General features: G+C 58.4%; 55 protein-coding genes, 1 tRNA gene and 1 other annotated feature (2 of these 57 cut by a window edge). Of the genes, 21 read left to right on the forward strand and 35 right to left on the reverse strand.

What is annotated here, in order from left to right:
* The 6 genes from dxs to tyrS form a co-directional block, all read left to right on the forward strand.
* Nucleotides 1–1,434, forward strand: partial view of a 1-deoxy-D-xylulose-5-phosphate synthase gene (dxs, locus tag B5F27_RS02420; RefSeq protein ID WP_087364431.1) — the 3' portion only. Its footprint begins 447 nt before the window's first position; the window shows 1,434 of its 1,881 coding nt (coding positions 448–1,881); its start codon lies off the left edge, out of view; it ends in the stop codon at nt 1,432–1,434.
* Nucleotides 1,435–1,436: 2 nt separating this feature from the next.
* A complete protein-coding gene (locus B5F27_RS02425; protein WP_087245737.1) occupies nt 1,437–2,240 on the forward strand; it encodes a TlyA family RNA methyltransferase in 804 nt (267 codons plus the stop codon).
* Between the two features lie 39 nt (nt 2,241–2,279).
* Nucleotides 2,280–3,131, forward strand: coding sequence for an NAD(+)/NADH kinase (locus B5F27_RS02430; protein WP_087364433.1), 852 nt, complete (start codon nt 2,280–2,282; stop codon nt 3,129–3,131).
* A gap of 208 nt (nt 3,132–3,339) precedes the next feature.
* Entirely contained in the window at nt 3,340–3,828 is a 489-nt protein-coding gene (locus B5F27_RS02435) for an arginine repressor (RefSeq protein WP_087245733.1), read from the forward strand.
* 22 nt (nt 3,829–3,850) lie between these two features.
* Entirely contained in the window at nt 3,851–5,524 is a 1,674-nt protein-coding gene (recN, locus tag B5F27_RS02440; protein WP_087364436.1) for a DNA repair protein RecN, read from the forward strand.
* 147 nt (nt 5,525–5,671) lie between these two features.
* Nucleotides 5,672–5,931, forward strand: a binding site (T-box leader).
* A 71-nt stretch (nt 5,932–6,002) separates the two neighbouring features.
* Nucleotides 6,003–7,223 carry a tyrosine--tRNA ligase gene (tyrS, locus tag B5F27_RS02445; RefSeq protein ID WP_087364438.1) on the forward strand — a complete coding sequence of 407 codons (1,221 nt, stop codon included), beginning with the start codon at nt 6,003–6,005 and terminating at the stop codon, nt 7,221–7,223.
* Between the two features lie 237 nt (nt 7,224–7,460).
* On the opposite strand, the gene B5F27_RS02450 is transcribed toward tyrS, so the two are convergent.
* The 6 genes from B5F27_RS02450 to asd form a co-directional block, all read right to left on the reverse strand.
* Nucleotides 7,461–7,988: a PTS glucose transporter subunit IIA gene (locus B5F27_RS02450; protein ID WP_087245727.1), complete on the reverse strand. Its 528-nt coding sequence runs from the start codon at nt 7,986–7,988 to the stop codon at nt 7,461–7,463.
* Nucleotides 7,989–8,189: 201 nt separating this feature from the next.
* Nucleotides 8,190–8,657 carry an ACT domain-containing protein gene (locus B5F27_RS02455; protein WP_087245725.1) on the reverse strand — a complete coding sequence of 156 codons (468 nt, stop codon included), beginning with the start codon at nt 8,655–8,657 and terminating at the stop codon, nt 8,190–8,192.
* A 65-nt stretch (nt 8,658–8,722) separates the two neighbouring features.
* Nucleotides 8,723–10,003 (reverse strand): CapA family protein, encoded by a 1,281-nt coding sequence (locus B5F27_RS02460; RefSeq protein WP_087364440.1) that lies wholly within the window; start codon nt 10,001–10,003, stop codon nt 8,723–8,725.
* Nucleotides 10,004–10,060: 57 nt separating this feature from the next.
* Complete coding sequence (dapB, locus tag B5F27_RS02465; RefSeq protein ID WP_087364441.1) at nt 10,061–10,819, reverse strand: 4-hydroxy-tetrahydrodipicolinate reductase; 759 nt, start codon at nt 10,817–10,819, stop codon at nt 10,061–10,063.
* Between the two features lie 75 nt (nt 10,820–10,894).
* Nucleotides 10,895–11,785 (reverse strand): 4-hydroxy-tetrahydrodipicolinate synthase, encoded by an 891-nt coding sequence (gene dapA / locus B5F27_RS02470; RefSeq protein ID WP_087364521.1) that lies wholly within the window; start codon nt 11,783–11,785, stop codon nt 10,895–10,897.
* 45 nt (nt 11,786–11,830) lie between these two features.
* Nucleotides 11,831–12,916, reverse strand: a complete 1,086-nt coding sequence (gene asd, locus B5F27_RS02475) for an aspartate-semialdehyde dehydrogenase (RefSeq protein WP_087364443.1) — start codon at nt 12,914–12,916, stop codon at nt 11,831–11,833.
* Nucleotides 12,917–13,093: 177 nt separating this feature from the next.
* On the opposite strand from asd, the gene queA reads away from it, so the two are divergent.
* Complete coding sequence (gene queA / locus B5F27_RS02480; protein ID WP_087245717.1) at nt 13,094–14,122, forward strand: tRNA preQ1(34) S-adenosylmethionine ribosyltransferase-isomerase QueA; 1,029 nt, start codon at nt 13,094–13,096, stop codon at nt 14,120–14,122.
* A 50-nt stretch (nt 14,123–14,172) separates the two neighbouring features.
* Here the strand turns inward: queA and B5F27_RS02485 are convergent, their stop codons facing one another.
* The gene (locus B5F27_RS02485; protein WP_087364445.1) at nt 14,173–14,793 is read right to left on the reverse strand and encodes a sugar O-acetyltransferase; all 621 of its coding nucleotides are present in this window, start codon (nt 14,791–14,793) and stop codon (nt 14,173–14,175) included.
* A 246-nt stretch (nt 14,794–15,039) separates the two neighbouring features.
* On the opposite strand from B5F27_RS02485, the gene tgt reads away from it, so the two are divergent.
* The 11 genes from tgt (at nt 15,040) to B5F27_RS02540 (ending at nt 23,341) form a co-directional block, all read left to right on the forward strand.
* On the forward strand, nt 15,040–16,185 hold the full coding sequence (tgt, locus tag B5F27_RS02490; protein WP_087364447.1) for a tRNA guanosine(34) transglycosylase Tgt: 1,146 nt from the start codon (nt 15,040–15,042) through the stop codon (nt 16,183–16,185).
* Between the two features lie 102 nt (nt 16,186–16,287).
* On the forward strand, nt 16,288–16,599 hold the full coding sequence (gene yajC / locus B5F27_RS02495) for a preprotein translocase subunit YajC (RefSeq protein ID WP_087245711.1): 312 nt from the start codon (nt 16,288–16,290) through the stop codon (nt 16,597–16,599).
* Nucleotides 16,600–16,658: 59 nt separating this feature from the next.
* Nucleotides 16,659–17,054: a TIGR04086 family membrane protein gene (locus tag B5F27_RS02500; RefSeq protein WP_087364449.1), complete on the forward strand. Its 396-nt coding sequence runs from the start codon at nt 16,659–16,661 to the stop codon at nt 17,052–17,054.
* Nucleotides 17,055–17,214: 160 nt separating this feature from the next.
* Nucleotides 17,215–17,892: a hypothetical protein gene (locus tag B5F27_RS02505; protein ID WP_144066470.1), complete on the forward strand. Its 678-nt coding sequence runs from the start codon at nt 17,215–17,217 to the stop codon at nt 17,890–17,892.
* Between the two features lie 61 nt (nt 17,893–17,953).
* Complete coding sequence (gene radA / locus B5F27_RS02510) at nt 17,954–19,360, forward strand: DNA repair protein RadA (RefSeq protein ID WP_087364452.1); 1,407 nt, start codon at nt 17,954–17,956, stop codon at nt 19,358–19,360.
* 39 nt (nt 19,361–19,399) lie between these two features.
* Nucleotides 19,400–20,029 (forward strand): non-canonical purine NTP pyrophosphatase, encoded by a 630-nt coding sequence (locus B5F27_RS02515; protein ID WP_087364454.1) that lies wholly within the window; start codon nt 19,400–19,402, stop codon nt 20,027–20,029.
* A 49-nt stretch (nt 20,030–20,078) separates the two neighbouring features.
* Nucleotides 20,079–21,257, forward strand: coding sequence for a tyrosine-type recombinase/integrase (locus B5F27_RS02520; protein ID WP_087245701.1), 1,179 nt, complete (start codon nt 20,079–20,081; stop codon nt 21,255–21,257).
* Nucleotides 21,258–21,399: 142 nt separating this feature from the next.
* Entirely contained in the window at nt 21,400–22,182 is a 783-nt protein-coding gene (locus B5F27_RS02525) for a YhfC family glutamic-type intramembrane protease (RefSeq protein WP_087364456.1), read from the forward strand.
* A gap of 28 nt (nt 22,183–22,210) precedes the next feature.
* The gene (locus B5F27_RS02530) at nt 22,211–22,645 is read left to right on the forward strand and encodes a hypothetical protein (protein WP_087364458.1); all 435 of its coding nucleotides are present in this window, start codon (nt 22,211–22,213) and stop codon (nt 22,643–22,645) included.
* 30 nt (nt 22,646–22,675) lie between these two features.
* On the forward strand, nt 22,676–22,888 hold the full coding sequence (locus B5F27_RS02535; protein WP_087364460.1) for a hypothetical protein: 213 nt from the start codon (nt 22,676–22,678) through the stop codon (nt 22,886–22,888).
* 51 nt (nt 22,889–22,939) lie between these two features.
* On the forward strand, nt 22,940–23,341 hold the full coding sequence (locus B5F27_RS02540) for an SRPBCC family protein (RefSeq protein ID WP_087364462.1): 402 nt from the start codon (nt 22,940–22,942) through the stop codon (nt 23,339–23,341).
* Between the two features lie 496 nt (nt 23,342–23,837).
* Here B5F27_RS02540 and aguB read toward each other — a convergent pair whose 3' ends face one another.
* The 12 genes from aguB to B5F27_RS02600 all read right to left on the reverse strand — a co-directional run bounded on the left by aguB (nt 23,838) and on the right by B5F27_RS02600 (nt 38,191).
* Nucleotides 23,838–24,719 (reverse strand): N-carbamoylputrescine amidase, encoded by an 882-nt coding sequence (aguB, locus tag B5F27_RS02545; RefSeq protein ID WP_087364464.1) that lies wholly within the window; start codon nt 24,717–24,719, stop codon nt 23,838–23,840.
* 15 nt (nt 24,720–24,734) lie between these two features.
* Nucleotides 24,735–25,811: an agmatine deiminase gene (aguA, locus tag B5F27_RS02550; RefSeq protein ID WP_087364466.1), complete on the reverse strand. Its 1,077-nt coding sequence runs from the start codon at nt 25,809–25,811 to the stop codon at nt 24,735–24,737.
* Between the two features lie 21 nt (nt 25,812–25,832).
* Nucleotides 25,833–26,981, reverse strand: a complete 1,149-nt coding sequence (nspC, locus tag B5F27_RS02555; protein WP_164488771.1) for a carboxynorspermidine decarboxylase — start codon at nt 26,979–26,981, stop codon at nt 25,833–25,835.
* Nucleotides 26,981–28,243 (reverse strand): saccharopine dehydrogenase family protein, encoded by a 1,263-nt coding sequence (locus B5F27_RS02560; RefSeq protein ID WP_087364468.1) that lies wholly within the window; start codon nt 28,241–28,243, stop codon nt 26,981–26,983. Before B5F27_RS02560 ends, nspC begins: the two co-directional genes overlap by 1 nt.
* A 48-nt stretch (nt 28,244–28,291) precedes the next feature.
* Nucleotides 28,292–29,146, reverse strand: a complete 855-nt coding sequence (gene speE / locus B5F27_RS02565; protein ID WP_087245903.1) for a polyamine aminopropyltransferase — start codon at nt 29,144–29,146, stop codon at nt 28,292–28,294.
* A 35-nt stretch (nt 29,147–29,181) separates the two neighbouring features.
* Nucleotides 29,182–30,630 (reverse strand): aminotransferase class I/II-fold pyridoxal phosphate-dependent enzyme, encoded by a 1,449-nt coding sequence (locus tag B5F27_RS02570; RefSeq protein WP_087245682.1) that lies wholly within the window; start codon nt 30,628–30,630, stop codon nt 29,182–29,184.
* 714 nt (nt 30,631–31,344) lie between these two features.
* Complete coding sequence (locus tag B5F27_RS02575) at nt 31,345–32,142, reverse strand: N-acetylmuramoyl-L-alanine amidase (protein ID WP_087364470.1); 798 nt, start codon at nt 32,140–32,142, stop codon at nt 31,345–31,347.
* A gap of 159 nt (nt 32,143–32,301) precedes the next feature.
* On the reverse strand, nt 32,302–34,719 hold the full coding sequence (locus B5F27_RS02580; RefSeq protein WP_087364471.1) for an endonuclease MutS2: 2,418 nt from the start codon (nt 34,717–34,719) through the stop codon (nt 32,302–32,304).
* Between the two features lie 4 nt (nt 34,720–34,723).
* Nucleotides 34,724–35,512: a DNA repair protein RecO gene (gene recO, locus B5F27_RS02585; RefSeq protein WP_087245678.1), complete on the reverse strand. Its 789-nt coding sequence runs from the start codon at nt 35,510–35,512 to the stop codon at nt 34,724–34,726.
* Between the two features lie 190 nt (nt 35,513–35,702).
* Entirely contained in the window at nt 35,703–36,587 is an 885-nt protein-coding gene (gene era / locus B5F27_RS02590; protein WP_087364525.1) for a GTPase Era, read from the reverse strand.
* 112 nt (nt 36,588–36,699) lie between these two features.
* Nucleotides 36,700–37,191, reverse strand: coding sequence for an rRNA maturation RNase YbeY (ybeY, locus tag B5F27_RS02595; RefSeq protein ID WP_087245676.1), 492 nt, complete (start codon nt 37,189–37,191; stop codon nt 36,700–36,702).
* A gap of 37 nt (nt 37,192–37,228) precedes the next feature.
* Nucleotides 37,229–38,191: a PhoH family protein gene (locus B5F27_RS02600; protein ID WP_087245674.1), complete on the reverse strand. Its 963-nt coding sequence runs from the start codon at nt 38,189–38,191 to the stop codon at nt 37,229–37,231.
* Nucleotides 38,192–38,458: 267 nt separating this feature from the next.
* Between B5F27_RS02600 and B5F27_RS02605 the strand changes: the two genes are divergently transcribed.
* A tRNA-Thr gene (locus B5F27_RS02605) sits at nt 38,459–38,534 on the forward strand.
* Between the two features lie 42 nt (nt 38,535–38,576).
* Here the strand turns inward: B5F27_RS02605 and B5F27_RS02610 are convergent.
* A complete protein-coding gene (locus tag B5F27_RS02610) occupies nt 38,577–39,626 on the reverse strand; it encodes a hypothetical protein (RefSeq protein ID WP_087364474.1) in 1,050 nt (349 codons plus the stop codon).
* A gap of 105 nt (nt 39,627–39,731) precedes the next feature.
* On the opposite strand from B5F27_RS02610, the gene B5F27_RS02615 reads away from it, so the two are divergent.
* Both B5F27_RS02615 and B5F27_RS02620 read left to right on the forward strand, forming a co-directional pair.
* Nucleotides 39,732–40,028 carry a YabP/YqfC family sporulation protein gene (locus B5F27_RS02615; RefSeq protein WP_242962037.1) on the forward strand — a complete coding sequence of 99 codons (297 nt, stop codon included), beginning with the start codon at nt 39,732–39,734 and terminating at the stop codon, nt 40,026–40,028.
* 14 nt (nt 40,029–40,042) lie between these two features.
* Nucleotides 40,043–41,200, forward strand: coding sequence for a sporulation protein YqfD (locus tag B5F27_RS02620; RefSeq protein WP_087364476.1), 1,158 nt, complete (start codon nt 40,043–40,045; stop codon nt 41,198–41,200).
* Between the two features lie 66 nt (nt 41,201–41,266).
* Here the strand turns inward: B5F27_RS02620 and hslO are convergent, their stop codons facing one another.
* The 15 genes from hslO to B5F27_RS02695 all read right to left on the reverse strand — a co-directional run.
* Nucleotides 41,267–42,172 carry an Hsp33 family molecular chaperone HslO gene (gene hslO / locus B5F27_RS02625; protein WP_087364478.1) on the reverse strand — a complete coding sequence of 302 codons (906 nt, stop codon included), beginning with the start codon at nt 42,170–42,172 and terminating at the stop codon, nt 41,267–41,269.
* On the reverse strand, nt 42,160–42,924 hold the full coding sequence (locus B5F27_RS02630; protein WP_087364480.1) for a class I SAM-dependent methyltransferase: 765 nt from the start codon (nt 42,922–42,924) through the stop codon (nt 42,160–42,162). Before B5F27_RS02630 ends, hslO begins: the two co-directional genes overlap by 13 nt.
* The gene (gene yihA / locus B5F27_RS02635) at nt 42,914–43,531 is read right to left on the reverse strand and encodes a ribosome biogenesis GTP-binding protein YihA/YsxC (protein WP_087364483.1); all 618 of its coding nucleotides are present in this window, start codon (nt 43,529–43,531) and stop codon (nt 42,914–42,916) included. The genes B5F27_RS02630 and yihA overlap by 11 nt, the downstream gene beginning before the upstream one ends.
* Nucleotides 43,532–43,554: 23 nt before the next feature.
* The gene (gene lon, locus B5F27_RS02640) at nt 43,555–46,005 is read right to left on the reverse strand and encodes an endopeptidase La (protein ID WP_087364485.1); all 2,451 of its coding nucleotides are present in this window, start codon (nt 46,003–46,005) and stop codon (nt 43,555–43,557) included.
* Between the two features lie 187 nt (nt 46,006–46,192).
* Nucleotides 46,193–46,732, reverse strand: coding sequence for a Gx transporter family protein (locus B5F27_RS02645; RefSeq protein WP_087245660.1), 540 nt, complete (start codon nt 46,730–46,732; stop codon nt 46,193–46,195).
* 20 nt (nt 46,733–46,752) lie between these two features.
* On the reverse strand, nt 46,753–48,660 hold the full coding sequence (locus B5F27_RS02650; RefSeq protein WP_087245658.1) for an ABC-F family ATP-binding cassette domain-containing protein: 1,908 nt from the start codon (nt 48,658–48,660) through the stop codon (nt 46,753–46,755).
* Nucleotides 48,661–48,714: 54 nt separating this feature from the next.
* A complete protein-coding gene (locus B5F27_RS02655; RefSeq protein WP_087245656.1) occupies nt 48,715–49,455 on the reverse strand; it encodes a YjjG family noncanonical pyrimidine nucleotidase in 741 nt (246 codons plus the stop codon).
* 74 nt (nt 49,456–49,529) lie between these two features.
* Nucleotides 49,530–49,748 (reverse strand): hypothetical protein, encoded by a 219-nt coding sequence (locus B5F27_RS02660; RefSeq protein WP_087245654.1) that lies wholly within the window; start codon nt 49,746–49,748, stop codon nt 49,530–49,532.
* Nucleotides 49,749–49,862: 114 nt separating this feature from the next.
* Nucleotides 49,863–51,788 carry an SGNH/GDSL hydrolase family protein gene (locus B5F27_RS02665; protein ID WP_242962039.1) on the reverse strand — a complete coding sequence of 642 codons (1,926 nt, stop codon included), beginning with the start codon at nt 51,786–51,788 and terminating at the stop codon, nt 49,863–49,865.
* A gap of 22 nt (nt 51,789–51,810) precedes the next feature.
* Nucleotides 51,811–52,464: an HAD hydrolase-like protein gene (locus B5F27_RS02670; protein WP_087245650.1), complete on the reverse strand. Its 654-nt coding sequence runs from the start codon at nt 52,462–52,464 to the stop codon at nt 51,811–51,813.
* Between the two features lie 220 nt (nt 52,465–52,684).
* Nucleotides 52,685–53,008, reverse strand: coding sequence for a hypothetical protein (locus B5F27_RS02675; RefSeq protein ID WP_087245648.1), 324 nt, complete (start codon nt 53,006–53,008; stop codon nt 52,685–52,687).
* A 72-nt stretch (nt 53,009–53,080) separates the two neighbouring features.
* Complete coding sequence (locus B5F27_RS02680; RefSeq protein WP_087245646.1) at nt 53,081–53,392, reverse strand: YerC/YecD family TrpR-related protein; 312 nt, start codon at nt 53,390–53,392, stop codon at nt 53,081–53,083.
* A 178-nt stretch (nt 53,393–53,570) separates the two neighbouring features.
* Complete coding sequence (gene tsf, locus B5F27_RS02685; RefSeq protein WP_087364490.1) at nt 53,571–54,491, reverse strand: translation elongation factor Ts; 921 nt, start codon at nt 54,489–54,491, stop codon at nt 53,571–53,573.
* Between the two features lie 45 nt (nt 54,492–54,536).
* The gene (gene rpsB / locus B5F27_RS02690) at nt 54,537–55,259 is read right to left on the reverse strand and encodes a 30S ribosomal protein S2 (protein ID WP_087245642.1); all 723 of its coding nucleotides are present in this window, start codon (nt 55,257–55,259) and stop codon (nt 54,537–54,539) included.
* A 227-nt stretch (nt 55,260–55,486) separates the two neighbouring features.
* A protein-coding gene (locus tag B5F27_RS02695) for an LTA synthase family protein (protein ID WP_087364492.1) crosses the window boundary here: on the reverse strand, nt 55,487–56,659 show its 3' portion. 771 nt of this gene lie beyond the right edge of the window; the window shows 1,173 of its 1,944 coding nt (coding positions 772–1,944); its start codon lies beyond the right edge, outside the window; its stop codon occupies nt 55,487–55,489.

Consider the following 56,659-nt stretch of genomic DNA (forward strand, 5'->3'; position numbering starts at 1 on the left):
TTCACCGGCGGCATGGTCTACGAAGGAATGAACAACATTGCCTCCCTGAATAATCTAATGGTCATCCTGAACGACAACAAGATGTCCATCTCCAAAAACGTGGGGGCAATGGCCCGGTATCTGACCCATCTGCGGGCCAGTCCCAAGTATTTCCGGATGAACCGCCATTTGAGCGATACCCTCAGTGAGATCCCGGTGGTGGGGCCGCCCCTGCGGGCGTTCCTGCGCCGGACAAAGACCATCATCCGGCGGTCCATGTACGATTCCACCATGTTTGAGGACATGGGGTTCCAGTACCTGGGCCCTCTGGATGGCCACAACGTCCGGGAACTGGAACAGACCATGCGGAACATCATGGTCCGCTCAGGGCCGCTTTTCCTCCATGTGGTCACCACAAAAGGGAAGGGCTACCAGCCGGCGGAAGAAAACCCTGGTGAATACCATGGCGTTTCCGGAGCCAAACCGGGCGTCATTCCGGACCCCGAGGTGGCTGCACCGGCATCCTTCTCCACCATTTTCGGAAAGGCTCTGTGTGAAGCAGCCGCAGCCAACTCCAAAATCTGCGCCATCACCGCAGCCATGAAGTATGGCACCGGGCTGCAGTTCTTTGGCCATGCGTATCCGAATCGCTTCTTTGATGTGGGCATGGCAGAACAGCATGAGATCACCTTTGCGGCCGGCCTTGCCAGTCAGGGGATGATCCCGGTGGCAGCCATTTACTCCACCTTCTTGCAGCGGGCTTATGACCAGATCATCCACGATGTGGAACTGCTGAAGGTCAAGGTTCTCTTTGCCATTGACCGGGCCGGCCTGGTGCCGGCGGACGGCGAGACCCATCAGGGTGTTTACGATCCGGCTTTCCTGAGCCAGATTGGCATTCCCACCTATTCGCCCTCCAATTACGCTGAGCTGCGCTATTGGCTGATCAAACTGCTGGGCCAGGATTTCACTGGCCCCCAGGCCATCCGGTATCCCCGCGGCGGGGAGGCGGACGTTCTGGCGCAGTATGGCTGCACCGGCCGGGAGTATGATTTCCTGATTAACTCGCCGGAGGCCCGGGCCGTTCTGGTCAGCTATGGCAGCGAAGTGGAGGATGTCCTGGCCGCCGGCAGCCATTTGGAGGCACGCGGCATTCCCTGCAGCGTCTGCAAACTTGTAAAGATATTTCCCTTTACAGATGGTTTCCTGCGCGATATCGAACGATTTGACGTAATTCTGTTTGCAGAGGAGTGCGTCCAGCGTGGCGGCATCGGGGAACAGCTGGTGTCCTGCCTCGCGGAACGCGGATGGCACGGCACCTTTATCCACCGGGCGGTGGACAACAACAAGCTGACCCATGCCACCGTTCCCCAGATGAAAAAGATCCTGGGCCTTGACGAAGAACACCTGGTACAGGATGTGGAGAAAGCCCTGACAGAGAAAAAGGAGCAGTAATCTTGAAAACTCGATTGGACCAATATCTGGTGCAGCACGGCCTGATCCAGAGCCGGGAGCGCGCCAAAGCGATGATTATGGCTGGCGTGGTCTATGTGAATGGCCAGAAGGCAGACAAAGCCGGCGACATGGTGAAAGAGGATGCCGTGGTGGAAGTGCGGGGCCATGATATCGGCTATGTGAGCCGCGGCGGCCTCAAGCTGGAAAAGGCCATGCAGGTGTTTCCCCTCAGCCCCAAGGGCAAGGTGTGTATGGACATCGGCGCATCCACCGGCGGCTTTACTGACTGCATGCTGCAGAACGGCGCCTCCAAGGTGTATGCGGTGGACGTGGGCTATGGCCAGCTGGCCTGGAGCCTCCGGACCGATCCCCGGGTGGTCAATATGGAGCGGACCAACATCCGCAATGTGACGCCCGACCAGCTGGAGGAGCCGGTGGAGTTTTTCAGTGTGGATGTGTCTTTCATCTCGCTGCACCATATCTTCCCGGTGGCGCAGGCGGTCACCACGCCGGACGCCATGGGCGTCTGCCTGGTAAAGCCGCAGTTTGAGGCCGGCCGGGAAAAGGTGGGCAAGAACGGCGTTGTCCGTGATCCCGCCACCCACAAAGAGGTCCTCCTCAACGCCATGGGCTATGCCGCCGCCAACGGCTTTGCGGTGCGCGGTCTGGACTTCAGCCCGGTGAAGGGACCCGAGGGCAACATCGAGTATCTGATGTTTGTGGAAAAGAGCACAGAACCCTGTACATTGGACGAGGAGGCTGCCGCCGCTGTGGTGGCGGCCAGCCACCAGACCCTCGATCGCTGACCGATCTTTACGGCAGCCCCAACCAGGAGGTGGGACCCTATGACGGTTTACATTGCCCCCAATACCGGCAAAAGCTCGGCCGGAGAAGTCGCTCTGCGGGCGGCTCAGATTCTTCAGACCCACGGCGCCGCCGTCCTGATGGATCAGGAGCTCCGCCCCAGCTGCAACATTGCCGGTGTGCAGTATCTGCCTTTTGCGGAATGCCTGGAAAAAACCGATGTCATCCTGACCATCGGCGGCGACGGCACCATTCTCCAGGTAGCCAACCAGACCCTGAACTATCACAAGCCCATCCTGGGCATCAATCTGGGCCGGTGCGGCTTCCTGGCCACCTGCGAGGTGGACGAGCTGGAGGCCAAGCTCAGTGCGGTGGCCCATGGACACTTCAACCTGGACACCCGGATGCTTCTGTATGTGCGGGTGCTGGGGGACGAGACCTGGGAGGGCCACGCCCTGAACGATGTGGTGGTGACCAAAGGCCGCCTGCAGCAGGCCATTGATTTCAGTGTTTACTGCGACGACATTCTGGTGGAACATTTCCGCGGCGACGGCGTTATCGTGGCGACCCCCACCGGGTCCACGGCCTATTCTCTGGCTGCCGGCGGGCCCATTCTGGATTCCCAGACCAAGGGGATTGTGGTCACCCCCATCTGCCCCCACAGTCTGGCCACCCCCGCCATGGTCTTTGCGCAGGAGCGCAAAATCCACATTTGTGTGGGGCAGGTGGCCGATCATGAGGTGTTTATCAGCTGCGACGGCGACAACAATTACCCCCTCCGGGCAGGAGCGACCGCCATGGTCCGCCTGTCGGATCAGGTCATTCAGCTGGTGACGTTCAGCAAGGCGGAACAGTTCCAGGCCATCGACCAGAAACTGCGCAGCAGGAGATAACAGCCAGCTTTAAAGCTGCAGATCGAAACGAAAACGCTCACAGTTTATGTGAGGGTTGGTTTTGCGGGTGTTTTTGAGAGGAAAGGGCCCGGGCAGGGAGCTGTGTCGACCTTGCCCAGGCTCTGATGCATTCGAATTCCCGCCGGAAGTTGATTTTGAACCGTTTGAAAAGTCTATGGTAGGTAAATGAGAAGGAGGCGGAATTCCCATGAGCCGCAAACCGCAGGAAGATACAAAAACCAGAACGGAACGGCTGCAGGCCATTCTTCGGCTGATCCGTGAACATCCCATCAGCCGTCAGGAAGAACTGCAGGAGTACCTGAACAAAGAGGGTTATGAGGTGACCCAGGCCACCATTTCCCGGGATATTCGGGAGCTGTGCCTGGTGAAGGCTGCCACCGACGAGGGATACCGCTATGTGTCCAGCCACAGCGACCGGTATGACCCCAAAGTGCAGGAGCGCTTTGAGACCATTTTCCGGGAGTCGGTGCTGCAGGTGGACTATGCCGGCCATATTGTGATGATCAAGTGCTACTCCGGCATGGCCAATGCGGCCTGCCAGGTGTTCGACTCGATGCAGTGGAAAAATGTGGTGGGATCGCTTTCGGGTGACGACACGTTTTTGGTGCTGGTCCGCTCCGAGCGGGACGCCAAAAACATCAGCGCCGAGCTGGAACGCTATATTGTGCGCAAGTAAAAGTGGAAGATGAGGCATTGAAATGCTGAGCAGCTTGCAGATTGAAAATGTGGCCGTTATCCAGAAGGCCGATGTCCACTTTGAAAAAGGGCTGAACGTGCTGACCGGCGAGACCGGCGCAGGCAAGTCAATCCTGATCGATTCCATCAACGCCATCCTGGGCAATCGAACTTCCCGGGAGCTGGTGCGGGCCGGAGCTTCCAAGGCGGTGATCCGCGCAGCCTTTGAGGAGGTGCCCGCCGCCGTCCAGGACAGCCTGGAAAAAGCGGGGTATGAGCGCAGTGAAGAACTGCTCCTGACCCGTGAAATCACAGCCGAGGGAAAGAGCAATTGCCGCATCAACGGGATGCCCGCCACGGCGGCCATCCTGCGGGAACTGTGCGGCGGGCTGATTAACATCAACGGCCAGCATGACTCAGTGGGCCTGCTCAACCCGGCGCACCACGAGGGAATTTTGGACGATTACGCCCAGAACCGCACCGAGTTTCAGAACTATTACAAAATTTACAAGGAGCTGATCGCCGTCAAGCGGGAGCTGGACAGCCTCATCACCGATGAGGAGGAAAAGCGCCGCAAGACCGATCTGCTCCAGTATCAGGTCAATGAAATTGACGACGCGGCCCTGACCGCCGGCGAGGAGGAAAGCCTCGAAAGCCGCCGGAAGGTTCTGGCCAATGCGTCCACCATTCGGGAACAGATTGCCCGGGCTTATGCGGCTCTTTCGGGCGGTGATGAGGCCGCCGGCGGGGTAGACCTGCTGGGAGAGGCCTCCAATGCCATGGACACGGTCGCCCAGCTGGATGAAAGTCTGGCGGATGGGGCCGGCCAGCTGCTGGATTTGTATTATACCGCCAAGGACCTGTCCGCCGATCTGGCCTCCCGTCTGGAGGACTACGAGAGCAACGACGGCGAATTGGATGAAATCGAGCAGCGGCTGGATCTGATCTATAAGCTAAAACGGAAATATGGCGACACGGTGGAGGATGTTCTGGCCTTTGGAGAAAAGGCGCGGGAGGAGCTGGAACGCATCCAGTTCTCCGAGGAACACCACCAGCGCCTTCAGGCCGAGAAGCTGCGGCTTTATGGTCTGGCGCGGGAGGCGGCCGAAATTTTGACCCAGACCCGCCTGCGGGCCTTTGAAGATTTGAACCGCCGCATTTCGGATACTCTGGACTTTTTGAACATGCCGGGGGTCCGGCTGAGCCTCCGCCATAGCCGGGGGCCGCTTGCCAGCCACGGCCAGGACAGCCTTGAGTTTTACATTGCCACCAACCCCGGTGAGCCGCCCAAGCCTTTGTCCAAGATTGCATCGGGCGGTGAGCTGAGCCGCATCACCCTGGCCATCAAAAATGCTCTGGCCGACCGGGATGCCGTTCCCACCGTCATTTACGATGAGATTGACAGCGGCGTCTCGGGCAAGGCGGCAGGAAAAATTGGACAGGTTCTGCGGCAAAGTGCCAAAGGCCATCAAATTCTCTGCATCACCCATACCGCGCAGATCGCAGCTTTGGCTGACTGCCATATGCTGATTCAAAAGCGGGTGGAAGGGGATCGGGCCTACACCCAGGTGATGCCTCTGGATACTGAGGGCAGGGTGGACGCCCTGGCCCATCTGATCTCGGGCGACCATGTGACCGAACTTTCCCGCGCCAATGCCCGGGAGATGCTGGCCCTGGCGGAGCAGGAAGCAAAATGAGGAATTCCCGCGCCTCCGCATAAGAGGGAAAACGGAAGCCAATGAGTGGCCCCTTTGGGAGGGTCACTCTTTTTGTTTGTGCTCAAAAAACAAAACGGTCATTTTACCTCTTGACATTTTCGAATAGTTCCTTTACAATTAACAATTGTAAAGGCGTTGATGGGAACAAGTACCCTGATGCGCTCTGCCCAGAGAGGCTCCGGTTGGTGAAAGGGGCGTGCAGAGCCGCAGGCGAACTACCTCCCGGAGCTGCAGGCTGAACAGATGCTATCTCAGTAGGCCCCGCCGCGTGCGAGCGTTACAGACGCAGAGTGTACTCCCATACTCTGAGGGGGTTGCACTTGTGAGGCTGTCATCCGTGAGGGGGCAGCAAACAGAGGTGGTACCGCGAATTTCTCGCCCTCTGCCAATTTTAAGGTTGGCGGGGGGTGTTTCTTTTTGCCCTCTGCCCGAAGTGAGACACAGGAGGTATGTTTTCATGAAACTCTACGACGAACTGAAGGCCCGCGGCCTGGTGGCCCAGATCACCGATGAGGAGATCATCGACGTCATCAACGAGGGCAAAGCCACGTTCTACATCGGCTTTGACTGCACCGCCGACAGCCTGACCGCTGGCCACTTTATGGCCCTGACCCTGATGAAGCGTCTGCAGATGGCCGGCAACAAGCCCATCGCTCTGATTGGCGGCGGCACCACCATGATCGGCGACCCCTCGGGCCGCACCGATATGCGCAAGATGCTGACCAAAGAGGACATCGACCACAACGCTGCCTGCTTCAAGAAGCAGATGGAGCGTTTCATTGATTTCAGCGAGGGCAAGGCCCTGATGCTGAACAATGCCGACTGGCTGCTCAAGCTGAACTACATTGAGCTGCTGCGTGAGGTGGGCGCCTGCTTCTCGGTGAACAACATGCTGCGTGCTGAGTGCTACAAGCAGCGCATGGAGAAGGGCCTGTCCTTCCTGGAATTCAACTACATGATCATGCAGAGCTACGACTTCTACTACATGTTCCAGCACTACGGCTGCAACATGCAGTTTGGTGGCGATGATCAGTGGAGCAACATGCTGGGTGGCACCGAGCTGATCCGCCGCAAGCTGGGCAAGGACGCCTACGCCATGACCATCACCCTGCTGACCGACTCTCAGGGCAAGAAGATGGGCAAGACCGCTGGCAATGCCGTCTGGCTGGATCCCAACAAGACCAGTCCCTTCGAGTTCTATCAGTACTGGCGGAATGTGGGCGATGCAGATGTCATGAAGTGCATCCGCATGCTGACCTTCCTGCCGCTGGAGCAGATCGATGAGATGAGCACCTGGAAGGATCAGAAGCTGAACGAGGCCAAGGAGATCCTGGCCTACGAGCTGACCAGCATGGTCCACGGCAAGGAAGAGGCCGAGAAGGCCCAGGATGCCGCCCGCGCTCTGTTCAGCGGCAACGCCGCCGACACCGAGCATATGCCCACCACCGTTCTCTCGGCTGAGGACCTAACCGACGGCAGCATCGGCATCCTGACCCTGATGGTCAAGGCTGGTCTGGCCTCCTCCAATGGTGAGGCTCGCCGTCTGGTGACCCAGGGCGGTGTCCTGGTCAACGGTGAGAAGGTGGCTGCTCCCACCGGCAGCTTCACTTCTGATCAGCTGGCCGAGGGCCTGGTGATCAAGAAGGGCAAGAAGGTCTACCACAAGATCACCCTGTAAGCGTAAGCCGCTGCGACCATAAAAATCATAAAAGAGGAATCTGTCCTGTGCCTCAAAAGTGCAGGATGGATTCCTCTTTTTCTTTGCATCATGAAAGAAGCGGCGTCTTGCCCCGGCCGCAGATGGGCAGGGGAGACGCCGCTTGCTGGAACCTATGGACGGGGGATGACATGCGGGAAGCGGGGCTCCGAAAAGCCCCGCCTCCACAATGCAAGATCCCTACACCACAAGGAAGCCTTATTTAACCAGGACAACATCCTGTCCCTGGGTAACCTTGCCGGTTGCGATGGGCTCGACGCTGGTGAAGTCGTCGGTGTTGGTGACAACCACCGGAGTGGTCAGCTTGTAGCCTGCGGCCGAGATGGCAGCCATATCAAACTTCAGCAGCAACTGGCCCTTCTTGACCTTGTCGCCGACCTTGACCTTGGGCTCATAGCCCTTGCCCTTGAGCTCGACGGTGTCCATGCCCACATGGATCAGAATTTCGATGCCGTTGTCGCCCATCATGCCCACAGCGTGGCTGGTCTCGGCGACCTGCTCGATGGTGCCGTCAAAAGGAGCCACCACTTCGCCTTTGGAAGGCTCGATGGCGCAGCCCTTGCCCAGAGCCTCGCTGGAGAAGACGGGGTCATCGATCTCGCTCAGAATGCGCATTTCGCCTTCCAGGGGGGAGTAGATGATCTTATCGCCGGCAGGTGCGGCGGGTTTTGCAGCGGGTGCGGGTGCAGCCTCTTTTTTGTGGAATAGATTGGAAAAGAATCCCATAAAGCTTTTCTCCTTATCATTGCCGGATTTGCTGTATGGATGATATGATTCATCCGGAAAACAGCTTATTTCATATGCAATTCTACCACATTTTTCAGTGATTTACAGCAGAAAAGGCCATAAGATTTAGATTTCGTGAATCAGCCTAAAAGAATGTGGATTTTTTTGTAAAAATCAACCATTGACAAGCCGGCGACTGTTTTACAGCTCGTAGGCCTGGCGCAGAGCCTCATAGGCGGCGTCCTCGTTTTCGCTGCGGACCAGCAGAGAAATATCCAGATCGCTGGTGGTGATCAGATGCACTTCAATACCGGCAGAGGCCAGGGCGCTCAGAGCCCGCGCAGCCACGCCGCAGCTGGTGACCATCTCCTCGCCGAACAGATTCAGCTTGGAATAGCCCACGCTGATGAGGGGAGCGGCCTTGGAGCCGGGGGTCAGCTGTGCGGTGGAAATGGCCTTCATCACCAGGGGAAGGTCATTGCTGGAAGCCGTGAAGCTGAAGTCCAGCTGGGTGCCGTGAGGGGCGCTCTGGCTGATCATGTCCACGACGATGCCGATGTCCGCAAAAATCTTGAGATACCGTGCCAGGCTGTCAGCGCTGAATGCTGCATCCTGCACACTAATCATCATGACGCCGGGCTCGACGCTGATTTTCGATACTCCGTACATAATTACGCTCCATTCTGCCTGCAAAGAGGCGTAAAGTGATTGTGCTTTACACGGGTGTGATGCGTTTAGGTGAAATCCAAAAACGCCGGATCAATGTACTTTTCTACGGTAGCTCGGATGTAATCGTAGTTGAAGTCGCTGTAGTTGGCTCGTACGCCGTGGGCATTGGCCAACTCAGGGGTATAATCCCGATAGAGGTAGGTGCGGACCTCGGATTTGCTGGGCCCGTAGTGGGTGACGGTGGGGTGAAGCTTGGGGTCCAGCAGTTCCAGGGTGACGGTGCCGTCGGGATCGGTGGTCTTTTGGAACCGCAGGGTGAGGATGGTGCCGATCAGCTGGTCTTTTTTGCTCTGGGTGCTGAGGAAGTTGCCCAGAGAGTAGGCCACAAAGACCGGGCGTCCGTCGGCTGCAGTCCGCCACTCTGCATTCTGCACCACATGGGGATGGGTGCCTACCACTACATCAGCGCCCCAGTCTGCCAGCTGCTGAGCCAGAGTCTGCTGCGCCTCGGTGACGGTGTGGCTGTCCTCGACACCCCAGTGGGTGCCTACCACCACAAAGTCTGCCAGCTCGGCAGCCTTTTTGACCTGCTGCTCAATAACATCGGTCTGGTTGGTGTAGATGATGTTGGCCTCCATGGAATCCTTGCGGGGGATGCCGTTGGTGTGCTCTGTGTAGGACAGATAGGCGATGGTAATGCCGTTCACCGTGTGCACCGGGATGTAGCCATAGTCCGCCTCGCCCCGCCACAGACCGGTGGTCACCACATCATCCGGCATGGACGCCCAAAACCGGAGGGTTGCGGCAATGCCGCTGGTGCCTTTGTCATAGGTGTGGTTGTTGGAGAGGCTGAACACCCGAATGCCTGCCCGGTACAGTGCCCGGGCACAGTCGCCCGGAGTGGAGAAGCAGGGATACGTGGAGGGTTCCAGCTCATCGGTGCAGAGAGTTTCCTGGTTGATCCAGTTCACATCGCAGCCGCTGTAGAAGGGGACCAGGTTCTGGTAGCAGTAGTCGAAGCTGTACTGCGCATCGCCCACCGCCCGCTCAGCGGCTTGCTGATAGATTTTTGCGTGGATCAGGTTGTCGCCTGTGGCGGAGAAGTCCACCGTCTGCACCACGGGCTGGGGCTCGGGTTCCGGCTCTGGCTCCGGAGGCAGAATGCTGGATGCTTCCGGTTCGGTCGTGGTGGGGGCATCCGACTGAAAGCCGCCGAATCCGAAACAGAATCCCAAAGCCGCCAGGAGGGCTACCAGGACACACCAATAGGGAAGGCGGCTGCGGGAAGATGATGCGGAGTGAGGGGCGTGCTGCCCCTCGGAAGGTCTGGAAGAATGATTGCTCATGGTCTTGTTCTCCTGCCGGAAAAGCTTCCGGCTTGCGCGGCTGAAGCCGCCGGGCCATCAGCGCTCAGAGATCAGATCGCTCATATTGTACAGGCCCGGCTCCTTCTTGGCCAGGTAGATCGCCGCATTGATGGCGCCGTTGGCAAACACGCTGCGGGAATAGGCGGTGTGCTTGAGGGTGATGACTTCGTCCGGCCCACAGAACAGCACCTCGTGATCGCCCACGATGCTGCCGCCGCGCACCGAGCTGATCCCGATTTCCATGGGATCGCGTTTGGCCCGCACCGACGAGCGGTCGTAGACATAGTGATAGGCGCCGTTGTTCTCCTCGTTGACGGCGTCGGCCAGCATCAGCGCGGTGCCGCTGGGAGCGTCCAGCTTGTTGTGATGATGCTGCTCAATGATTTCCACGTCGTAAGCGCTGCCCAGGATGGCGGATGCCCGCTTGCACAGCTCGGCCAGCAGATTGATGCCCAGGGACATATTGGCGCTCTTAAAGACGGGGACGCTGCGGGACAGCTGAACAATCTTCAGGTTCAGTTCATCCGACATGCCGGTGGTGCACAGAACGATGGGCACCTTGTGGGCCTCGCAGTAGGGGAGAATCTTCTCCACCGCAGCGGGGGAACTGAAGTCGATGATGACATCGCCGCGGCCGGCCAGATCTTCGGGATTGCTGACCACAGGGATGCCGTTCTGCTCGCCGGCGTGCAGGTCGATGCCCGCCACCACGCGGCAGTCCTCTCGCTGGGCAATCATATCGCAGAGGACATGGCCCATCCGGCCGCCGATGCCTTGAATGACAATATCCGTCATATTTCGTGATTCCTTTCTGTTTGATGAGGCAAATGCCCGGGACTCCATAGACTCTCCGGGCATTTGCTGTGTTTGTTATGACAGCAGACCATGCTCACGCAGAGCCTGCTCAATCTTGACTTTCTGAGCATCGCCGGGCTCCACCAGGGGCAGACGGCATGCGCCGGCCTCCCAGCCCAGCAGGTTCATGGCGTACTTGACCGGGATGGGGTTGACGTCACAGAACATGGCGTCGCACAGAGACAGAATCTCCAGCTGGAGGCGGCGGGCCTTGTCGGTATCGCCGTCGAACCAGGCCTGGCAGCAATCGTGCACCAGCGTGGGGGCCACATTGGACACAACGCTGATGACGCCCTTGCCGCCCAGAGACAGCAGAGGCAGGACCTGATCGTCGTTGCCCGAGTAGATGTTCAAAGAATCACCGCAGAGGGCGGCAATCTGGGCTACCTGAGAGATGTTGCCCGATGCTTCCTTGATGCCGTTGATGAGAGGATGCTCGCTGAGCTTCTTGGCGGTCTCCGGCTTGATGTTGACACCGGTGCGGGAAGGCACGTTGTAGACAATCACCGGAATGCCGCCGGCCTCTGCCATGGCGGTGAAGTGGGCCACCAGGCCGGCCTGGCTGGTCTTGTTATAATAAGGGGTGACCATCAGCAGGGCATCTGCGCCGCAGGCGGCGGCCCCGGCTGCCAGTGCGCAGCCGTGAGCGGTATCATTGGAGCCTGCGCCTGCAATCACAGGCACACGATGGGCCACGGTATCCACCGTGAACTTGATGGCAGACAGCTGCTCCTGATCGATGAGGGTGGAGCATTCGCCGGTGGTGCCGCAGATTACAATGGCGTCGGTGCCGCGGGCAATCTGATCCTCCAGAATCTGCCCCAGCACCTCAAAGTTGATGCTGCCGTCCTGGTGCATGGGTGTAATGATGGCCACACCCGCACCTGTAAAAACAGGCTTCTTCATCATAACAAGACTCTCCTTTTGCAGTTATGAAAAATGAATTTGCATTTAGTCGAGATAGCCCTTGGCGGCCAGCAGCTCGGCCAGCAGCACACCGCCGCCGGCAGCACCGCGCAGGGTGTTGTGGCTCATGCAGGCGAACTTGTAATCGAAGAGGGTATCCTCACGCAGGCGGCCGATGCAGACAGCCATACCGTGCTCGGTGTCGCGGTCCAGCTTGGGCTGGGGACGGTCGTTCTCCTCGAAGTAGTGCAGGAACTGCTTGGGTGCGCTGGGCAGGTTGAGCTCCTGAGCGGGGCCGCGGAAGTTCTTCCATGCCTCCAGGATCTGCTCCTTGGTGGGCTTCTTCTCAAAGCTGACAAAGACTGCGGCGGTGTGGCCGTCCGAGACGGGCACACGGAAGCACTGGGCGGTGATGACAGGCTTTTCGGCGTTGACGATCCGGTCGCCCTCAATGTGGCCCCACAGCTTGAGGGGCTCCTGCTCGCTCTTTTCCTCCTCGCCGCCAATGTAGGGGATCACGTTGTCGATGATCTCCGGCATCCGGTCGAAGGTTTTGCCGGCGCCCGAAATGGCCTGATAGGTGCAGACCAGCGCCTTGCTGACGCCGAAGTCCTTCATCAGGGGATGGAAGGCGGGCACATAGCTCTGCAGGCTGCAGTTGGACTTGACAGCGATGAAGCCGCGCTTGGTGCCCAGACGCTTGCGCTGGGCGGGAATGATCTCGATGTGGTCGGCGTTGATCTCAGGCACCACCATGGGCACGTCGGGGGTGCCGCGGTTGGCGCTGTTGTTGGAGACCACAGGGCACTCGGCCTTGGCGTAGGCCTCCTCCAGTGCCTTGATCTCGTTCTTGGGCATGTTGACGGCACAGAAGATAAAGTCCACCTGGCTGGCGATTTTCTCAACTTCCGAGGCGTCCTGGACGACCATCTTCTTGACGCTTTCGGGCATGGGGCAGGTCATGGCCCAGCGGCTGCCCACGGCGTCCTCATAGGTTTTGCCCGCGCTGCGGTCGGATGCCGCTACAACGGTCAATTTGAACCAGGGATGATTCTCCAGCAGCGTCACAAACCGCTGGCCGACCATGCCGGTGGCACCAACGATGCCTACCTTATAAGACTGCTTATTCATTTCCAAGCACCTTTCCTTTCAAACCCGGATCGAAATTTTGCTTCATTTGCCGAATTAGATGCCTCGGCGGCTTGCAAACCGGATTGTGTTGCAATATAATAAAGACCAGTTGTATAAAACTTATGATATCATTGATACGGCTTCCGTGTCAACCCACTGGAAAGGCGAATACATCCCATGTTGAAAAAAGATTTTTGGTACGATTTACCCAAAGAGCTCATTGCCCAGGAGCCTGTCAGTCCCCGGGACGCAGCCCGGCTGCTGGTTCTCCACCGGGACAATGACGCCATGGAGCACCGTATATTCCATGACCTCCCGGATTATCTTATGCCGGGGGACTTGCTGGTCGTGAACAATTCCAAGGTTCTTCCGGCCCGAATCGTGGGCGTAAAGCAGCCCACCGGCGCAGTTTGTGAGCTTTTGCTCCTGCGCCAGGTCAAGGGAGATCAGTGGGAGTGCCTGGCAAAACCCGGCAAGCGGATGCACCCCGGCAACGTCATCACCTTTGGAGACGGCACCCTGACGGCCACGGTGGACGAGACCATGGAGGACGGCAACAAGCTGGTTACCTTCCACTATGACACCGAGACCCTCTACGAAAAACTGGACGAATTTGGCAAGATGCCTCTGCCGCCCTATATCACCAAGCAGCTGGAGGACCAGAGCCAGTACCAGACTGTCTATGCCAAGGAACTGGGCAGCGCGGCGGCTCCCACCGCCGGCCTGCACTTCACCCCGGAGCTGATGGATGCTCTCCGCGCCAAGGGGGTAGGCATTGCCGAGGTAACCCTGCACGTGGGCCTGGGGACTTTCCGCCCCGTTCAGGAGGATGAAATCACCGACCACAAGATGCACAGTGAATGGTACTCCATCAGCGAGGAGACCGCCCGCCGGATTCAGGAGACCAAAGCCGCCGGGCATCGGGTGATTGCGGTGGGCACCACCAGCTGCCGCACTCTGGAGGCGGTGGCCGCCAAATATGGCGAGATCAAGCCCTGCAGCGGCAACACCAGTATTTTCCTGTACCCGGGTGTGGAGTTTCACTGCATTGACGGCCTCATCACCAATTTCCATCTGCCCGAGAGCACCCTCATCATGCTGGTGTCGGCCTTCTATGGCTACGACAAGACCATGGCTGCCTACAAGGTGGCTGTGGAGGAGAAGTACCGCTTCTTCTCCTTTGGTGACGCCATGCTGATTCTCTAATTTAGTCCATCCTTGACCCGGACGCCGATGCGCCCGGGTTTTTGTTTTGCTCAGAGATCCTTCAGCAGGGCTGGGTCAATGGTGCGATTCTGGAAATAGTAGGTCCGGTCGTGTTCGCCGATCTCACGCACGACGCGGCAGGGCGTGCCTACCGCAAGAACGTTGGCGGGCAGGTCCTTGGTGACCACGCTGCCTGCGCCCACAACGGTGTTGTCCCCGATAGTGACCCCAGGCAGAACGATGACCCCGGCGCCCAGCCAGCAGTTTCGGCCGATGCGGACCGGGGCATTATACTGATAACTCTTTTCCCGCAGCTGGGGGAGAATGGGATGCCCGGCGGTGGCCAGTATCACGTTGGGAGCCAGCATGGTGTAGTCGCCCACATAAATATGGGTGTCGTCCACCAGAGTCAGGTTGAAGTTGGCGTAGACATTCCGGCCAAAGTGGACATGGCGCCCGCCAAAGTTGGCGTGGAGCGGCGGCTCGATGTAGCAGTCCTCGCCGATTTCGGCGAACATCTCCCGCAGCATGGCGGTGCGCTTCTCCATTTCGGTGGGACGGGTCTGATTGAAGTCGTAGAGCTTATCCAGACAGGCGGTCTGCTCTTTGACAATGTCGGGGTCGCCCGGCAGATACAAGTCGGTGGTGTGCATCTTTTCACGTTCAGTCATTGGATGTGCCCTCCCTGTTGTGTGGCGTTTGTACGGCTCTATTATAAGAGAAAGGCGGCGGATTTGCCAGCCCTTTTTCATGGTAAAACAGGGGCATCATCCAAATGGGAAAAACATGCAAAAATGCCGGCTCTGCAGTTGAAAAAAAGCCGCGCAGAAGGTATAATATTTCAGTATGCATCTGATGCAGCACTGCCTGCAGGAGCGCGCAGCTGTTCTCTGCGCATAAGAAAGGAATTACAACACATGGCATCACTCACCACATTCCGTCTCTTGAAACAAGAGCACGCCGCCCGGCGGGGCGAGTTCCGCACCGTTCACGGCACCGTTCAGACCCCCGCTTTCCAGAACGTAGCCACGGCCGGCGCCATCAAGGGCGGCCTGTCCGCCCATGATCTGAAACAGATCGGCGCACAGGTCATGCTCTGCAACACCTACCACCTGCATCTGCGTCCGGGGGACCAGCTGGTGGCCGATCTGGGCGGCCTGCACAAGTTCACCCGCTGGAACGGCCCCATCCTGACCGACAGCGGCGGATTCCAGGTGTTCAGCCTGGCCAAGCTTCGCAAGATCACCGAGGAAGGCGTCACCTTTGCCTCCCATCTGGACGGCCACCGGATCTTCATGGGTCCGGAGGAGAGCATGCGGATTCAGGCCAATCTGGGCTCCACCATCGCCATGGCCTTTGATGAGTGTGTCGAGAATCCGGCCCAGCACTCCTACTCCAAGGCCAGCTGCGACCGGACCGTCCGCTGGCTGGCCCGCTGCCAGGCCGAGATGGCCCGCCTCAAGCACGAAGGCAAGGCGGTCAATCCGGACCAGCTTCTGTTCGGCATCAACCAGGGCTGCACCTTCCCGGATCTGCGGGTGGAGCACATGAAGCAGATCGCCGACATGAACCTGGACGGCTACGCCATCGGCGGCCTGGCTGTGGGTGAACCGGCTGAGGTGATGTACGACATCATCAGCAAGGTGGAGCCCTATATGCCCAAGGACAAAATCCGCTACCTGATGGGAGTGGGTACCCCTGGCAACATCATTGAGGCGGTCTCCCGCGGCGTGGATCTGTTTGACTGCGTGATGCCCAGCCGCAACGCCCGTCACGGCCATCTGAACACCTGGGGCGGCATCATCAACATCAAGAACGCCAAATACGAGCGGGACGAGCGCCCCATCGACCCGGCCTGCGGCTGCCCGGCCTGCCGGAATTATTCCCGCGCCTATATCCGCCACCTGTTCAAGGCGGAGGAACTGCTGGGCATGCGTCTGGCTGTCATGCACAACCTCTGGTTCTACAATCACCTGATGGAACGCATCCGGGATGAGCTGGACGCCGGCACCTTTACCCAGTTCCACGACAAGTATGTCAAGCTGCTGGATACCCGTATCTAAAAGAGCTGGTGCTTTTTTGCACGATTTGCGCTTTTGGCCTTGCATCCAGACGTATAAACCGGTATAATAACGATAAACGAAATTCGAGAGGAGAATTTTACAATGACCGGCACAGAAAGCTATCTCAGCTTGTTTTTTACCCTCGCACTGATGGTGGTTCTGCTCTACTTCATGATCTACCGTCCCCAGAAGAAGCAGGAGAAGAAGGACGCCGCCATGCGCAACAGCCTTGAGATTGGTGATCAGGTGACCACCATCGGCGGTGTCATTGGCCGCGTTGTTGCCATCAAGGACGACACCTTCGTCCTGGAGACCGGCAGCGACCGCGTCAAGATTCGCTTCACCAAGACCGCCATCGGCTCGGTGGAAAAGCTGAACATGGACAACGCTCCCGCCACTTCCTCCAAGAAATAAGTTCCCAAGCATATCCAGCGCGCCTTCCTGCATAGAGTAGTGCAGGGAGGCGCGTTTTTATGTCTGGAAATACCATTCGTTTGTCTGCACCCATTCATTTGGTGGCTGCTTTTGCGGTGGGCTGCGCGGCCGCCGTCGGCTGCGGGGCGGCGTTTGCATCGCTGATGGTGGCACGCGGCCTGGGGCTGTCCGCAGCCGGCCCACTGGCTACAGCGGCCATCTGCGCAGGGAGTTTTCTGGGCAGCTGGCTGCTGGCTCTGCTTCAAAAAAGCCGGGGACTGCTCTGGGGCGGAATGCTGGGCATTCTGTATGCCGTGACTTTGCTGGGACTTCAGCTGTCCAACGACAGCACACCCGATGCGGAACAGCTGGTGCGGCTGGGGCTTCTGGTTTTGATGGGGGCTCTGGGCGGTTATGCAGGAATGCTTTGCACCGGGAAGAAACGTCATCACTGAACGCAGCTGTACACAGAGAAAACTCCGGGGCCGGTCCAATCGGCCGGCTTCGGACGGGAGGACAAGTTGTATGTGGGTCTATCGGGAATCAGCCGAAAAATCGCTCGCCATACCGGCTCAGGTGGAATCTTCTGCCTCCACGCCGCAGAAGCCCCAAACAATGGAGCCTGTGCCTGAAAAAAGTTCGCATCCGGTGGCGGACTTGCCCCGCCGGGCAGAACGTCCCGCCGGGATGCGGGGCAAAAAACTTTCCCGGGACTGCGTCGCCCTGGCGGCGTCGTATCTCTTTGGCGCACTGATGTCGGGGGTGGTCCTGGGACTCAGCCGCAGCGGCGAACTGGATGCGCTGTCGGTCTATCTGGATAACTGGTCGGGACTTTTCACGCTGGACGAGCCAAAGGCAGTCTGGACACTGTTTGGGGCAGAATATTTGACCGTGGCCGGGGGCGCGACCATTTTGCTGATGCTGGGTCTGTCCGCCATCGGCCCGGTGATGATTTACCTCTTTGCCATGCTTTTTGGGATGGGAATGGGAGTCATTGAGCTGCGCCTGTTCTTGGAATCGGGATGGCAGAGCGCTTTGTTTGGCCTGTTTATCACAGGAATTCCCACCGCTGCCGCCGTGACTTGCCTATGTCTGTTCGGTGCATCGGCGCTTGGGGTCAGCGGCCGGCTGCAGCGCGCCGCCTTTGGAAGAAAGAACCTTGCGGCGGGGTCCGGCGCGCGGCGTCTGCTGGGCCAGTATCTGGTTTTGAATGTTTTGTTTGTGCCGATTTGCGGTGTATCGACAGCCTTGGTCTGCCTGGCTCATCAAGTGGGAAATCGCCTGGCCGGCTGAGCTTGCAGGTCTGCCCATGCCGTGGTATTATAACGTAAAAAGAGTCAGGAGAAGTTGCAAGATGAAAGAGCCCAAACTGAAAACCGTCTATGTCTGCTCCAACTGCGGTGAGACAAGCCCCCGCTGGATGGGCCGATGCCCCAGCTGCGGCAGCTGGAATACCATGAGCGAAGATGTCATTGCAGAGGCGCCCAAAGCGGGCAGCGGAGCGGCCAAGGCCGCGCCCCGCCAGGAAGGGGTCACCACCCTGACCGCCAAGCGCCTTTCGGAGATCAGCACCACCGAGGAGAAAAGCCGGATCGTCACTGGCATCACCGAGCTGGACCGGGTGCTGGGCGGCGGCATCGTGCTGGGCGGAGTGGTTCTGCTGAGCGGTGAGCCGGGCGTGGGCAAATCCACTATGCTGCTCCAGCTCTGCGGGGCGATTTCGGACCGGTATACGGTTCTGTATATCACCGGCGAGGAATCGGTCCGGCAGGTGAAGCTCCGCGCCGCCCGGCTGAACATTGCCCAGGACAACATCTATCTGGCGGCGGAAAACGACGTGGATGAAATCTGCGGTCTGATTGAAAAGGAAAAACCGGATCTGGTGGTGATTGACTCCATCCAGACCATGCGGTGCGTGGACATCTCTTCTTCGTCGGGTACCGTCAGCCAGGTCAAAGAGAGTACCGCCCGTCTGCTGGCGGTGGCCAAAAAGCAGGAAATCCCCATGTTCCTGGTGGGCCACGTCAACAAGGACGGCGCCATTGCCGGACCCAAGGTCATGGAACACATTGTGGATACGGTTCTCTATTTTGAAGGGGACAAGATGCTGCCGTATCGCATTCTGCGGGCGGCCAAAAACCGCTATGGTTCCACCAATGAGCTGGGTATGTTCGATATGACCGGCAAGGGACTGACCGAGATCGCCAATCCCTCTCAGATGCTTCTGGAAGGGCGGCCTTTGGGTGTGTCGGGAAACTGTGTGGCCTGTACCATGGAAGGCACCCGGCCTATCCTGAGTGAAATTCAGGCATTGGCAGCAAAAACCACATTCCCGTCGCCCCGGCGGGCCTGCACCGGTTACGACTACAACCGCATCAATCTGCTTCTGGCTGTGCTGGAACGGCGGGCAGGGTATTTCTTCGGGAATCTGGATGTCTATATCAATATCGTGGGCGGAATTGCCCTGCGGGATACCTCCTGTGACCTGGCGGTCTGCTTGAGCCTGATTTCGTCTCTGCTGGATAAGCCGGTCAGCGATAAGCTGATCGCCATTGGCGAAGTGGGCCTCGGCGGCGAGGTGCGCAGTGTGCCCAATCTGGAACAGCGCCTGCATGAGGCGGAGCGTATCGGATTTGAACAGGCAGTGATCCCGAGACACAGCCTGCGGCACCTCAGCCCCGCCGATTATCCGGGCCTGAAACTGATCGGCGCGGCCTATGTATCCGATGCCATTGCAGCGCTGAATATCGGCCAGGGGTGACCCGCGAAACGAGATACCGGAACAGAATGGAGAAACGATGTGGAAGTATTAATCGGCACCACCAACCCATCCAAAGTGGAACGGTTTAAAGCTCTGCTCAGCGGCTGTGACATTACGTTTTATACCTTGCGGGATTTGCAGATCGACCAAGAACCTGAGGAGATAGGGAATACTCCAGAGGAAAACGCCATCCTCAAGGCGAAGTTTTATGGAGCCTACTTTGATTGTGTCATTTGCAACGATGCAGGATTATACTTTGATGGGCTTCCTTTGGATGATCCGCGTCAGCCGGGACTCCATGTCCGGACGCCCGGCGGGGTCCATCGTCTGAACGACGAGGAGATGATCACCCATTATGCAGATTTGGTTCACGCGCTGGGAGGAAAGGTCCTGGCCTGTTATCTGGACGGAATTGCTGTTTATAACAGGGGAAAGATCGAGTCATTCATGGGAAGCAGCGAAGACGTAAAAGACTCCGCTTTCTATATGGTAGATTGTCCTTCTTCCAAACGGCAGCCTGGATGGCCATTGGACTCTCTGTCTCTGGACTGCCGGACCATGCGCTATTTCGTAGACGATGAGGATGAAGACCTGTCCGGCGACAGCGTCATTGTCGGGGAATATCGCAGACGGGTGGTTGCCTTTTTGAAGAAAGCCCTTGCACTCTAAAGCGTGAGCTCTTTTATGAGGGCGAATACATAGAAACACGAGGACGGTTATGTCGATTTATTTGGACGAGAAAAATCCATCCAAGCACAAACCCTTTCAGGATGCCTCGCAGGATATCGTGGATTACGTGCGGTATCTGGAGGTAATTGCAGGCAAAAGCCCCAACACGGCCTTCAATTACTATTGCGACCTGCGAAATTTCAGCAAATTCATGAAGCAGAGGAAAGGCCTTGTATCAGAGGATGCGCCTGTGCAGGAGATTGACCCCAAAGGACTGGATACCGCTTTTTGGGGCAGTGTCACCAAGGAAGATATATATGAGTATCTCTATTATCTGAACCAGACCTGCGGCAACAAGAAATCTTCCACTGCCCGGCGGCTGGCCAGTCTTCATGGGTTTTATGATTTTATGGTCAACCACGCCAGCCGTCTGGAAAACGATCCCACCGCAGCAGTCAGCCCTCCGAAACTGGATAAGGTTCTGCCCAAGTATCTGACCGCAGAACAGGCGCGGGATCTTCTGGAAGCCACCCGAACTCTCAGCGATTTCCCGGAACGGGATTACTGCATGACGGTTTTGTTCCTGAACTGCGGAATGCGTTTGTCGGAGCTGGTGGGGATGAATATGGAGGACATCGATTTGGCCGGGCGTCAGATCCGCCTCTTTGGCAAGGGGCATAAGGAGCGGATGGTTTATCTGAACGACGCCTGCATCGATGCGCTGGATCTCTATCTGCAAAAGAGGGGAGCGGTTGAGGGACTTTCGCCCAAAGAACCGGCCGTCTTCATCACCCGGCGGCGCAAAGACCGCATCTCCAACCGGCGGGTGGAACAGCTGATTACCGGCGCCATGAAAGCGGCGGGACTGAAGGGGTACTCAACCCATAAGCTGCGCCATACTGCTGCCACCCTGATGTATCAGACCGGCATGGTGGATGTTTTGACCCTGAAAGAGCTTTTGGGCCACAGCAATGTGGGCACCACCCAGATCTATACCCATCTGCAGGACGCACAGGTGCGTGCTGCCATTGAAGCCAACCCGCTGGGGGCTGTGAAGAACCCCAAATCTGCCGAAGCACTGAAAACAGAAGTCCCCCAAGAGGAAACTGGTATCCAGGAAGAAATGCAGCCAACAGGGGAGTGGACAGGGGAGGCGCTGCCCGAGATTCTCCCATCTATGACAGAGGATTTTAAGGAGGAAACAGACGACCCGGACAAGCAGCAGTAAGAAAAACCGGTTTGAACAGACCTCTGTTCCATGGCGTTGACAGAAGGACAGAGGCCTGTTATAATGCAGTCGACGATTAACGATTAAGCTAAAAGTTAATCGTTCACTGCGATGTGGTTGACATTCAAGGAGGTAAACGAAAATGGAACTGCAACCTGTACCAGTCGGCAACGTTGTCGGCATGATGTTTTCGCTGATGGCGGCTTTTGGCCTGCCGATCGGTCTTTTCATCTACCTGTGGCGCAAAAAAAAGGCGGCTTTCTTTAGTTTTGGTACTGGCCTGCTGGTGTTCGTGATCTTTGCGCTGACGCTGGAAAGCATGGTTCATTCGATGGTTTTCCAGGCGACCGGAGACCTGATCACCGGTAATCCTTTTCTCTATGCGCTGTATGGAGCCCTGATGGCGGCAGCCTTTGAGGAAACCGGGCGGTACCTGGGCATGAAATTTGTCATGCGGAACTATCTCACCAAAGAAAATGCGCTGATGTATGGTGTGGGCCATGGAGGAATTGAAGCGATCCTCCTGCTGGGCCTGGCATCCATCAACAACCTGGTCAACTCCACCATGATCAACAGCGGCTCCATGAACGGCATTCTGGAAGGTCTGGATGAAGCGTCCCGCCAGACGGCCATTCAGGGACTGTCTGCACTCTGGGAGACGCCGGCTTTGCTCTTTTTTGCCGCTGGGTTTGAGCGGATTGTGGCGGTCTTTTTGCAGATTGCGCTGTCGGTTTTGATCTATCGTGCTGTCAAGGAAAAGAATGGCCGGTGGTATTGGGCCGCCTTTGGAGCACATTTCGTGGTGGATTTTGCAGCGGTTTTGCTGTCGAATGTTTCCATCGCACTGACGGAAATTGTAGTTGCTGCAATGACCGCCGCTGTGGTCTGGTACGTCCGCAAGGCATATCTTGAACTGAAGGTATAAAATTCCTTGAGAATGGAAAGGAACTCCTATGAAGTCCATTTGTGGTTCGGACTGCTGTGAAGCCTGTCCAAGAAAAACGGATTGCGGCGGCTGTCAGGAGACAGGCGGCCATCCCTTCGGTGGTGTTTGCGTCGCAGCAAAATGCATTCAGGATTCGGGCTTTGAGGCTTATCAGGCTTTGAAACAGTCTCTGATTCAGGAGATTCAGATGCTGGAGATTCCCGGCTTGGCTGTGAAGGATCTGTATTTGCTGAATGGGGTTTATGTCAATCTGGCGTATCCGCTGCCGAATGGGGAAACTGTCAAGCTGCTGACAGACCAGAATATCTATTTCGGAAATCAGGTTGAAATCCCGGGCAGCAACCGCTGTTATGGGGTGGTTGCTGATGAAAAATACCTTCTGGTGTCTGAATATGGCCCCAACGGTTCAGATCCAGAGATTCTTTGCTATCGAAAAAGATGACGATGTACCGGTTGAAAGGCGGATGATACAATGAAGAATACCCATACCTGTCCCAAATGCGGCAGCCATGAGATTGTCCGCGTTCCAGGCAAAGCGGGCGCTTATGGTTCCGGGAATTACATTCCACTGGGCTTGTCGATTTTTTCGACGGCGCCGGTCCATCGCTATGTTTGCTGCACCTGCGGCTTTATTGAAGAATGGATTGACCCGGAAGATTTGGATCGGGTTAAAGAGAAATTCTGAGCCTAGGGTCTGAAGGTTTGAATGTTGACGACTTGATGATGGATAGAAAAAATGACGGTATCAAATTTAAAATCTGTTCTTCCTTGTGATGTACACAAGGCGTGGAGCGTTGTGACAACAGCAAGCGAATATCCAAGGTGGCGGACTGATCTAAGCCGCGTGCAAATCCTTGGCCCGGAAGCTTTTCTGGAATACACAGCAAACGGATATGTCACAAAATTCACAATCGTAAGGGCAAAACCGGGGCAGCTTTGGGAACTGGAGATGGACAACACCAATCTGCATGGCCGCTGGGTTGGAAGATTCCGGCAGCGAGGTTTGGCGACGGTGGTGGACTTCACAGAGTACGTATCGGTGAAGAAGGTCTGGATGAAGCCGTTTGTAAAAGGATACCTGAAAAAGCAGCAGGCTCAGTTTATAACCGATTTGCGCAGAGCAATTTGCAGCGAATGAAATGAAAAGAATCATTCATGATGCATTGCATACCGTGATGAACCGAGTGTACTGAATGAAAAACAGATGGCCGGCTTGCTTGAAACTGATCTGACCATAAAAAGAACCACGCAGACTCCAGAGCAAAATCTGGAGTCTGTTTTTATTTAAAAAATCATAAAATGAGCATATTTTGGAAAAATGCAATTTGGACCAGTTTGAACCGGTCCGGACGGCTGGCGGCGGCCAAAACCGGCCGAAAGACCCAAAAGCGGCTTAAAAGGGCTTTTTCGCTTCCCTGTTTTTCGTATAACCTACATTATACGAAATTTATATACAGGCAAAAAGGGCTCTTCTCTCTTGGGTTCTTTTGAGCCGATTTAGCATTTCCGGCTGTTTTCGTCCAGAACGCCAGCCAACAAAAAACGCACCCCTCACCTGTGCCCCGCACAGATTTTGGGATGCGTTTCAAAAACCTTATTCTATGATAAGGATGCAGGTTTGAACTGGACTGCCATCAATCCAGATCACAAATGGCTCCGTAACACTCAGGCCGGCGGTCCCGGAACAAGCCCCATTCCAGACGGGCCTGCCGAATGGCCGCAAAGTCATAGCTCGCAGTCAGGACGGCGTCTTCGTCCCGGCCGGCCTGCTGAATGACAGCTCCCGTCTCATCCGTCAAGAAGCTGGTACCGTAAAACCGCAGTGCGCTCTGCTGGCCACCATTTTCCCTGCAAGGCGTGACCACTTCGGTTCCATAGCGGTTTGCCGCAGCGACCGGCATAATGTTGGCTGCCGAATGTCCCTGCATGGTCCGCTGCCAGTGACCGGCACTGTCCACATCCAGGATGGGTTCACTGCCGATTGCTGTTGGATACAAGATGATGTCGGCCCCGGCCAGAGCCAGGCAGCGGGCTGTCTCCGGGAACCACTGATCCCAGCAGATGCCCACGCCTACCCGGCCATACTGTGTATCGAACACCTGAAAATCGGTGTTTCCGGGGGTAAAATAAAATTTCTCCTGATAATAGTGGTCGTCCGGGATGTGGGTCTTTCGATAAATACCCAGGATGCTGCCGTCTGCGTCCAGCATGGCGATGCTGTTGAACAGGCGTGTGCCGTCCTTTTCGTAAAAGCTGATGGGCATCACCAGCTCCAGTTCACGGCACACCTCAGAAAAACGCTGAATCGCCGGATTTTCTTCCATGGGCAGCGCATAATCGTAGTACTCATAGCGGCGCTCCTGGCAGAAGTAGGGCCGCTCGAACAATTCGGGCAGCAGAACAATCTGTGCCCCTTTGGCGGCGGCCTGGCGCACCAGTTCCTCGGCGTGTGCGATGTTCTGGGCCGGGTCGGCGCAGCAGGTCATCTGAATGGCCGCAACAGTGGTCTGTGGCATGGATATTCCCTCCTTTTACAGCGGAATCTGCTGTGTAATGCAGTGGATGTTTCCCCCGCCCTGCAGGATTTCCCGCGCAGGCAGGCCGATAACCTGACGGTTCGGGCAAAGCTGCTGCAGGATCTTGCAGGCGCGGGCGTCGCTGGCGGCGTTTTCGCCCCCGAACTGAGGAACCAGAACGGCACCGTTGGTGAAATAGAAATTCACATAGCTGGCCGCCAGGCGCTCCCCTGGCTCGCGAATGTCCTCGCCCGGTTCAAACGAATAGGATGCGCAGTCCTCTTCGCTGCAGAGGATGGGATGATCCGGGATGGGCAGTTTGTGGATCTTTAAAGACCGCCCTTTGGCATCGGTTGCACTCTGCAGATAAGCCAGGTCTGCGGCAGAAAGCGGGTACTGCGGGTCGGATTCGTTGTCGGTCCAGGCCAGAACTACCTCGCCAGGGGCGACAAAAGCGCAGACATTGTCCACGTGCTCGTTGGTTTCGTCGTTGTAAATGCCCCGCGGCAACCACAACACTTTCTCAACACCCAGACGGCGGCAAAGTTCTGCCTCGATTTCCTCGCGGCTCATGGACGGATTCCGCCCGGCCGAAAGCAGGCAGCTTTCGGTGACAAGAGCTGTCCCCTCGCCGTCGGTATGAATGCTGCCGCCCTCCAGTACAAACGGAGCCGCATCGTCCCAGGGCAAACCCAGTTCCTGACAGAAGGCGGACGCAATGGCGTCGTCTTTTTGCCAGTCGGCATAGAGGCCGTCAACCATACCGCCCCAGGCGTTGAAGCTCCAGCTGATGCCCTTGAGCTCTCCCCTGTCATTTTTGACGAAGGTAGGCCCAACATCCCGCGCCCAGGCGTCATTGGAATCCATGCAGATCAGGTGCACCCGATCCAGGTGCGCCACTGCAGCGCGGGCCTGCTCCAAATGATCCGGATCAGCCAAGAGATAAAGATCTTCACTTTGGGTGATGGCTTCAAAGACCCGCACAAAGGCGTCCTGTGCAGCCTGGGGATCTTTCCCCCAGCTGCCCGGGCGTACCGGCCAGATCATCAGTGTTGCGCGGTGCGGCTCGTATTCAGCCGGCATTCTGTACATAGAAAACTCCTTTGGACCGCGTCAGGACAGACGCGTTTTGAAATCCTGATAGCCGAAATGGCGCACTACCTCGCAGCTGCCATCCAGATGGCGCAGCGCAATATCCGGCAGCGGCATTCCATTGAAGGTGTTGTTTTTCACCATGGAATAAATCGCCATATCGCCAAAAACCAGCCTGTCCCCAATCTGGGGGCAGGAATCAAAGCTGTATTCGCCGATGACATCTCCGGCCAGGCAGGTCCGGGATGCCAGACGGCAGGTACATGCCTTTTCGCCCGGCAGTCCGCTGTCGTACAGGGGCGGACGATAGGGCATTTCCAGCACGTCGGGCATGTGACAAGCCGCCGAGGTATCCAGAATCAGGACGGGCATATCGGTGGCCTGCACAATGTCCAGCACGGTGGTAATCAGGGTGCCGGCCGAAAGGGCGATAGCCTCCCCCGGTTCCAGATAAACTTCCAGGCCGTACTTTTCCCGGATGGAAAGGATCAGCTGTTCCAGGACGGCAATGTCATAGCCCGGGCGCGTGATGTGGTGCCCGCCGCCCAGATTGATCCACTTCAGCCCCGGCAGATACTGCCCGAACTTTTCTTCAAAGGCGGCAAAGGTCTCCACCAGAGGGGCAGCGTCCTGCTCACACAGGGTGTGGAAATGCAGTCCCTCTACCCCTTTGGGCAACTGGTCCGGCAGATTCTGCCGGCGGATACCCAGCCGGCTGCCCGGTGCACAGGGATCGTAGATGGCGTGGCCTTCCTGGGTGGAGTGCTCCGGGTTGACCCGCAGGCCGACGCTGACACCCGCCTTTTCCCAGACCGGACGGTGTGCCTCCAGCTGAGCGAGCGAATTGAAGCTGATATGGTCGCAGATCTGTACAATCTCTTCCATTTCTTCCGGGGTATAGGCCGGGCAGAAAACATGGTTTTCCTTGCCGGGCATCTCTTCGTGGGCCAACCGTGCCTCAAAGAGGCCGCTGGCGGTGGCGCCTGCCAGATACTGCCCAATCAGCGGATAAACCCGAAACATGGAGAAAGCTTTCTGGGCCAGCAGAATGTGGCAGCCTGTACGCTGCTGTACGCCCTGCAGAATTTCCAGGTTGTGAACCAGAGCTGCCTCGTCCACCACATAGACCGGTGTCTGCAGCCCGGGTTCATGCCGTTTCAAATGCTCCATCATTCCACCGTCACAGGATGCTCATCCACAACCCAGGGCAGGCCGTACTGGTTCAGCATCTCCATAAAGGGATCGGGGTCCATCTCCTCCAGGTTGTGGACACCAGGCTGACGCCACTGGCCGTTGGCTACCAGAGCAGTGCCGATCATGGCCGGAACACCGGTGGTGTAGCTGATGGCCTGGCTGCCCAGCTCCTTGTAGCACTCCTGGTGATCGCAGACATTGTAGATATAGATGGTGCGCTCCTTGCCGTCCTTGACGCCGGTGTAGATGCAGCCGATGTTGGTCTTGCCGACGGTGCGGGGGCCCAGGGATGCGGGATCAGGCAGCAGAGCCTTCAGGAACTGGATGGGCACAATCTCGCGGCCCTCAAACTGGATGGGGCTGGTGGAGAGCATGCCCACGTTCTCCAGACACTTCATGTGGGTCAGATAGCTCTGGCCGAAGGTCATGAAGAAGCGAATCCGCTTGACGCCGGGGACGTTCTTGGCCAGGCTCTCAATCTCCTCGTGGTGGAGCAGGTACATGTCCTTTTTGCCCACCTGGGGGAAGTCGTATTCCCGCTTGATCTCCATGGGCTTGGTCTCCACCCAGTGGCCGTTCTCCCAGTAGCTGCCGTTGGCCGAAACTTCACGCAGATTGATCTCGGGGTTGAAGTTGGTGGCGAAGGGATAGCCGTGGTCGCCGCCGTTGCAGTCCAGAATGTCGATGGTGTGAATCTCATCGAAGTAGTGCTTCAGAGCATAGGCAGTGAAGACGCTGGTGACACCCGGGTCGAAACCGGAGCCCAGGATGGCGGTCAGGCCAGCCTCCTCAAACTTCTTGGCGTAAGCCCACTGCCAGCTGTAGTCGAAGTATGCGGTGAAGCCCTCTTCCTTGCAGCGCTTCTCGTAGATGGCGCGCCAGGCGGGATCGTCGGTGTTTTCCGGCTCGTAGTTGGCGGTATCCACATAGTGAACGCCGCAGGCCAGGCAGGCGTCCATGATGGTCAGATCCTGGTAAGGCAGAGCCACATTCAGAACCAGCTCCGGCTTGTAAGCCTCAATCACCCGCTTGACGTCCTCCACGTCGTCGGCGTTGACGGTCATGGTGGTGATCTTGACGGGGGTGCCGGCGGCCTCCAGCTTGGCCTTCAGGGCGTCGCACTTGGAGACAGTGCGGCTGGCAATGCACAGCTCAGTGAAAGTCTCGTGGTTCTGGCAGCACTTCTGGATCGCAACCGAGGCGACGCCGCCGCAGCCAATGACAAGCAGTTTGCTCATGGAAATGACTCCTTTCAAATACAATCCGTTTCTTGATTTCGTCTGTTTTCAGTCTTCTTCTTCCTTCAGAAGGTCCTCCACATAGCGCGGAAGCATGAAGGCTCCACGATGGAGGTGGGTGGTATAATACCAGGTCTTGATCCCCCGCTTGTTCCAGCGCTTGGGGTCAAAGTCCTTGATGGGGTGATACTTTTTGCTGGCAAAGCCAAACAGCCAGTACCCCGCCGGGCAGGTCGGGATGTGTGCCTGATACACCCGGCTGATGGGGAACGAGCGGTAAGCCCGCTTGTGCATGGCGCGGCAGGTTTCCTCATCTTCGTCAAAGAAGGGGCTGCCATGCTGATACACCATGATACCGTCCTCATGGAGGGCCTTGTAGCAGCTGCCGTAGAATTCCTTGGTGAACAGGCCGGCTGCATGGCCCAGAGGATCGGTACAGTCGTTGATAATCAGGTCGTATTCATCCTCTTTGCCCCGCAGAAACCGCAGGCCGTCCTCGTAATAGACGCGGACGCGGATATCATCCAGACCGCAGGCATTGTCGGGGAAATATTTGCGGCAGACATCCACGAACATCTTGTCCGGTTCCACCACATCGATGACTTCGATCTCCTGGTAATACGACAGCTCACGGGCTACGCCGCCGTCTCCGCCGCCGATGACCAGAACCCGCTTGACATCGGGGTGAACGGCCATAGGGACATGGACGATCATCTCGTCGTAGGTGAACTCGTCTTTCTCCGAGAAGATCACGCTGCCGTCCGAAGTCAGGAACCGTCCGAACTCCGGCGAGTCAAAGACATCGATCCGCTGAAAGTCGCTTGTTCCGCTGTAGAGCTGCCGGTCCACCCGAATGGAGGTTTTGACGTTGGCGGTATGCAGTTCGCCAAACCAGTAATCCATTTCCTGCAAGAGACTCCCTCCTTCTTTTCAATCCGTTATACCAAAACGTTCAGTTCCGAGATATCCTCGCTGGCCGGGCCCTGCATGGAGCAGCCCTTGGCCTTTGCGAACTCGATGTAATCGATGATTTCCGGGGTAATCACTTCGCCGGGAGCCAGGATGGGAATTCCCGGAGGATAGCACATGACGAACTCTGTGCAGATCCGGCCGGCGGTTTCCCGCAAAGGCAAACTCTCCTTGGGCGAATAGAACGCCTGCTGGGGAGTAGCCTTTACCTGCGGCGTGATGTACTCCGCCGTGAAAAGATCGCTGCGGGGCTTGGAGTAGAGGCGGCGGATATCCGCCAGAGCACCCACCAGACGCTCAATATCCTGAATGCGGTCGCCGATGGAGATATAGGCCAGAATGTTGGACAGGTCGCCAAACTCAATCTGGATATCGTACTCATCCCGGAGCAGGTCATAAACCTCAATGCCGGTCAGACCAATGCCGCGGGTATTGACAGCCAGCTTGGTGACGTCAAAGTCGTAAATGCTGCCGCCGTTGATCATCTCGGAGCCGAAAGCATAGTAATCGCCGATGGCATTGATTTCCCGCCGGGCGTACTCGGCCATATCAATCACACGGGCGAAGCTCTCTCTGCCCCGCATGGCCAGATTGCGCCGGCTGATATCCAGACTGGACATCAGCAGATAGGATGCACTGGTGGTCTGGGTCAGGTTGATGATGTTGCTCACATATCCCGCATTGACCCCGGGTCCGCAGAGCAGAAGCGAACTCTGGGTCAGACTGCCGCCCGACTTGTGCATGGAAACGGCGGCCATATCGGCCCCGGCTGCCATGCCGCTGAGAGGCAGGCTGGGATTGAAATACAGATGGGTGCCGTGGGCTTCATCCACCAGAGCCAGCATATTGTGAGAGTGAGCCAGATCCACCAGACTGCGCAGGTCGGAGCAGATGCCGTAATAGGTGGGGTTGTTGACAAAAATGGCCACGGCGTCGGGGTTGGCCTCAATGGCGGCCCGCACATCTTCCACTTCCATACCCAGAGGGATGCCCAGATCGGTATCCACCTTGGGATCAATATAGACGGGCACCGCGCCGCACAGAACCAGGGCGTTGATGGCGCTCTTGTGGACATTGCGGGGCAGTATGATCTTGTCCCCCGGCTTGCAGGCCGTCAGGACCATGCTCTGGACACTGCTGGTGGTACCGCCCACCATCAGGAAGGCGTGGGCCGCGCCGAATGCGTCGGCGGCCAGTTCCTCTGCCTCCTTGATGACCGAAACCGGATGACACAGGTTATCCAGAGGTTTCATGGAGTTGACATCGATGCCGACACATCGCTCCCCCAGCAGTTCGACCAGCTCGGGGTTTCCGCGGCCGCGCTTATGGCCCGGCACATCGAACGGGACGACCCGCTGCCGGCGGAACTTTTCCAGTGCCTCATAGATGGGCGCTCTTTTTTGACGATCCCGGTTCAAATAACATCCCTCTCTTTTTCAGGTTTTGAGTCAAGCGGAAGGCTGCTCCCATCCCGGACGGGCCGCCGGATTCTCCTGTGCATGGTCTGAAACGGAACCATGCTCCGGCGGAAAGACATTTCTGACTGCAACAAAAAAGGCAGCGCACCCTTTCGGGCACACTGCCTGTGAGATACAGTCGAGGCGGCCTGACTCCTCATCACACAGAGGAGACGACATTCTGCAATGTCCGGCCATGCCTTTTGGAAGAGAACTTCAGCAAATAGATCGAGGGGCGGTTCTGCTGCTCTTATTGACGTTTCACAAGTGGTGTGCGTCCGCACGAGGTTATAAAAAGTGACCAACTTATAAAATTTCCGGGTGACCCACCCGTTCAATAATGTTGTGGCGCTTTACGCCACACGCGGCAGCGGCCAGCCCTGTCCGATGAGCTTTAGGCAGCCCAAAAAGGGCGCCCGGCCTAATCTATTTGTGTGTACATCGGCACACGCTTTGCCATCATTGTACCATGTTTTTTTTACTTGTCAAGGTATGGGATACAAATCCTTTCACTTTTTATACACCCAATTCAAAAAATGGCGAATATTCGTAACGGCTTTTTCGGTGGATCAAAACACTGCGCCACCGGGGATCATACGGACGCGCTGAAAAGAAAAAGACCGCCCGGCAAAACGTTCCCTGCGTTTTGACCCGGGCGGCCCGAAAGGTTTTTATTTACTCTCCCAGAGAAGTCAGCGGCTGGGTGCCAAAGTAAGCGCAGATGGCCTCGTAATAGACACGGGCTGTCCGCTGGCAGCCATCCTCGTCTCCAAAGAGATCCACGTCCTCGGCGCTGGTGATGAAGCACTGCTCTGCCAATACCGCCGGGCAGTTGGATTCCTCCAAAAGGGTGAAGGTCTCCTCTTCCCGGACCCGGAGGTCGTTGGCTTCTGCCAGGACCTTGGCGCCGTTTTCGTAGTAGATGTAGCGGATGCCGCGCTGTCCCCGCAGAGAGCTCCCGGCGTTTTCCATGCCGGCGGCCAGCTGCCGGGCGAAATACACACTCTCCCGATGCCAGGTCCGGCCCGGCGTAATGGGATAACACTCAAACCCGCTGGCTTCGGTGGCAGCGGAATTGCCATGAATGGACAGAAGCAAATCCGGATGCTGACGGTTGGAGCACTCGGCCCGTTCCATGGGGGTGGCGGTGACGTCGTAACTGTCCCGGGTGGTCACCGGTATGTAGTTGGCATCGGCTTGCAGCCAGGCCATCAGAGCTTCAGCGGTGGCGGCCGTCATGTCCCGTTCCACAATCAGACCGGTGGCGCCAGGGTCGTCCCCGCCATGGCCGGCATCCACAGCCACCGTGTAAGGCGGTTCCCCTACATCCGGGCGGAAGTCCTCCCCCGGTTCTTCCGTAGCGCTGGCTTCCCGGATGGCGTTTTGGGCATTCATCCATTCCAGACCTGCCTGGCAGGCTTTGCCGAGAAACAGGACAAGAACAAGGGCCGCGGCAGCCAGCTGCCAGCGCATCGCTCCCTTTTTCCCATGTCTGGATTTTGTGCCTTTTCGCCGCTTTTGCATCTGTTTTTGTACCTTCCGATTTTTACTTCATCCAATAAAACGAAACAAACCGCCCGCACATTGCATCCGGGCGGCTGTTCCCTTCTTTTTACAGGTCCGGTTTGGTGTTTATTTCAGCTCGACCACCGTCACGCCGCTTTCGCCTTCGCCATAGCGGCCCAGGCGGAAGCTCTTGACCATCCGGTGTCCGCGCAGATGCTTCTGGATAGCGTTGCGCAGCGCGCCGGTGCCGTTGCCATGGATCAGATAGACAGTGGACTGACCGTTCAGGATGGCGCGGTCGATGAAAGAATCCGCCTCCTGGATGGCTTCGTCCACGGTCAGACCAAGCAGGTTGCACTCCATCTTGGCGTCCCGACGGACCCGTTCCACATGGCCGCCTGCAGCGCGGCTGCCGTCGCCGGTCTGGCGGGTATAGCGCTGCTGGGCTTTGGTCTTGGGTGCGGCGGGGGCCTTTTCCATCTTGTCCGGCTGCTTGAGCCCCTTGAGGGGCACTTTGGTTTTGACGATGCCGGCCCGGACCAGAACGTCTCCGTTTCGATCCGGCAGAGCCAGAACGGTGGCCAGCTGGCCCAGTTCGGCGATGCAGACTTCCTGCCCTACCCGCACTTCCTTGAGGGGAACAAACTCCCGCACCGGGTTGTGCACCACATCCGAATTGGAAAACAGCTTGGCCGACTCTTTTTTTGCGATCTCCCGGGCGCGCTGGGCACGCTGCTGGGCGCTCATCTTCTCGTCTTTCTGGAGCTGGCGCAGCTCATCGGTGAGGCGGTAGGCCTCGTTTTCCACCTGCTGGGCCAGGGCGCGGGCCTTGGCACGGGCGGCTTCCAGCTCGTTTTCGCCCTGACGGATCAGTTCCTCTTTCTTTTTCTGGGCGGCTTCCAGCTGATGGGCCGCCTCATGGCGGAGACTCTCCACCTCGTCCTGGCTGGCTTTCAGCTGGAGTTTCAGATCATCCAGCTGGCCCAGCACTGCATCCAGACGCTTGTCATCCGCCGACAGATGCTGCTGGGCGGCCTCGATGACCCGCTCCGGAATGCCCAGTTTTTCGCTGATGAGGAAGGCATTGGATTTGCCGGGCACGCCGACGCTCAGCTTATAGGTGGGCCGCAGCGTTTCCAGGTCAAACTCACAGCTGGCATTGACCACGCCGGGCGTTTCCAGTGCAAAGACTTTCAGCTCCGCATAGTGGGTGGTAGCCATCAGCAGGACACCCCGGCGGCGCAGTTCTTCAATGATGGCCACAGCCAGGGCGGCGCCTTCCGCCGGATCGGTGCCGGCGCCCAGCTCGTCCAGAAGCACCAGAGTGCCGGGACCGGCCAGTTCCAGAATGCCGGTGATTTTGGTCATGTGACCCGAGAAGGTGGACAGGCTCTGCTCGATGCTCTGTTCGTCGCCGATGTCCACCAGATACTCCTGGAACACACAGACTTCGCTGCGCTCGTCCGCCGGGATCAGGAAGCCGCACTGAGCCATGGCGCACAGCAGGCCGGCCGTCTTAAGGGTGACGGTCTTGCCGCCGGTATTGGGACCAGTGATGATGAGAGAGTCATAATCCTGCCCCAGCGCGATGTTGACCGGCACGCACTTGGCCGGGTCGATCAGGGGGTGCCGAGCCCGAATCAGCGAGAAAGAGCTCTCATAGCTGACCGAGGGCTTGAAGGCCTTCATCTCAATGGCCATCCGTGCCTTGGCAAGCAGGATGTCGATTTCCAGCATGGCTTTGTAGCTGTACTGGAACTGAGGCTCAATGGCGGCCACCTGGCTGGTAAAGGCCGTCAGAATCCGCTCGATTTCCTGGGCTTCCTGGGCGCGGTACTGCAGAATGCGGGCATTGGCTTCCACGACGGCCTGGGGCTCCACAAAGACAGTGGCGCCGGTGGAGGAAACGTCGTGGATGATGCCGCTGATTTCGCCTCGGTACTCGCTCTTGACCGGGACGACATAGCGCCCGTTGCGGATGGAAACCACGGCCTCCTGTAAGTACTTGGAGGACTCCATGTTGTGGACCAGGCTGTCCAGACGGTCACGAATGGAGTTTTCGGTGGCGCGGATCTTTTTCCGCAGTTCGTTCAGCGTGTGGGAGGCGGTGTCCGCCATGGTATCCGGCGCAATGATGGCGTCGGAAATCTGCTGTTCCAGGCCGGGCTGCGGTGCCAGTGCGTAGAACAGGTCGTCGGTGGGCAGAGCATCGTGATCAGTGGAACCGTACCAGGTGCTCAGGTTCTGGAAGTTGCGCAGGGCGCCCGCCACCAGCAGCAGCTCACCCATGGACAGCACGCCGCCCTTGACCGCGCGGGTGGCCAGCTCGCTGACCCCTTCCACGCCGCCAAAGCGGGGCGAACCGTTCTTGATGAGCAGCGTATTGATGGCGTCGGTCTGATCCAGCATAAAGCGGACTTCGTCGGGGTCGCACTGAGGGGTCAGTTCCAGCATTTTGGCTCTGGCCTCTTTGCAGACACAGCCGGCGGCGGCCCGCTCGATGATTTTATTTAATTCCAGTGTTTTTAAGTAACTTGTCTCCATTGATTCAATCCTTTTTAGGCTGTAGGTCCGGGTCCCAGGCCGAAAGGGACCGCAAAAATTTCAGGGAGTTCAGCGATTTATCCATGTGGGCCAGAGCATACTGCTCCGCCACATTGTACAAAAGCCGGGCACTGTTGGCGGAAATCCGAAATCCAAACAGTTTCTTGTCCTCAATCAGACAGATGTACCGCACCGCAAACAGTGCTCCCTTATCCAGGTTACAGGTTTTGTTTTCCTTGGCTGCGCAGTCTCCACAGAGCAGGCAGCCATCCTCTGCGTCCAAGCAAAAGCGGTCGCCATCGTAGGCGCCGCAGCTCCGGCAGGCCAGCAGCTGGGGCATAAACCCGCACTCACTGGTCATCCGCAGCTCAAACACGGCCTTGACGATTTTGGGATCGGTCTTTTTCTGACAGATCTTGTACAGGCAGTTCATCAGGAGTTTCAGCTCTTTTTCGGCCGGCTGCTCCACCAGGGAGAGGGCCATGGTGAACTCCACCATGTACATGGCGACCCCCTGGGCCTCAAAACTGTAGCCTATGTCCCGGAAGTCGGTCTCATAGCCCGCTTCCACCACGGTGTACATTTTTTCTTCGGTGTTGCGGCCGGGCCGCAGGACAAACTCGGAATAACAGAGCTGTCCGCAGGCCGCAAAGAGATGGCTGGTCAGCCGCATGCTGTTTTTGGCAAATGCGGTAATCAGACCTTTTTCAGCGGTCAGAATCTTGAGAATCCGGTCCGACTCGCCGTATTCGATCTCCTGCATGACCAGGCCCTTGATGACAAAATCGTCCATTGTATGTTTCCTCTGCAGGTTTTTCGCCCGCAGCCCGCTTGTAGTCCAGATAGTGATCGATTTTTCCCGTCGAGGCAAACGCCTTCCAGCAGCTTTCAGCATCCATGTGTCAGCACCTCGCCTTCGGTTTCAGTGTTGACCCCATCTTAACCCCTTATCCCCGGGAAATCTGTCCTGTTCTGGCAGGCGTTTACTTCCGGTTCTGGTCCTGACGGAATCCGAAGCTGTTCAGCAAAAACTCATTGTCCCGCCAGTCGGGCTTCACTTTGACCCAGCACTGCAGGTTGACCCGGCAGCCCAGGAATTCTTCGCAGTCCACCCGGGCGGCGCTGGCGATCTTTTTGAGCATGGCGCCGCCTTTGCCGATCACCATGCCCTTGTGGCTCTCCCGTTCACAGTAGATGTTCACATCAATGTCCACCAGGTCGGTGCCGGGCCGCTCCTTGAAGCGCTCCACCACCACGGCCAGGCCGTGGGGAATCTCGTCCCGCATGAACAGCAGGGCTTTTTCCCGGATCAGTTCGGCCACCAGCTCTTTCTCGGGCATATCGGTGTAAGCGTCGTCCTCAAAGTAATGGGGCCCCTCCACCGCGTAACGAGCCAGCAGGTCAAACAGGTCCTCACAGTTCTTGTTGTCCCGGACGCTGACGGTGCATACCGCATCAAAGACGCCCAGGGCTTCCAGTTCGGCTTTGCGGGCTTCCAGCTCCGCCGGGTCTTTGACCAGGTCGATCTTATTGATGACTGCAATGGCGGGACCGCTGCGGCGCAGTGCGTCAATCAGCATCTGTTCCGACTCGTTCAGGCCGGGATGGGGCTCAAACAGCATCATGGACACATCCACATCGCCCACCGAATCGCTGGCCGTCTTGTCCATCCGCTTGCCCAGCTTGTTTTTGGCCTTGTGGACGCCGGGGGTGTCCAGAAGGACATACTGCAGGGGCCCGCGGGTGATGACGCCGGTGATCCGGGTACGGGTGGTCTGGGGTTTGGAGGTGACAATGGCCACCTTTTCTCCCACCAGCAGATTGGTCAGGCTGGACTTGCCCACATTGGGCCGTCCGATGACGGCCACAAACACCGAGGAAGTGTCGTAGTGGATGGTCGATTCGATTGCATTTTTATCCGTGTGATTCAAGGGTCATTCTCTCTTTCCGTTATCCCAAATATCCCAAAACGAACGCCGCTTATTCGGTGTAGCTCACCGTCCGGGGCAGGCCCAGCTGGAGCAGGACGGCTTCTTCCCGCTCCCGCATCCGCACAGCCTCCAGGCCGCCGTTCTCGTGGTCGTAGCCCAGCAGGTGAAGCATCGAGTGCACCGTCAGGAAGGCCACCTCCCGCTGGAGGGAGTGGCCGTAGAGGTTGGCCTGTTCCATGGCCCGCTCCATGCTGATGACGATATCTCCCAGCATCTTGCAGCCATTGGTCTCGTTGATGTCATACTGGCCGTCCGACCCCAGAGGGAAGCTGAGCACGTCGGTGGGCATCGGCTTGTTGCGATACTGGTTGTTCAGCTCGGCTATGGCCGCATTATCGACAAAGGTTACGCTGATCTCAGCGGGGCCCTCAAAATGCTCGTATTCGAGCACTGCGTTGCAGGCCCGACGGATCAGAATCCGCAGGCCGGACGGGACTTTGACCGTTTTCTGCTCGTTGGTAATCAGTACTTTGTTGGACATCTAGGTCCGCTCCTTTCTTTTATAAGACGCTGAGGGCTCACCGCTTGGCAGGATGTGCGGCGGATTCATAAGCCTTGATGATCTCCTGCACCAGGCGATGACGCACCACGTCTTTTTCGTTGAAGTAACACTGTGCAATGCCGGAAATGTTCTTGAGCACCTGCAGCGCATCCACCAGGCCGCTGCGCGTGTGGTCGGGCAGGTCGATCTGGGTCACGTCGCCTGTCACCACGACTTTTGAACCGGTGCCCATACGGGTCAGAAACATTTTCATCTGTTCGGGGGTGGTGTTCTGGGCTTCATCCAGAATGATGAAGGAATCATCCAGCGTCCGGCCGCGCATATAGGCCAGCGGAGCCACCTCGATCAGCTGCTTTTCCACCAGACGCTCAAAGGTCTCGGCTCCCAGCATATCAAACAGGCCGTCGTAGAGGGGCCGCAGATATGGGTCTACCTTCTGCTGCAGGTCGCCGGGCAGAAAGCCCAGCTTTTCTCCGGCTTCCACGGCGGGACGGGTCAGGATAATCCGGGAGACATCCTTGGCTTTGAACGCCTTGACCGCCATTGCCACCGCCAGATAGGTCTTGCCGGTGCCGGCAGGACCTACGCCGAAGGTAATGGGATGGGTGCGGATGGCCGCCAGATACTCCTTTTGCCCCAGCGTCTTGGGACGGATGGGCCGGCCCTTAACGGTGACCGCCACAAAATCTTCGGTCAGCTCCCGTACCCGTTTCTCCTCGCCGTCGTGGGCCAGGCTCATGCAGTAGTGGACGGTCTGATCCTCCAATGGCGTGTGGTTCTCGATCAGGAGCAGCATTCCCTCGACGGCGCGGGCTGCGGCCGCCACATTCTGATCCTCGCCCGACAGGCGCAGCATGGTGCCCCGGCAGGTGGCCGTGACAGAAAACTCCTTCTCCAGCAGACGAATGTTGCAGTCGCAGTTTCCAAACACTGCGGCGGCAATCTCTACACTGTCCAGTTCGATGCTTTTTTCAGCCATGTGATTCCTCCCGATGCATCCGGCGCGGCACAGGCTGTGTGTCCGCCGGGTTCGACCCAAAATGGTTCTTGCATTTATTATATCACCAAAACTTTGCAGTGGAAACTGTGAAAACTGTACAAAATTATTTGCGCACATTGAAGCGCTTTTCCATGTGGAGGCCGAGCCTGTCCCCACTGAATGCAGGTCCGGCCCGCTGCGGGCACAATCCCTTGACACTGACCGGTTTTTATGCTAAAATAACTTGCGTTGCAGCTGGCGCAGCGTGCTACTGTGGCTCAGCCGGTAGAGCAGCTCACTCGTAATGAGCAGGTCGTCCGTTCGAATCGGATCAGTAGCTCCATAGAATGTCCCCGGAATCGCATCAAGCGGTTCCGGGGATTTTTTATGTTTCCGGAACGGCGCGGCAGAGCTGGCAGGCCAGCAGGCAGCAGCCCAGAAAGACCAGCACGGCACAGTCCGGCGGAACCCGCCGAAGGACCACAGGTGCGGTATGGGGAACCGCCCCGGCGGAGACATTCCCTCCAGGCAGCCAGAGGCTCAGCCGGAACAGCAGCAACGACAAGGGCAGATGGAGCAGCCGGGCGGTCAAAAGTGGGCGGAAAGAAATTTCCGCCGGGCAGATGGTGCGCACCTGCAAAAGAACCGACGTTCCCTGCAGGCTGATGGCTGCACAGCACAGCCAGCTGGCCCAGCGTCCGGCGCGGGAAGCCAGATCGCAGCCCGAACAGACCTCCAAAACCATGGCGGCGGGCAGGCTAATCTTGGGCCACATGGCCCCCAGTCCCCCGGTCATCAGGCGAAAATAGAGGATGAACCCGCACAGCTTGCAATAGGTTATGGCGGCATCGGCAATGACGGCATCCAGCCGAAGCGGCGGCATCGCAGCCGGAGCCGAAACCATGACATTTGAGTTCCGGGCCGCAGGAGGATGCACACGGCAAAGGATGACCGCCGAGATCCACCCGGCCAGAGCCTGTACCATAAACAGCCGAATCCCCAGTCCGGTGCTGCCCAGCATTCCCTGGCCCACCGTCAAAATGACAAAGGATGGACCGGAGCAGATACAGGCAGGCAGCAGACAGGCGGCCTGCTGCGGAGATAATCGGCCGGCACGGACAGCCTGGGCTGCCGCATTGGCAGCCGGCGCAAATCCGCCGGTAAAGCCCATCAGCAGCACGCCCCCGGCACAGGAAGCGTTTGCCCCGGCCAGCCGGGCCGCCGGGCGAAGCAATGTCCCCAGCAGATCTCCCCCGCCGCTGCGGACCAGCAGCGTGGAAACAATCAGAAAGGGAAACAGTGAAAGCAGCAGCGGCCCTCCACAGAGGGCCAGCCCCTCCCGAAGCGCCTGGGCACAGGCCTCAGGCGCCCAAAAAGGCAGAATGCCGGTCAGCAGAGCAATGCACACAAACAACGTCCTTTGCAAATAGCGCATAAGCAGCCCCCCTGTTTCCATATATATGGACAGAGGCGGCGGGCCATACCGGCCCAAGCGGCGCGGCGTTGCCGACTGCACGGGCCGCAAACAGGAGGGGAAAAGGTGTCAAAACAACGCAAAAGACGGCTTACGCCGCAGAGCTGGCTCAAGCTGCTGTTTGGCCAGCCCCCCGCCGGGATGTACCGCCGTCCATCCGTCTACATGACCGGGACCCAGATGGAAATTGAGCATTTCCGGCGGATTCACACCTACGATGAGAGCAAACTCTGTCTGGAACTGTACGGCGGCACCTTCACCGTCTATGGGGATCAGATGCGGATTCTCTCACTGGCGGCGCACCGGATCACCCTGCAGGGGCGGTTTGTAAGGACGGATTTTACCGACAGCATCGATGGATAAAAGGAGGCGGCTGGATGGAGGTTGTACAGCTCTGGGCGGGGGTTGTGTTCACCGCCCTCAGCGGCGACACCGAGGGTCTGTTGAACGATGCAGCCCAGGCAGGCATACATCTGTCCCGCATCTGTCCCCAGCCCGGCGGCTTTTCGGGGTGCTGTGCGGCCTGGCGCTATCAAAAACTGGCCGCACTGGCCCGGCGGCACAGAGTGCGTTTGCAGGTACGGCGGCGGAAAGGCCTATTTTTCCATCTGAGGCCCCTGTTTCGCCGGAAAGGACTGTGGGCTGGACTGGTGGTTTTTGTGCCGCTTCTGCTCTGGAGCCGGGGACAGATCTGGTCGGTGGACTATGGCAGTCTGACCGCCGGGCAGCAGGCCCGGGCGGCACTGGTTCTGCGGGAGGAAACCGGCCTGGAACCCGGCGTCCGTGTGACCCAGGATCTCCTGACCGCGGGCGAATACGCACTTTTAAAGAGCGGCGAATTCTCCTGGGCAAGCCTCAATTTCTTCGGCGGCCGTCTGGAAGTGGAGGCCGCAGCCGCCAAACAGGTGCCCGCCATCTTTTCGGGCAAGCTGCAAACCCTCTGCGCCCGGATTGGCGGCGTTGTAACCGAGGTCAATCTGAAGAGCGGCACCGCTCTGGTGGTGCCAGGCCAGCAGGTGGAAGCCGGTCAGCCGCTCATCGGTACAAGCCGCACCGAACGGGACGGAACGCCCATTTTTGCCCCGGCTGCCGGCGTGGTGATGGCCCGGTTTGAGTGGAGCGCCCAATACGACCAGTCTCTGACGGAAGAAGTGCCCCTTCTGACCGGCCGAACCCACACCAAGCTTCGCCTGTCCTGCGGGGGATTTCATCTGACCCTTCCCGGGCTGGACGGCGGACTGGTGGGACCAACTTCTAACGATGTGGAAATCACCCGTCACGTTCAGATGGAGCTGGGGGGCCTGCCGCTGCCCATAGCGGTGGAGGAAACTGTCCGCTATCAACGGCGGACCCGGCCGGTGAACTATTCGGATGACCTGGCGTTGGCCATGGCCCGGCTGCATTGCCTGCAGGAATTGGAAGAGGAATGGCCGGGGGCTGAAATTGTGGCCCAGCAGGAAACGGTAGAACGAAAAGCGCATCAGCTGCACTATGCCGTCACCTATACCCTGCTGGACAATATTGTAGAGGGATAATATCGCACACAAAAACGGCCGGCCCGTGCTCTGCAGCGGGGTCAGCCGTTTTCTTATGTATGGGGTTTACTGTGCTTCCTCAGGGGCGGCCTCAGAGGTCTCCGGAAGCTCCTTCAAAAGCTGGTTCAGATCAAAGTTGTACTTGCTGTGGCAGAAGTGACACACCACTTCGCAGTGGGGGTCCTCGTCCCGAAGCTTTTCCAGCTCCTTGCGGCCCAGGCTGAGCAGCATGGCCTTGGTGCGCTCCTCGCTGCAGTCACAGCGATAGGACACCTGTCGGGTATCCAGCACCGACGGTGCAAAGCCAGCCAGAGCCTTTTCCATCATGTCCTTGGGGGTGGCACCGGCGCGCAGCATCTCGGTCACCGAGGGCATGGCGGCAATGTTCTGCTCCAGCTGGGTGATTTCGGCGTCGGTGGCGCCGGGCAGCAGCTGCACCATATATCCGCCTGCACAGTGGATGGTGAGGTCCGGGTCCACCAGAACACCCAGAGCGCAGACGGTGGGGATCTGCTCGCTGTAGGCATAGTACGCCGTCAAGTCCTCGGCGATTTCGCCCGACACCAGCGGCACCTGGCCTACCGTGGGCTCCTTCTGGAGCTTGTTGTCCCGGATGACGGTGAGGACGCCGTCTTTGCCCACAGCGCCGCCCACATCCAGGTGGCCGTCGGCCCGGGGCGGCAGCTCCACCAGGGGGTGGTCGATGCAGCCCTTGACGTTGCCGGTGCCGTCGGTGCAGGCAATCACCAGGCCGGCAGGGCCGCCGCCGTTCACCCGCAGGGTGATGCTGTCCCGGCTGTCCTTGAGCATGGCGCCCATCAGGGATGCACCCGTCAAAAGACGGCCCAGTGCGGCGCTGCAGGTGGCGCTGGTTTTGTGAAGCTGTTCTGCTTTACAGACAATATCCGTCGAATCTATGCCGCAAAATACAACGCCTCCGTTTTCAGAGAGGCCGCGAATCAGTTCAGACATTCTTCTCCCTCCAGCTGTGTGTAGTTTTTGACCGCGCAGAAAAAGTACCGTTCACTGGTCTCGGTCAGGGGGCCGAAGGTCTCCCCATCGCAGACCGACTCCAAAGTGAAGCCGTGCCGTTCCAGCGCGGCGCGGATCTCGGCCAGCTCGTAGGTGTACTCGCAGAATTCCTCATGGAAGGATTCGCCGTTTTCGCGGTCGTCGATGTCCAGAGAAATCCGGACCCGCTTGCCGCCGTCCTCAATCTGGTTGCGCCAGACACAGCCGGCGTCCTCCCCTTCGAAGGTGAAGGTGTTGTTGCCCAGAACGTTTTGATGCTTGTAGGGGGTGTTCATGTCGAACAGCAGCACCCCGCCCTTCTCCATGAAAAAGGCGGCGTTGGCAATGGCGGCATCCAGCGACGGCAGATGGTTGAAGGTATCAAAGGTGGACACCGCGCCCCGGATGGTGCCGTACAGATCCAGGCTGCACAGATCCTGCTGGAGCAGCAGCAGATGATTGGTGAGCTCCAGCTGGTCGGCCTTGTCCCGGACCACACAGAGCATTTCTTCCGACTGGTCAATGGCGATCATCTCATAGCCGGCCTGGGCCAGCATGAGGGTCAGTTCTCCGGTGCCGCAGCCCAGGTCAGCCAGAATGCCGTCCCAGATGCCGTGGTTTTCCAGCTCCTGCCGGACGTGCCGGTACAGGGTTTCGTAGTCGGCGTCCTCGTTGAAGGAGTCATAAAAATAGGCAAACTCATTATACGCCATCGGTCTGCTCCCCATCCGCCAGAGCGCCGGTCACGGCGGCGTCCAGAATTGCCTGCAGCTCGGGAATTCCGCTGCCGCTCTCGGCGCTGGTCAGGACCACCGCCTGGCAGCCATAGGCCAGACAAACCTTTTCAAAGGCCTGGCGGGTCGACTCCATCTGGCTCTTTTTCAGCTTGTCACCCTTGGTCAGGGCCACCACGTAGGGAATCCGATGATAGTGCAGATACCGCAGCATCTGAGCATCGTCGGCGCTGATGTCGTGGCGGCAGTCGATCAGCTGGACCAGCAGGGTGTGGTGGCGGGCTGCATCAAAATAGCTGTTGATCAGCTCGTCCCAGCGCTGGCGGTCGGCGTTGCTGACCTTGGCGTAGCCGTACCCGGGCAGGTCCACAAAGTAGCAGTTATCCACCCCATAGAAGTTGATGGTGGCGGTTTTGCCCGGCGTACTGGACACACGGGCCAGATTTTTGCGGTTGCAGAGCTTGTTGATCAAGCTGGATTTGCCCACATTGGACCGGCCCGAAAAGCTGATCTCCGGCCGGTCACTGGCAGGCAGCTGGCTCGAAATGCCATAGCTGGCCAGAAAGTCCGCTTTGTTGTAGTTCATATTCTCTCCTCATCCGGTCTGGTTCAGCAGACGACTCCCGGCTGCGGCGTTTTGTCCGCCGGCGGCAGGATGGCGTCCGGGGTTTTGGTTTTGCGGGCGCGGGTGCGCCGTGCGGGCATGGGCTGAGGGGTCTTGAGCAGGGCGGTGTCCAGCACCTGTTTCAGATTGGAAACCGGCATGAACTGGATATTCTCCTTGACCTCGTCGTCCACATCGTACAGGTCGCTCTCGTTGTCCTTGGGGATCAGCACCAGCTTCATCCCCTCGCGGTAGGCTGCCATGCTCTTTTCACGCAGGCCGCCGATGGCCAGCACGTTGCCGTGCAGGGTGATCTCGCCGGTCATGGCCACATCACCCCGCACCGGCCGGCCGGACAGGCAGGAAATCAGAGCCGTGGTCAGGGTGACGCCGGCCGAAGGCCCGTCCTTGGGAATAGCGCCCTCGGGGGCGTGAATGTGCAGGTCGCACTTCTTGAGCTTCTCGGTGTCGATGCCGTACTCTGTGGCGTGAACCCGGGCATAGGTGATGGCCAGCTGAGCGCTCTCCTTCATCACGTCACCCAGAGAACCGGTGACGGTGATCTTGCCCGAGCCGTCCTCAATGACCTGTACCTCAATGGGCAGGGTCTCGCCGCCCACACTGGTCCAGGCCAGGCCGTTGGCGATGCCCACAGCGTTGTCCCGGTTGAGGAACTCCGGCTTGACCATCCGGGGTCCCAGCAGTTCCTCCAGCATGGAGGTGGTCACCGAGACGCTCTCGGTTTCCCCTGCGGCAATTTTGCGGGCGCATTTGCGCAGAACGCTGGTAATGGTGCGCTCCAGGTTGCGGACGCCTGCTTCCCGGGTGTAGCCGTCGATGATGCCGTACAGCGCGCCCTGGGACAGGGTCACCTTGCCGGTCAGGCCGCAGAGCTCCAGCTGCTTGGGCAGCAGATGGCGGCGGGCAATGTTGTACTTCTCCACGCGGGTGTAGCTGGGCAGCTCGATGACGTCCATACGGTCCCGCAGCGGGCCGGGAATGCTGCCCAGGTCGTTGGCGGTGGTGATGAACAGAACGTGGCTCAGGTCATAGGGAATATCCAGGAAATGATCCTTGAAGGTGTTGTTCTGCTCGGGGTCCAAAGCTTCCAGCAGGGCAGCCGCCGGATCGCCGCGGAAATCCCCGGCCAGCTTGTCGATCTCGTCCAGCAGGATCAGGGGATTCTGGCTCTTGGCGGTGATCATGGCGCTGATGATCTTGCCCGGCATGGCGCCGATGTAGGTGCGGCGGTGGCCGCGGATTTCTGCCTCATCCCGCACGCCGCCCAGGCTCAGGCGGACATACTTGCGGTTCAGGCAGGAGGCAATGGACCGGGCGATGCTGGTTTTGCCCACGCCCGGAGGGCCCACCAGGCAGATGATCTGAGCCTTGACGTCGGGGGCCAGCTTACGGACGGCCAGCAGCTCCAGAATCCGGTCCTTGACCTTTTTCAGGCCATAGTGGTCATGGTCCAGAATCTGCTGGGCCTTGACGATGTCCAGGTCGTCCTCGGTGAAGGTGTTCCAGGGCAGATCCAGGCAGGTGTCCAGGTAGGTGCGGATGACGGTTGCCTCCTGGTTGCTGCCCTGCATCTTGGCCAGACGGTCCACCTCTTTCAGCAGCTTTTTCTCGCTGTCGGCTTCCAGATGGAGCTCGGTGATCCGGCGGCGGTACTCGTCGGCCTCAGCGTGGGTGTCATCCCCTTCCCCCAGCTCGCTGCTGATGATGTTCAGCTGCTCGTGGAGGTAGTAGTCCCGCTGGTTTTTGTCCATGGACTCATTGACCTTGTCCGAGATCTCTTTTTCGATCTGCATGACCTGGCACTCCCGGCGCAGCAGCTCGATCAGCTTTTCCAGACGGCCGGTCAGGGTGTTTTCATCCATCACCGCCTGCTTGTCCTCGTAGCGGAGCAGCAGGTTGGCGGGGACATATTCGCTCAAAAAGACGGGGTCGTCGTTGGAGACGATGGCGAACACCACATCCTTGGCCAGACGCTGGTTCAGGGACAGATACTCGTCAAAGACGCTCTTGAGGGTGCGGACCAGGGCGTCGGTCTGGAGAGCATTCTCCTCCTTGGCGCCGCGGACCGGGGCCTGCTGGACTGCTGCCAGCAGGAACTTGCCGTCGCTGTCCAGGTCGATCATCTTGGCGCGGTACTTGCCCTCCACCAGAACCCGGACCAGGTCGTCCGAAACCCGCAGAATTTGCTTGATCTCGGCCACCACGCCATAAGTAAACAGGTCGTCGTGGGTGGGCTCGTCGGTGTCCATCCGTTTCTGGGCGACCAGAAATACATTGGAATTGTTGCTCATCGCCCACTCAATGGCGGCGATGCTCTTTTCACGGCCCACTTCAAAGTGAACCAGGTTGTTTGGGAAGACCACCAGCCCGCGCAGGGCAATGGCAGGAAGATGAAGCGTCTGCCGCTCCACCTTGATCGTTACTTTCTCAGACATTGTGAACCTCCCAAAGCTGTGCCCCGGTTTGACAATGGGCACAGCCTTTTGTTCTTTTGCAGGGTCCGGCAGCAGTGCGCTGCCTTGTCCCTGTATTATAACGGGTTGCGGCGGCGGTTGCAATGGGTCCCACTGCTTTTGCCAGCGAAGCGGGGCCGCAAAGTTTTTCCATCCGCCGCAGCCTTCTTTATCCTTGCTTCCGTTCCCTTATATTATAGCCCAACTTGTCCAGTGCCGGCAACAGGGCCCGCAGAATCAGGGCCGTCAGGGCTCCCATCGCCAGGCCCAGCACCAGCATCACCGGCGCATAGTAGAGGGACATGGAGGAGGAAATAATCACTCCCGCCCCCAGCAGCTGGCCTACATTGTGAGCGAAGGCGCCGCAAACCGACAGGATGAACCAGGTGGGACGCAGCGGCAGCACATCGTACAGCAGCCACATCACCAGCAGCGACAGCAGGCCGCCGCACAGGGAGAGAAATCCCGCCGTGGGACCTGAAACCAGAAAGACAAACAGCGCCTTGAGCAGATCCAGAATCAGGGCCTGTTTGGGGCCCATGAACAGCAGGGCGTACATCACCACCACGTTGGCCAGGCCCAGCTTCATGCCGGGCAGCAGGCCCGGGATGGTGAGGGTGCCCTCGGCGAAAGAAAGGGCCATGGCCAGGGCAAAGAGCATCCCCGAAAGGGCAATCTGTTTGGCTTTACTTCTCTCCTGCCTGCGCATGGGCTGCCTCCTGCGGGGCATCAGTCCCCGCTGCTCTCGGTTGATTCAAGCGAACGTTCATACTGCTCCTGCTCCTCGACGGCGGCCTCCCAGGCGGCAAAGAGCTCCTCCTGGTGGAAACGCAGATCTTCCAGCTCGTCGCTCTTCTGGCGCAGCAGCTGGGGATCGTTGTAGACCTCCGGCGAGTTGATTTCGTTGTCCAGCTCCACCTCGCGGGCGCCGCACTTTTCCATCTCCTCTTCACAGGCCTTGATTTTGGCCCGCAGCTCGGCACGGCGGCGGCGCTGTTCTTTGCCGTAGCCGACTTTCACAGTGTCGGCCTTTTCCTGGACTTGCGCAGCCGGGGCGGCACGGCCCATCAGGGCGTCGTAGCTGGGATAGAGGGTGGCTTTGCCGTCCTCCAGGTAGAGGATGGGACAGGCCAGACTGTTCATCAGGTGACGGTCATGGGTGACCAGCAGCAGAGTGCCGGTATAGGCCATCAGGGCCTCGGTCAGGTTCTCACGGGTGTAGATGTCCAGATGGTTGGTGGGCTCGTCCAGGAACAGCAAATTGGGCCGCTCCAGCACGATCTCCGCAAAGCGGAGACGGGCCAGCTCGCCGCCCGACAGAGAAGCGCAGTCCTTAAAGACGTTCTCCCCCCGGAAGCCCAGCCGCGCCAGGTGACTGCGGACTTCCAGCTCGGTCATCTGGGGGTATTTGTCCCAGATGGCGTCGATCACCCGGCCTGCGCCGGCGCGGTGCTGCTGCTGTTCAAAGATGCTGGGCCGTGCACCGGTGCCCAGACGGACCATGCCGCCCGAGGGGCGCCGGCGGCCGTCCAGCACCTGCATCAGGGTGGACTTGCCTGCGCCGTTGGGGCCGGCAATCACCAGACGCTGGCCGCGGCAGACGGTATAGGTAAAGGGTTCCAGCAGAACCCGGTCCCCGATGCGGATGGTCAGGTTTTTCAGGATGACCAGCTCGTTCCAGGGCTCCACGTCGTACTCAAAACGGAAATTCAGCTTGTTGGTTTCGTCTTTGGGCGCTTCGGTGATCTCCAGCTTTTCCAGCTGTTTGCGGCGGCTCTGGGCCATTTTGGTGGTGGAGGCCCGCACCAGGTTCCGGTCGATATAGTCCTGCAGTTTCTCCGCCAGGGCTACGTCAGCGTCGTGCTGCTTCTGGCGCAGGGCATCGGCAGCCTCCTTCTGAGGCAGATAGGCCGAGAAGTTGCCCTTATAGGTGGTCATGCTGTGCCCCGAGACTTCCCAGATCTTGGTACAGACGTTGTCCAGGAAATAGCGGTCATGGCTGACCACCAGCACCGCGCCGGAATAGCCTTTCAGATAATTTTCCAGCCACTCCATGGTGGTGAAATCCAGGTGGTTGGTGGGCTCATCCAGGATCAGGATGTCGGGCTTTTCCAGCAGCAGCTTTGCGATCCGCAGACGGGTCAGCTCGCCGCCCGACAGGACCCCCACGTTCTTCCCCCAGGTGTCCTGAGGAAAGCCCATGCCGCCCAGCACCTTCTTGATGTTTACATCCATGTGGTAGCCGTCGGCAGCGTCCACCACCGCCTGAAGGGCGGCGTGCTGCTCCAGCAGGGCCGGGTCCGTCTGGTTGACGGCCATCTTTTTCTCCACAATCTGCATCTGCGCCATGGCGTCCAGCACCGGCGCAAAGGTGGAGCGCATCTCGCCGTAGACATCCAGGGTGTTGTCCAGCTTGGCGTTCTGGGCCAGATACCCCAGGGTGACGCCGTGAGTCAGGCTGAACTCGCCGTTATAGTCGGTGTATTCACCGGTCAGGATTTTGAGAAGGGTGGTCTTGCCGGCGCCGTTCTGGCCCACGATGCCGATGCGGTCTTCCCGCTCGACACTGGCCGTCACGTTCTCCAGCACGATCTTCTCCCCAAACGTCTTGCCGATATGTTCCAGATTCATCAACATCGTTTTTCTTCCCCACACTCTGCGTCGGGGTCCGGGGTTCTGTGCTCAGAAACCTCAGACCTGATGACGCCGGTTTTTCTGCCCCACGCGGGCCAGCTCATCCGGTTCCATGACGATGGGATAGAGCTGCTCCAGGGCGTCGATCTCATAGGTCGGGCTGACCTGGCCCGGGTTTTCCGCATGGGCCCGGTTGAGCCAGCAGGTATCCAAACCGGCATTGATGCCGCCCTGGATATCGCTGGTCAGGCTGTCACCCACCACCAGCACGTGCTCGCGGTTCTCCACCCCCAGGGTTTTGAGGGCGGTATCAAAAATCTTGCGATTGGGCTTTTCGCTGTCCGACCGCTCGGACACAAAGACTTCCTCCATGAAAGCCGCCACGCCGGACTCCTTCACACGGCGGCTCTGGACTTTGTCAAAGCCGTTGGTGACGATGGCCAGGGTGGACACCTCCGCCAGCTCATGCAGCACATCCAAAACGCTGCCCGGCATCAGGTCGGGATGGGTGGACAGCTGATTGAGATAATAGCGGTTCATCTCTGCGCCGTTGCCGGCTGCGCCGATCTCCTTCAAAAAGCGGGTAAAACGCTCATTCATCAGCTTGTCGCGGCGGATCTGGCCTTTTTCCAGCTGACGCCAGAGGCCCTCGTTGATTTCGCGGTACTTTTGTACGTTCTCGTTGGAAGGCTCAATGTTGTACTGGGCCAGGGTTTCGGCCAGAGCCTTGCTCTCGGCCGCATCAAAGTCCAGCAGGGTGTTGTCTGCATCAAACAAAATGCAGTAGTATTTTGCCATACGTCTTCCCTCTCTTTCAAATGTCTTTTACAAGGCAAAGCCAGCCCCGTTTACGCAGAGCTGGCCCTGTCGTATCACTCGTTTACCATCGCGTACCCGCCCGCATCGTCGGTCTGCTGGGGCCGGTTGTCAATGCAGCGGCGATCCACGGGTGTCTCGCCGCCACAGCCGCAGCCATCATCCTCGATGGGGCCGGGATCTACAATCTCCCACTCCATCTCATAGAAATCGACGCTGCCGTCGGTCACATTGCCGAAGCCAGGCTTGCTGACGACAAAATCTTCCTGCTGCATCCTTGGGGTTCCTCCTCTCCTACAGGGCTTTGGGGATGGCTGTACACCCTTGCGGGGATGCCATCCGGATATACCTCAGCCTATGCAGGCAGGAGCCAGGAGGTGCCTGTGGAATCAGTCCACCCGGAACAGGCCGTCCATCACTTCACCCAGCACACTGTCGGAAGAATCCGAACTGTCGCCCCGGGAGGCGGAGCTGCTGGAGGACGAACCGGGCCGCGGGGCCTCGGGATCGTCATTGACCGAGCTTGCCTGGGAGCTGGACGAGGAACTACTGGAGGAAGGCTTGCTGCTGGAATTGGAGCTGGAGTTCGAAGTCGAGCTGGACCCGGAGCTTGAACCAGAGTTGGAACTGGAGCTGGAGCTGGTAGAGCTCGAACTGCTGCTGGAGCTGCCGGAGCTGGACGAACTGCCGGAAGAAGAGGAGCTGCTCGACGAAGAACTGCTGGAGCTGGAACTGGAACTCGAGCTGGTGGACGAAGAAGCGGAAGCCTCCTCCGAGGGCTCAGACGACGAGCTGGAGGACCCGGACGAGCTGGACGAAGAACCAGAAGAACTGGAGGACGAGCTCGACGAGCCGGAAGAGCTGCTGGAGCTGGAGCTCGAGCTGGAACCAGAGCTCACGCCGCTGTCAAAGGAAATGTTCAGGGTGTTGCTGACCACCTGGCTGTCGTTGTAGGTCAGGACAGCGTAGACGCTGTAGGTCTGGTTGGCCAGGACGGGGTCCACAATGAAGGTGATGGAGGTCTTGCCTGCGGCATCCTCCGACTCAACGCCGTTGACATACCAGCGCAGGTTTTCTGCCTTGGCATACTGGCCGCTCAGCTTGGCTTTCAGGGTGTAGTTCATCCCGAAGATACCGGAGCCCTGCCCGGAGATTTCCACCGAGGCGCGGGAGAACACAGCGGTCACATCCAGATTCTGCTTGAAGCCGCTGTCGGTACGGGTGCGGCTGGTGACGCCATCGCTCCAGTTGACGAAGAAGTAGCCCTCGGCCGGGACAGCCGTCACGGTGACAGACTCATCCGCAGACACGTTGAAGAGCAGAGAGGTCTGGCCGGAGGAATCGCCGCTGGTCAGGGTGCCGCCGGTCTGGTCGATGCGGTAGCGGGCCTCAAAGGTCTCGCCGTCGGTCGCCTCGGAAGAGCTGGACGCAACCGGATCGCTGGGATTGCTGGTGTACTCCAGGGTACGGGTGGGAATGTTGCTGGTATCGGGACGGCGGTCCTCGGTCTCATAAGCGTGGGTGGTCAGGTAGTTCAGAACTGCCTTCAGGCCGCTGCTCTTGAGGTGGATATCGCCGCCGATATAGTAGTCGTCCAGACCAAAGCCGGTGGAGGGGTCCTTCAGCACCTCGGCGCTGTTGAGGAACTTGACGCCCAGGTTCTCGCACATGGTCAGCAGAGCCATGTTGAAGTCATCGATCTTCTGCTGCGAGATGGAGGGATAGTTGGAGTGGTCCTGGGGGACCGGTGGAATGGTGTTGACAATGATATCGGTATAAGGATAGCTGGCCTGGATATCCTGGATCAGCTGCGAATAATAGCCGATGAAAGTCTCCACTTCCATGGCGTTGTCGTTGGTGCCCAGGGTGATGACCACACGGCGGGGCTTCATCATCGCCACGGCCTGGGCCATGGTGTAGCGCTGATCGGTCCCCTTAAAGGTGACCAGCTCCTCCGAGAGGGCGCTCTGGATGCCGATGCCCTCCTTGGCACAGAACTGCTGAAGGGTGATCAGGCCGTTGTTGTACAGACGAACGGTGTTTGAATCGCCCAGGAACAGGGTGTCATTGAGGTAGGCCTCTCCGGCGTCTGCCGTCTCGGTCAGCAGAGCGAAGGACTGGGTGTCCACCTGATAGTGGTTGGCCAGATCGTCCGGCTCCTCGACCTGAGGGATCGAGCTGGCGGAGTCTCCGCCCCGGGTGGAAAGGAGTACATAGGTGACGCTGGCCGTAATCAAAATGGCCAGCGCACACACAGCACATACAAGAATTGCCTGTTTCTGGATCGGTGTCATAGACTGTGAATTTCGACTCATGATAACTTCCCCATCTTCTCCGTCAGAGCGACTCTCCCAACAGGAGGTCGGTCAGTTGTTGGCAGCTTTCAGCATAGAGCTTGGGGCCAAACGGCGCCAGCTCTTCCCTGCTGCCGTAACCATACAGCACAGCGGCGGCGTCCAGCCCACAGGCGGCTGCACCCCGCATATCGTCGTGCCGGTCGCCCACCATCAGGGCGCGTTTGCCCTGGAGCAAAGGCTGGTCCAGCACATACTGCACCACCTGCGTTTTGGTGTCGCGGCTCTTGTCCATGGATGCACCGGCGATCAGGTCCAGCAGAGGCGCCAGCCCCTGTTCTTCCAGGATCGGGGTTACAACCTGGGTGGGTTTGGATGTGGCTGTGCAGAGGGTCAGGCCCGCAGCCTTGAGGCGGCGCAGCATATCGGCTGCGCCGGGGTAAGGCTTGCACATATGACATCCCCGGACAGCATAGCTGCTCCGGTAAAGCTCTGTGGCCCGCTCAATCTCGGCTTCGTCGGTGTAATACTCGGCAAAGGTCTTGCGCAGAGGCGGACCCACATAACGCATCAGGTCCACGCCGGTGATGTCCGTCCCCATGGTGTGGAAGACCTCCCGCAGCGTGAAAAGAATACCCGGGGCGGAATCCAGCAGGGTTCCGTCCACATCAAACAGGACAGCATCGTAGGATAACAAACGGCGCTCCTCCTTCTATTGTGATGGATATACAGTAGGTAGTATAGCACAATTTGCCCCAATGGGCAATTCCAGGGTGATGATTTAACGAATTTTCCATTTATATCCTAAACAAGTCCGGCCGCAAAAACAGCTTGTCCCCGCGAAAAGCAACGCAAAACGCCCGTCCCAGGCGATGGGACGGGCTGCAAAGGGAATGTTTGGCTTCAGAGCAGCGTCATCAGCAGATGGGGTTGTTGTTGTCGGTGCAGCAGCCCTCACCGTCATAAGACAGGTTGTTGGTGACGAACTCCAGCTTATCCTTGAGCACCAGCTCCAGGTTGGCCACGGCGTGGACCATGTTGGTGGCAGAGTCGTTGATCTCCAGCAGCTTGCACAGGTCGATGCCATCCATATTGAGGGCGGTCTTCATCTTCTGGCTCTCGGCGCAGAGGATGTAGCTCAGGGCGCTCTCCTGCATGGCGATGCTCTCGAACAGGTCCAGAACAACCTGATGCAGCGAATGGGCCTCGATCTTGGGGCAAGTGGTATTGATGGTGGTCATAGCGGATATCCTCCCTTTCATCTGTTTTGGATACGCCAGTCTATGCCGCCGACCTGCCATGTGTGCAGAAGGTCAGGTTTCTTCCTGTTCCGGCTTCTGCATCCGCTCAATGATGGTCTGATAGCCGCCGGCTCCGTACTGAATGCAGCGGTTGATCCGGCTGATGGTGGCGGTGCTGATCTCCGCCGACTTGACGATCTGCTCGTAGGTCTTGCCCTCCAGCAGGAGCTTGGCAGCCTCCAGCCGCTGGGACATGTCGGAAATTTCCTTCACGGTGCACAAGTCATCAAAAAAGCGATAGCACTCTTCCCTGTCCCGAAGGCTCAGAATCGCATCAAAGAGCGAGTCGGTCAGGGCGTTACGTCTGGGATTTTTGTCTGTCATGGGACGGCCTCCTGTATTTTCCTGCGGCGTCATTGTCCCTCCACTTTAGCATGGGAAAGCGTAAAAGTCAAGAGGTCGAAGGATCTTTTCTGCCAGGAGAACGCAAAAAGAGGGCGCTGCCCTGTGACAGGCAGCGCCCCCGACGGGGTTTGGTTGTGGGTGAATGGCGCAAAAACGCTTACTTCACCATGCTGGCGACTTCAGCTGCGAAGTCGTCGGAACGCTTCTCCAGGCCCTCGCCCTTCTGGAAGCGGGCGAACTTGACGATCTTGATGTCGCCGCCCAGCTCCTTGGCCACCTTAGCGGTGTACTGAGCAACAGACAGGTCGCTGTCCTTGACGAACTCCTGGTCAACCAGGCAGTTCTCCTTGTAGTACTTCTTCAGCTTGCCCTCGATCATCTTGATCTTGACAGCCTCAGGCTTGTTGGCGTTCTTGGGATCGCTGGACATCTGGACCAGCATGATCTCCTTCTCCTTGTCGATGACCTCAGCGGGAACGCTGGCCTCGTCCAGGTAGCTGGGGTTGGCAGCAGCGATCTGCATAGCGATGTCCTTGCCGTAAGCGGTGAACTCGGGCTTTGCAGCGATCTCATCGGAAGTCTCGAAGTTGACCAGAACAGCGTGGGTGCCGCCGCCGTGCACATAAGCTGCGCAGGGGCCCTCGTAACGGACGAAACGGCGAACCTTGATGTTCTCCTTGATGACCAGGATCAGCTGCTTCAGAGCGTCGTCCACGGTGGTGTCGCCCATCTTGCAGTTCATCAGAGCATCGATGTCAGCGGGGTTCTGCTGCATGATGACCTTGGCTGCTTCCTTGACGAACTCGACAAACTTCTCGTTCTTGGCGACGAAGTCGGTCTCAGCGTTGACCTCGATGACCACGCCGACCTTGCACTCAGAGCAGTAATCAGCGTAGACCATGCCCTCGGCGGCCACACGGCCGGCCTTCTTGGCAGCAGTGGCCAGGCCGCGCTCACGCAGCAGCTCGACAGCCTTGGCGAAATCGCCGTTGGCATCGGTCAGAGCCTTCTTGCACTCCATCATGCCGCAGTCGGTCTGCTTGCGCAGTTCCATAACGTCCTTTGCAGAAATAGCCATTGTAATCCTCTCCTATTCTATCGTTGCCTGTTGGTGCCGGAGAAATCAGGCGTTGGCAGCTTCCTCAGCGGGAACAGCCTCCTGGTTGCCCTGCTTGCCCTCCAGAACGGCGTCAGCCATAGCGCCGGCAATCAGCTTGACAGCGCGGATAGCGTCGTCGTTGCCGGGGATGACCCAGTCGATCTCGTCGGGGTTGCAGTTGGTATCAACGATGGCAATGATGGGGATGTGCAGCTTGCGAGCCTCGGAGACAGCGATGCGCTCCTTGTGGGGGTCAACGATGAACAGAGCCTTGGGCAGGGTCTTCATGTTCTTCACGCCGCCCAGGTACTTGTCCAGCTTCTCCATCTCCAGCTCCAGCTTAGCGACTTCCTTCTTGGGCAGCAGCTCGAAAGTGCCGTTCTCCTGCATCTTCTTCAGCTGCTCCATGCGGTCGATGCGCTTGCGGATGGTGCGGAAGTTGGTCAGCATGCCGCCCAGCCAGCGAGCATTGACATAGTGCATGCCGCAGCGGTTGGCCTCGTCACGGATGGACTCCTGAGCCTGCTTCTTGGTGCCGACGAACAGGATCTCGCCGCCCTCAGCTGCGACTTCCTTCACGTAGTTGTAAGCCTCGTCCAGCTTCTTGACGGTCTTCTGCAGGTCGATGATATAGATGCCGTTGCGCTCGGTGAAGATATACTTCGCCATCTTGGGGTTCCAGCGGCGGGTCTGGTGACCGAAGTGCACGCCTGCTTCGAGAAGCTGCTTCATAGAAATGACTGCCATGATAAATTACCTCCAAATTGTTTTGACCTCCGCACACCGTGATCTGCCCTCCCCGCATGGTACAGGGCGGCAGACTGCCCTCCACTTCCGAAGAAGCACAAAAGGGCATAGTGATGCGTGTGTGATGGTTGATCGGCGCACCGGCCCGTTTGACCGGACACACCTTAAATATAATAGCACAGCTCGGGCCCGGATGCAAGACCAATTTTCGCATTCCGGGGCGGTTTTTACCCGTTTTCTTCCAGAGAGATTCCCATTCGGTCCAAAGCATAGCCTTCCCCGAACATCAGGTCGTATTGCAGCAGCCAGTGATTGTTCCGCCAGCGCTCCTGCTGCGGGGTCAGGCTGTCGGCCACCGTGCCGTTCCAGATGATGGTTTTGCCGCCGGTGCAGCTGCGGTATCCATAGCGGAGCTGCCGGTTCAGGTACTGGAAATAGAGGGGCTGTTCCAGTCCGAAAACATCCATCATCACCGGCGACACCTCATAGGCGGCGATGGTGCCCAGATCCACCTGGGCATTGCTGTAGTTGGACCACATCAGCAGCGTGGTCTGATGGAGGGCCGGGTCGGAGCTGTCGGCGCTGGCATAGCCGGTCTGGGTGTACACATCGTAGCCCGAGTCAATGGGGTTATAGTGGTCACCCCAGAAAACCAAGATCACCGGCTCGTCCACCTGGGAGAAATAGCTTACCAGCTGGCCCAGCAAAGCGTCCGCATCCCGGACGCCGGTGGCGAAGTCCTCCAAAGCGCCGATGGTGCTCTGTTTGAGGCCGGCCGGCGCACTGGTGACGTGGACCCGTTCCTCATCCGGATAGTTGGCCGCGTTGTAGTTGGTGTGGTTCTGCATGGTGACGGCATGGAGAAAAACCGGCGCGTCCGAGGATTCTTTCAGACGCTCGTACTCCTGGATGATCTGTTCCCCCATAGAGGCGTCGGTGACCAGGCCGCCCGGCCAGTAGTAGCTCCGCACCTTGTCCACCCCGCGCATATCCTCCAGGCTGATGAAATCTTCGAATCCCAGGTTGGGATAAGCAGTGTTGCGGCTCCAGTACTTGGCATAGTAACAGTGGACCGCCGCGGTCTGATAGCCCTGGCTCTTGAGGTAGGAAGGCAGGGCAAACATGGGCTTGGTGACGTGCTGCTGATAGGGCTTGCAGCCCGAGGGCAGAAAGCTCACCGAATAGCCGGTCAGGGCCTCAAACTCCACGTCACAGGTGCCGCCGCCAAAGCTGGGGCTGTACACCTTGCCGTAGGCACTGGTCTGCTGCAGAGCATGGAGATTGGGCGAGACGTCGGTATCAAAGGTGACGCCGTATTGCTCCAGCTCGCTCACATCCCAATAGGACTCGTCCATCACATAAATAATGGTGGGGGTCTTTTCCACCTGGGCGGGGTCGGT

It is taken from the genome of Faecalibacterium sp. An192 (genome assembly GCF_002160175.1).
Classification (GTDB): domain Bacteria; phylum Bacillota; class Clostridia; order Oscillospirales; family Ruminococcaceae; genus Faecalibacterium.

Excerpts from the sequence above, each read along its gene's own strand:
- B5F27_RS02430 (WP_087364433.1), top strand. The coding sequence starts at position 2,280 with ATGACGGTTTACATTGCCCCCAATACCGGCAAAAGCTCGGCCGGAGAA.
- B5F27_RS02435 (WP_087245733.1), top strand. The coding sequence starts at position 3,340 with ATGAGCCGCAAACCGCAGGAAGATACAAAAACCAGAACGGAACGGCTG.
- recN (WP_087364436.1), top strand. The coding sequence starts at position 3,851 with ATGCTGAGCAGCTTGCAGATTGAAAATGTGGCCGTTATCCAGAAGGCC.
- tyrS (WP_087364438.1), top strand. The coding sequence starts at position 6,003 with ATGAAACTCTACGACGAACTGAAGGCCCGCGGCCTGGTGGCCCAGATC.
- B5F27_RS02450 (WP_087245727.1), bottom strand. The coding sequence starts at position 7,988 with ATGGGATTCTTTTCCAATCTATTCCACAAAAAAGAGGCTGCACCCGCA.
- B5F27_RS02455 (WP_087245725.1), bottom strand. The coding sequence starts at position 8,657 with ATGTACGGAGTATCGAAAATCAGCGTCGAGCCCGGCGTCATGATGATT.
- B5F27_RS02460 (WP_087364440.1), bottom strand. The coding sequence starts at position 10,003 with ATGAGCAATCATTCTTCCAGACCTTCCGAGGGGCAGCACGCCCCTCAC.
- dapB (WP_087364441.1), bottom strand. The coding sequence starts at position 10,819 with ATGACGGATATTGTCATTCAAGGCATCGGCGGCCGGATGGGCCATGTC.
- dapA (WP_087364521.1), bottom strand. The coding sequence starts at position 11,785 with ATGAAGAAGCCTGTTTTTACAGGTGCGGGTGTGGCCATCATTACACCC.
- asd (WP_087364443.1), bottom strand. The coding sequence starts at position 12,916 with ATGAATAAGCAGTCTTATAAGGTAGGCATCGTTGGTGCCACCGGCATG.
- queA (WP_087245717.1), top strand. The coding sequence starts at position 13,094 with ATGTTGAAAAAAGATTTTTGGTACGATTTACCCAAAGAGCTCATTGCC.
- B5F27_RS02485 (WP_087364445.1), bottom strand. The coding sequence starts at position 14,793 with ATGACTGAACGTGAAAAGATGCACACCACCGACTTGTATCTGCCGGGC.
- tgt (WP_087364447.1), top strand. The coding sequence starts at position 15,040 with ATGGCATCACTCACCACATTCCGTCTCTTGAAACAAGAGCACGCCGCC.
- yajC (WP_087245711.1), top strand. The coding sequence starts at position 16,288 with ATGACCGGCACAGAAAGCTATCTCAGCTTGTTTTTTACCCTCGCACTG.
- B5F27_RS02500 (WP_087364449.1), top strand. The coding sequence starts at position 16,659 with ATGTCTGGAAATACCATTCGTTTGTCTGCACCCATTCATTTGGTGGCT.
- B5F27_RS02505 (WP_144066470.1), top strand. The coding sequence starts at position 17,215 with ATGGAGCCTGTGCCTGAAAAAAGTTCGCATCCGGTGGCGGACTTGCCC.
- radA (WP_087364452.1), top strand. The coding sequence starts at position 17,954 with ATGAAAGAGCCCAAACTGAAAACCGTCTATGTCTGCTCCAACTGCGGT.
- B5F27_RS02520 (WP_087245701.1), top strand. The coding sequence starts at position 20,079 with ATGTCGATTTATTTGGACGAGAAAAATCCATCCAAGCACAAACCCTTT.
- B5F27_RS02525 (WP_087364456.1), top strand. The coding sequence starts at position 21,400 with ATGGAACTGCAACCTGTACCAGTCGGCAACGTTGTCGGCATGATGTTT.
- B5F27_RS02530 (WP_087364458.1), top strand. The coding sequence starts at position 22,211 with ATGAAGTCCATTTGTGGTTCGGACTGCTGTGAAGCCTGTCCAAGAAAA.
- B5F27_RS02535 (WP_087364460.1), top strand. The coding sequence starts at position 22,676 with ATGAAGAATACCCATACCTGTCCCAAATGCGGCAGCCATGAGATTGTC.
- B5F27_RS02540 (WP_087364462.1), top strand. The coding sequence starts at position 22,940 with ATGACGGTATCAAATTTAAAATCTGTTCTTCCTTGTGATGTACACAAG.
- aguB (WP_087364464.1), bottom strand. The coding sequence starts at position 24,719 with ATGCCACAGACCACTGTTGCGGCCATTCAGATGACCTGCTGCGCCGAC.
- aguA (WP_087364466.1), bottom strand. The coding sequence starts at position 25,811 with ATGTACAGAATGCCGGCTGAATACGAGCCGCACCGCGCAACACTGATG.
- nspC (WP_164488771.1), bottom strand. The coding sequence starts at position 26,981 with ATGGAGCATTTGAAACGGCATGAACCCGGGCTGCAGACACCGGTCTAT.
- B5F27_RS02560 (WP_087364468.1), bottom strand. The coding sequence starts at position 28,243 with ATGAGCAAACTGCTTGTCATTGGCTGCGGCGGCGTCGCCTCGGTTGCG.
- speE (WP_087245903.1), bottom strand. The coding sequence starts at position 29,146 with ATGGATTACTGGTTTGGCGAACTGCATACCGCCAACGTCAAAACCTCC.
- B5F27_RS02575 (WP_087364470.1), bottom strand. The coding sequence starts at position 32,142 with ATGCGCTGGCAGCTGGCTGCCGCGGCCCTTGTTCTTGTCCTGTTTCTC.
- B5F27_RS02580 (WP_087364471.1), bottom strand. The coding sequence starts at position 34,719 with ATGGAGACAAGTTACTTAAAAACACTGGAATTAAATAAAATCATCGAG.
- recO (WP_087245678.1), bottom strand. The coding sequence starts at position 35,512 with ATGGACGATTTTGTCATCAAGGGCCTGGTCATGCAGGAGATCGAATAC.
- ybeY (WP_087245676.1), bottom strand. The coding sequence starts at position 37,191 with ATGTCCAACAAAGTACTGATTACCAACGAGCAGAAAACGGTCAAAGTC.
- B5F27_RS02600 (WP_087245674.1), bottom strand. The coding sequence starts at position 38,191 with ATGGCTGAAAAAAGCATCGAACTGGACAGTGTAGAGATTGCCGCCGCA.
- B5F27_RS02610 (WP_087364474.1), bottom strand. The coding sequence starts at position 39,626 with ATGCGCTATTTGCAAAGGACGTTGTTTGTGTGCATTGCTCTGCTGACC.
- B5F27_RS02620 (WP_087364476.1), top strand. The coding sequence starts at position 40,043 with ATGGAGGTTGTACAGCTCTGGGCGGGGGTTGTGTTCACCGCCCTCAGC.
- hslO (WP_087364478.1), bottom strand. The coding sequence starts at position 42,172 with ATGTCTGAACTGATTCGCGGCCTCTCTGAAAACGGAGGCGTTGTATTT.
- B5F27_RS02630 (WP_087364480.1), bottom strand. The coding sequence starts at position 42,924 with ATGGCGTATAATGAGTTTGCCTATTTTTATGACTCCTTCAACGAGGAC.
- yihA (WP_087364483.1), bottom strand. The coding sequence starts at position 43,531 with ATGAACTACAACAAAGCGGACTTTCTGGCCAGCTATGGCATTTCGAGC.
- lon (WP_087364485.1), bottom strand. The coding sequence starts at position 46,005 with ATGTCTGAGAAAGTAACGATCAAGGTGGAGCGGCAGACGCTTCATCTT.
- B5F27_RS02645 (WP_087245660.1), bottom strand. The coding sequence starts at position 46,732 with ATGCGCAGGCAGGAGAGAAGTAAAGCCAAACAGATTGCCCTTTCGGGG.
- B5F27_RS02650 (WP_087245658.1), bottom strand. The coding sequence starts at position 48,660 with ATGTTGATGAATCTGGAACATATCGGCAAGACGTTTGGGGAGAAGATC.
- B5F27_RS02655 (WP_087245656.1), bottom strand. The coding sequence starts at position 49,455 with ATGGCAAAATACTACTGCATTTTGTTTGATGCAGACAACACCCTGCTG.
- B5F27_RS02660 (WP_087245654.1), bottom strand. The coding sequence starts at position 49,748 with ATGCAGCAGGAAGATTTTGTCGTCAGCAAGCCTGGCTTCGGCAATGTG.
- B5F27_RS02665 (WP_242962039.1), bottom strand. The coding sequence starts at position 51,788 with ATGAGTCGAAATTCACAGTCTATGACACCGATCCAGAAACAGGCAATT.
- B5F27_RS02675 (WP_087245648.1), bottom strand. The coding sequence starts at position 53,008 with ATGACCACCATCAATACCACTTGCCCCAAGATCGAGGCCCATTCGCTG.
- B5F27_RS02680 (WP_087245646.1), bottom strand. The coding sequence starts at position 53,392 with ATGACAGACAAAAATCCCAGACGTAACGCCCTGACCGACTCGCTCTTT.
- tsf (WP_087364490.1), bottom strand. The coding sequence starts at position 54,491 with ATGGCTATTTCTGCAAAGGACGTTATGGAACTGCGCAAGCAGACCGAC.
- rpsB (WP_087245642.1), bottom strand. The coding sequence starts at position 55,259 with ATGGCAGTCATTTCTATGAAGCAGCTTCTCGAAGCAGGCGTGCACTTC.